This window comes from Stenotrophomonas sp. GL_101 (assembly GCF_057835675.1).
Window position 1 is genome coordinate 4,210,994 of sequence record NZ_CM174432.1, and the last position, 55,973, is coordinate 4,266,966.

A 55,973-nucleotide genomic window follows, 5' to 3' on the forward strand; every position below is an offset into this window, starting at 1 on the left:
GGCGGATGGTGCGCTGACCAGCGCCGGGATTTACAGAGGCATTTGCGTCAACGCTGGTGACGCAGATGCATCAAACCCAGCGCTCGCAAGGGCAGGCGGCGTGTTATCAGATCAGAACGAAACCGATAGGAAAACCGCACGTTGCGACGCAGCCCACTATTCCAGCTGCGACAACGGCAGCGCAATCCGCGCCTCCGGGGTTTTCGCACACGGCCGGAGGACGCAACGATCAGCGTGGATCTACACTTGCCCTTTCGGCTTGGCGTACCACGGCGCATTGATGATGATCCACCGCTCACCAAACCTGCCCATGTGGAAATAGTCCACGAACCACGGCGTCTCCAGGCGCACCGAAGCGGCGTTACCGGTGACATCGAGCACCTTGCAGCGGCGGCTCCGTCCGGCGCAGGCCCCATCGGCTCGTCGGGCGTGTCGCCCAGGATCGCGCGCTTGACCAGGTCTGGATGCAGCGAACGCGCCACGCGCGCTGCGTCGCCGTCGAGACCGACGCTGCCACCTTGCCCAGCCGGGCAGCGCCCGGCCCTACGAGGCGCCAGCGGCCTGCAACCACGCCAGCTTGCGCCCGCGCGGCTGGCGCTTGAGCTGCCACTCGGCCTTCGAGGCGGCCGCCCGGTCCGGGTAGGCGCGCATCGCCAGCACCTTCAGTGGCGGATTGGCACGGGTGTACCTGGCGCCCTTGCCGGCCAGATGCGCCTGGAACCGCGCCTCCACGTCATTGCTGATGCCGGCGTAATAGCTGCCGTTGCGGCATTCGAGCAGGTACAGGTACCAGAGGACAGGTTCAGCGGGCATACCGGGATTATCCACCGGACCGGGCCCGGCGGCTGCTAGAATCCGCCCCGGATGCAGGAGAGAGGCGCCGCGCTGGCGCCCGCCGAAGGCGCAGGCTCCCATAATCGCTCAGGCCGGTGGCTCGATACGCCATCAACCATGCATCCGACACGCCGATCTGGAGAGAGGTCTTCAATGACCCGCCGAAGGGGCACGTGGCCTGGCCACTGAACTCTCAGGCAAAAGGACAGCGGGAGCGGCAGCGGGAATCCCACCCTCACGACAGTGCACCGCGCTGGCGTGCGAGGCGCGTGTTTCCGTCCCCGCCTTGCCGTGTCCGGAGCCTCCCCATGCTGCTCTCCCTTATCTATCTCATCGCCATTTCCGCTGAAGCCATGACCGGTGCACTGTCCGCCGGGCGACGGCGCATGGACCTGTTCGGGGTGATCATCATCGCCTGCGTCACCGCGCTCGGGGGTGGCTCGCTGCGCGACATCGTGCTCGGGCATTACCCGCTGGGCTGGGTGAAGCACCCCGAGTACCTGGGCTTCACCATCTGCGCGGCGTTGATCGCCACCTGGGTGGCGCGCTGGATGCACCACTTCCGCCGCACCTTCCTGGTGCTGGATGGCCTGGGGTTGATCGCCTTCACCCTGATCGGCTGCGCGGTCGCGCGCGACGCCGGGCATACGGTGCCGATCGTGCTGATCTCGGGCATGTTGACCGGCGCCTTCGGCGGGGTGCTGCGCGATGTGCTGTGCAACGAGGTGCCGCTGATCTTCCAGAAGGAGTTGTATGCCGTGATCACCCTGCTGACCGGCGCGGCGTACCTGGGGCTGCTGGAACTGGGCGTGTCGCTCAATGCGGCCACGCTGTGGTGCCTGGGCGGTGGTTTCCTGCTGCGGTTGCTGGCCATCCATTTCAAATGGGAAATGCCGAAGTTCGTGTATCGCGACGAGGTGCATTGAAGGCGCAGCACCGTATCGACCAACGGTCGATACCTACCAGGGGGGAGGCCGCCCAATCACGGTAGGTGCCGACCGTTGGTCGGCACACACAGCCATGACCAAGGGCATGCGAGCGTCCGCATCCTCGCGGGGTACCATGGCGGCCCGTCCTCGCCGACGGCATCCAGCCACGCTGCGGCATTGAACCGCCGGCCCCGCCAGACAACCCCACTTCGCCTTGCCTGCCCCCACGGGCCGGTTACTCATGGACGCGCCGGCCGTTGGGCAGGTGCGCAGGATGCCCCATGTCTGCCCCGCTGCCCCCGCCGTCGCGTACCCGCCGTCTGTTCAAACCGTTGCTGATCGTGGCCGTGCTGGCCGCTGCCGTCACCGCCTGGCGGCTGTTGTCGCCGGCGCCGGCCGCCGAGCTGGCATCGGCCAGTACGGCCACGCCCGTGCGCGTGGCCGCGGTCGTGCGCGAAGACCTGGTGGTGAGGCTCAAGGCACTCGGCACGGTGACCCCGCTGCATACGGTAAGCCTGCGCAGCCGCGTGGACGGCGAACTGCTGCGGCTGGCATTCCGCGAGGGCGAACACGTCAGTGCCGGCGACCTGATCGCCGAGATCGATCCGCGCGCCTACCAGGTGCAGCTGGCACGCGCGCTGGGCACCCAGCAGCAGAACCTGGCCGAACTGGACAACGCGCGGACCCAGCTCAAGCGCTACAGCGAACTGCAGGCCAAGCACTTCGTGTCGGCGCAGGACCTCAGTGACCAGCAGAGCAAGGTGCGCCAGCTGCAGGGCCGTCGCCAGACCGACCAGGCCGCTGTCGACGAAGCACGCCTGCAGCTGCAGTACACCCGCATCACCGCACCGGTGGCCGGGCGCATGGGCCTGCGCAACGTGGACGTGGGCAACCTGGTGCGCAGCAGCGATACCGACCCGCTGGCCACCATCACCCAGACCACGCCGATCAGCGTGCTGTTCACCGTGCCCGAGCCGGACCTGCCCGCAGTGGTCGGCGCCGCACGCGTCAACCCGCAGCTGACCGTGGAAGCCTGGGACCGCGAAGAACGCCAGCCGCTGGGCACCGGCGCGCTGTCGAGCCTGGACAACCGCATCGATACCGCCACCGGCACGCTGAAGTTGCGCGCGCAGTTCGCCAATGCCGATGAAGCGCTGTTTCCCAACCAGTTCGTCAACATCCGCCTGCAGGTGGGCAGCAGCGATGCGCTGGTGATCCCCAATGCGGCGGTGCAGTTCGGCAGCAAGGGCACCTACGTGTACGTGATCGCCGCGGACAACACCTCGCACCTGCGCACGGTGGTGCTGGGCCCGGCCGATGGCGAGCGCATTTCGGTGCGCGACGGCCTCAAGGCCGGCGAGCGGGTGGTGGTGGAAGGCATCGACGGTCTGCGCGAAGGCGCCAAGGTGGAGGTGGTGACCCAGGCGCTGCCGCAGACCGGCGCATGAACCTCTCGCGCCCCTTCATCGAGCGCCCGGTCGCCACCACGCTGCTGATGGTGGCGTTGCTGCTGTCGGGGATCATGGCGTACCGGCTGCTGCCGGTGGCCGCGCTGCCGCAGGTGGATTACCCGATCATCCAGGTCACCACGCTGTATCCCGGGGCCAGCCCGGGGGTGACCACCAGTGCGCTGACCGCGCCGCTGGAGCGCCAGCTCGGGCAGATTCCCGGGCTCAAGCAGATGTCCTCGACCAGCTCGGGCGGGGCGTCGGTGATCACCCTGCAGTTCACCCTGGAGGTGGCGCTGGGCGTGGCCGAGCAGGAAGTGCAGGCGGCCATCAATGCCGCCGACAGCTTCCTGCCCGACGACCTGCCAGTGCCGCCGGTGTACCGCAAGGTCAATCCCGCCGATACCCCGATCCTGACCCTGGCGGTGACCTCGCAGGGGCTGTCGCTGCCGCAGGTGCACGATCTGGTGGATACGCGCATGGCGCAGCGCCTGTCGCAGTTGCCCGGGGTGGGCCTGGTCAGCCTGGCCGGCGGCCAGCGTCCGGCCGTGCGCATCCAGGTGAACCCGTCCGCGCTGGCCGCCAACGGGCTGAGCATGGCGCATATCCGCACCGCGATCGGCACGGCCAACGTCAACCTGCCCAAGGGCAGTTTCGATGGCCCGACCCGCGCGATCATGCTCGATGCCAACGACCAGATGCGCTCGGTGGCCGAGTACCGCGCGTTGATCCTGACCTGGAAGGACGGCGCGCCGCTGCGGCTGGGCGATGTGGCGACCATCGAGGACGGCGCCGAGAACCGCCAGCTGGCGGCATGGTCGGGCACCACCCCGGCGGTGCTGATCAACATCCAGCGCCAGCCCGGTGCCAACGTCATCGAGGTAGTGGACAAGGTGCGTGCGCTGCTGCCGCAGCTGCAGGCCTCGCTGCCCAAGGGCGTGGACGTGGCGGTGCTGAGCGACCGCACCGAATCGATCCGTGCCTCCATCCGCGGCGTGCAGCACGAGTTGCTGATCGCCATCGCGCTGGTGGTGATGGTCACCTTCGTGTTCCTGCGCAACCTCCCGGCCACGATCATTCCGTCCATCGCGGTGCCGCTGTCGCTGGTGGGTACGTTCGGGGTGATGCTGCTGGCCGGCTTCTCGCTCAACAACCTGACCCTGATGGCGCTGACCATTGCGACCGGCTTCGTGGTGGACGATGCGATCGTGATGCTGGAGAACATCGCCCGGCATATCGAACGCGGTGCCACGCCGATGCAGGCCGCGCTGAAGGGCGCGCGCCAGATCGGCTTCACCTTGATTTCGCTGACCCTGTCGTTGATCGCCGTACTGATCCCGCTGCTGTTCATGGCCGACGTGGTGGGCAAGCTGTTCCACGAGTTTGCGATCACCCTGGCGGTGGCGATCGGCCTGTCGCTGCTGGTCTCGCTCACCCTGACCCCGATGATGTGCGCACGCCTGCTCAAGGCCGGCCACGCCACCGGCCGCGATGCCGACGGCCGGGAATCGGCGCAGCAGGGCGACCGGTTCGACCGCGTGGTGGCGCTGTACGACCGCCAGCTGCGCTGGGTGCTGCAGCGCCAGCCGCTGATGCTGGCCGCCACCGTCGCCACCCTGGTGCTGACCGCCGCGCTGTATGTGTGGGTGCCCAAGGGCTTCTTCCCGGTGCAGGATGCCGGCTTGATCCAGGGCATCAGCGAAGCGCCGCAGGCGATCTCGTTCCAGGCCATGGCGCAGCGCCAGCAGACACTGGCTGCGGCGCTGCTGCAGGATGAGGACGTGGCGAGCCTGTCTTCGTTCATCGGCGTGGACGGCAACAACGCCACGCTCAACAGCGGGCGGTTGCTGATCGAACTGAAGCCGCATGCGCAGCGCAACGCCGATGCGCAGGCGATCATCGCGCGCCTGCAGCAACGCGTCGCGCATGTGCCGGGCATCACGCTGTACCTGCAACCGGTGCAGGAGTTGGGTATCGAAGACCGGATCAGCCGGACCCAGTATCAGTTCACCCTGACCAGCCCGGACAGCGACCAGCTCGCGCAGTGGACACCGACGCTGCTGGCCCATCTGCAACAGTCGCCGGCCCTGGCCGACGTGGCCAGCGACCTGCAGGACCAGGGCCTGCAGGCGCATGTGCTGATCGACCGGGTGGCGGCGGCGCGGCTGGGAATCAGCGTCGATGCGGTGGCCGATGCGCTCTACGATGCGTTCGGCCAGCGCCAGATTTCGACCATCTTCACCCAGGCCAACCAATACCGCGTGGTGCTGGAGGCGCGCCCGGATGCGGCCTTCGGGCCGGACGCAATCGCGCGCCTGCACGTGACCGGGCCGGACGGAAAGCAGGTGCCGCTGGGCGGCATCGCGCGCATCGAACAACGTCCGGCGCACCTGCTGATCAACCATGTGGGGCAGTTCCCGGCGGTGATGTTCTCGTTCAACCTGGCGCAGGGCGCGTCGTTGGGCGAGGCGGTGGCCAGCATCGAAGCAGCGCGCGCGGCGATCGGCCTGCCCGCCAGCGTGGAACTGCGCCTGCAGGGCGCGGCCGATGCGTTCCGTGCCTCGCTGTCGAGCACGTTGTGGCTGGTGCTGGCCGCTGTGGTGGTGATGTACCTGGTGCTGGGCGTGCTGTATGAGAGTTTCATCCACCCCATCACCATCCTCTCCACCCTGCCCTCGGCCACCGTCGGTGCGTTGCTCGCGTTGCTGCTGAGCGGGCGCAGCCTGGACCTGATCGCGGTGATCGGCATCGTGCTGCTGATCGGGCTGGTGAAGAAGAACGCGATCATGATGATCGACTTCGCGCTGGAGGCCGAGCGCGAAACCGGCATGACGCCACGCCAGGCGATCCACCAGGCCGCGCTGCTGCGCTTCCGGCCGATCCTGATGACCACCCTGGCCGCACTGTTCGGTGCGATCCCACTGATGTTCGCCAGCGGTTCCGGCGCGGAGCTGCGCCAGCCGCTGGGCGTGGTGATGGTGGGTGGGCTGATCGTCAGCCAGGTGCTGACCCTGTTCACCACGCCGGTGATCTACCTGTTCTTCGATCGCTTCCGCACGCGCCCGCAGCCGCGCGCCGACGCAGTGGCCGAGGCCCACGCATGAGTCCGTTGTCACGGGCGATCGGCTGGTTCGTGCAGCACCCGGTCGCCACGTTGCTGTTGTCGGTGGCGGTGGTGCTGGCCGGCCTGCTCGGGCTGCGGCTGCTGCCGGTCGCGCCACTGCCGCAGGTGGACTACCCGGCCATCAACGTCAGCGCCAGCCTGCCCGGCGCCAGCCCCGAATCGATGGCGGCCAACGTGGCCACGCCGCTGGAGCGTGCGCTGGGCACCATTCCCGGGTTGAGCCGAATCGATTCGGCCAGTACCCAGGGGTCGACCCAGGTCGAGCTGCAGTTCGAACTCGGCCGGGATGTGGACAGCGCCGCCCGCGACGTGCAGGCGGCGATCAACGCCGCACGCGCGCAGCTGCCCAGCGGCATGCCGGGCATGCCCCAGTACAACAAGGTCAACCCGTCGCAGGCGCCGATCCTGGCGCTGGCGCTGAGTTCGGACAGCCTCTCGCCGGGGCAGATCTTCGATGTGGCCTCCACCGTGATCGCGCAGAAGCTGGCGCAGATTCCCGGCGTTGGCGAAGTGCAGGCCGGTGGCAGTTCGCTGCCGGCGGTGCGCGTGTCGCTCGATCCCAATGCGCTGAACCAGTACCGCGTGGCCCTGGACGAGGTGGCCGCGGCGATCCGCAACGCCAACGCGCTCAAGCCGTTGGGCAACGTGTCCAGCCAGAGCCAGCAGTGGCAGCTGGAATCCAGCCTGCAGCTGCGCAGTGCCGCGGAGTACCGCGCGTTGATCATCGCCATGCGCGAGGGACGCCCGGTGCACCTGCAGGACGTGGCCCGGGTCAGCGAGGGCGTGGAGGATCGCTACGCCAGCGGCTTCCACAACGAGCGCCCGGCGGTGCTGCTGATCGTGAGCCGGCAGCCGGACGCCAACATCATCGAAACCGTCGATGCGATCCATGCGCAGATGGACACCTTGCAGGCGCTGCTGCCGGCCAGCATCGAAATGCAGGTGGTGATGGACCGCTCACCGGTGATCCGCGCCACGCTGCGCGAGGCCGAGCTGACCCTGTTGCTGGCGATCGCGCTGGTGGTGCTGGTGGTGCTGGCCTTCCTCGGCCACTGGCGCGCTGCACTGGTGCCGACGCTGGCCATTCCGGTTTCGCTGCTGGGTGCGTTGGCGATCATCGCGCTGCTCGGGTTCTCGCTCAACACGTTGTCGCTGATGGCGCTGATCGTGGCCGCGGTACTGGTCGTGGACGATGCCATCGTGGTGCTGGAGAACATCGCCCGCCATCGCGAAGAAGGCGCATCGCCGATGGACGCGGCCCTGCGCGGTGCCGGCGAAGTGGGGGCCACGCTGCTGTCGATGAACATCGCGCTGGCCGTGGTGTTCGTCTCGATCCTGTTCCTGGATGATTTCGTCGAACGCCTGTTCCGCGAGTTCTCGCTGACCCTGGTGGCGGCGATGGGCGTGTCGCTGCTGGTCTCGCTGAGCCTCACCCCGATGTTGTGCGCACGTCTGCTCGGGCGCGCGCGGCCGGGCCCGGGCAACGCGCTGCAGCGGGGCGGCAACGCCCTGTTCGAGCGCCTGCGCAGCGGCTACGTACACAGCCTGCAGAAAATGCTGCGCTGGCTGGCCGTGCCGTTGCTGCTGTTTGCCGGCGTGATCGGCCTGAACGTCTGGCTGTTCCAGCAGGTGCCCAAGGGCATCGTGCCCAAGCAGGACACCGCGCAGCTGCGCGGCTTCGCACGCGGCGACGACGGGCTGTCGTTCCAGGTGATGCAGCCCAAGATTGATGCCTACCGCAAACTGCTGCTGGCCGATCCGGCGATCAGCGACATCATCGGCTTCATCGGTGGCCGCAGCGGGGTCAACAACGCCTTCATCATGATCAAGATGAAGCCCCTGGCCGAGCGCAAGGTCTCCAGCCAGCAGGTGATCGACCGCCTGCGCAGCACCATGCCGAAGATTCCCGGCGGCGGGCTGTTCCTGTGGGTGGACCAGGACATCAAGCTGGAGGGCAGCGGCGACAGTGGCCAGTACGAATTCCAGCTGCTGTCCGGCGATCTGGAACCGCTGCGCGAATGGGCGCCCAGGGTCGGCGATGCGTTGCGCAAACTGCCCGAACTGGTGGATGTGGAATCCAAGGGCGACGAAGGCATGCGCCAGGTGGTGCTGCACATCGACCGCGATGCCGCGGCGCGGCTGGGCGTGGACATGCGCATGGTCGCCTCGGTGCTCAACAATGCCTTCAGCCAGCGCCAGGTGGCCACCCTGTACGACACGCTCAACCAGTACCGGGTGGTGATGGAACTGGACCCGCGTTACACGCAGGACCCCACCACGCTCGACCAGATCCATGTGATCGGCAAGGAGGGCCAGCGCCTGCCGCTGTCCTCGATTGCGAGCTGGAAATACGGCATGGCGCCGGACCGGATCTATCACAGCCAGCAGTTCGCCTCGGTCTGGATCGAGTTCGCGCTGGCCCCGGGCGTCACCCTGGACCAGGCGGTGAAAGCGGTGGACCGCGCGATGGCCGGCATCCTGCTGCCCACCCATGTGCAGGCAAAACTGAGCGGCGAGGCCGGCGGGTTCGAGAAACTGCGCGAACGCCAGCTGTGGCTGATCGTTGGCGCGATGCTGGCCGTGTACCTGGTCCTGGGCGTGCTGTATGAAAGCTTCGTGCAGCCGCTGGCGATCCTGTCCACCCTGCCCTCGGCCGGCGTCGGCGCGCTGCTGGCACTGATGACATTCGGCAACGAGTTGAACCTGATCTCGTTGCTGGGCCTGTTCCTGCTGGTGGGGGTGGTGATGAAGAACACCATCCTGATGATCGACTTCGCCTTGTCGGCCGAGCGCGAGCGCGGCTTGTCCCCGCATGACGCGATCTGCGAAGCGGCGCGGCTGCGCTTCCGCCCGATCCTGATGACCAGCGTGGCCGCGCTGCTGGGCACGTTGCCGCTGATGCTGGCCACCGGCGAAGGCTGGGAGATGCGCCAGCCGTTGGGCATTGCGATCGTCGGCGGGCTGCTGGTCAGCCAGTGGCTGACGCTGTACACCACGCCGGCGATCTATCTGGCGCTGGCGCGGTTGCGCAGGTAGCGCCGGGCTCTGTCCGGCGTTCATGATGAATCCATGCGTGAGGTAGAACGCCTTCGCGGTGTCATCGATGGCGTGGCACAACAGGGCGCGCGCGCCGATCTGCCCGCACACCTGCAGCGCGATGCTCCCGAGGCCTGGTTCTGATACGCCCGCTCCACCAGCCACCGGGTCAACGCCGGCGCGCTGCACCGAAAGTCATCCAACCGATGCCCGCTGGCGAGCGCGCACGGCGCCGCCGCTTGCACCCCTCAGTGCTCCCAGGGTGCCGGCGTGCGGCTCACGCCACTGATTGCGACGGCGCGGGTAGGCAGGCGTGCCCAACGCAAGGCAGGACACGCCAGACTTCACGCCGCTTTGCTGACCCGTGCGGCGCGCCGTGCGCGTACCGCTTCGGCCAGGCTTTCCAGCACGGCCACCGAGCTGTCCCAGCCGATGCAGCCATCGGTGATGCTCTGGCCGTAGACCAGTGGCTGGCCCTCGACCAGATCCTGGCGCCCGGCGACCAGGTGGCTTTCCACCATCACCCCGACAATGCGCTCTTCGCCATGCGCCAGCTGCGCGTTGATGTCGGCGATGACCTTGGGCTGGTTTTCCGGGTTCTTGCTGCTGTTGGCGTGGCTGGCATCGATCATGATGCGCGCGGCCAGGTGTGACTTGGCCAGGGTCTGGCTGGTCGCTTCCACGTGGCTGGCGTCGTAGTTGGGGGTCTTGCCGCCGCGCAGGATCACATGGCAATCCGGATTGCCGGCGGTAGCCACGATGGCGGTGCCGCCTTCCTTGGTGACCGAGAGGAAATGGTGCGGATTGGAGGCGGCCCCGATCGCATCGGCGGCGATCTTGATGTTGCCGTCGGTCCCGTTCTTGAAGCCGACCGGGCACGACAGGCCCGAGGCAAGCTCGCGATGTACCTGGCTTTCAGTGGTGCGCGCACCGATCGCGCCCCAGGCGACCAGGTCGGCGATGTACTGCGGCGAGATCACGTCCAGGAATTCCACCCCGGCCGGCAGGCCCAGCTTGTTGATGTCGCGCAGCAGGCCACGCGCCACGCGCAGGCCCTTGTTGATGTTGAAGCTGCCGTCCAGGTCCGGATCGTTGATCAGGCCCTTCCAGCCCACCGTGGTGCGCGGCTTTTCGAAGTACACCCGCATGACGATTTCCAGTTCGCCAGCAAAGGCGTCGCGCAGTGGCTTGAGGCGCTGGGCATAGGCGATGGCCGCCACCGGGTCGTGGATCGAGCACGGGCCGATCACTACCGCCAGGCGGTCATCGCGGCCGTGCAGGATCTCGTGCAGGGCCGCGCGCGAGGCACTGACCGTATCGGAGGCTTCGTCGTCGCAGGGCAGCATGGCCAGCAGCTGGGCCGGGGGGGTCAACGGTTCGATCTTGCGGATACGCAGGTCATCGGTGTGCGGGGGCATTGGGGGAATCTCCTTGGAAGTGGGGTCCCCAGCGCGGCGGCAACAAAAAAGCCGCCAGGTGCGCTGGCGGCTTTCGGGAATGCGTCTGAAGCTTTCTTCAGGGTGAACGCATGCCTTCCTCCGCCGGTGGCTTCGGAAAGTAATACCAAAAGTAGGAATTGGCGGGGCGTGCGTTCATTGGGGAGTATTGATAGCACAGCTTTTGTGCGGCGCAAAATGTTTCATTCGCAACTGGGCCGCAGTAGTCGGCCGCCGCCACCGCTCGCTTACCCCTTTGGCAGCGCGGCCAGTTCGGCCAGATGCTGCTGCAGCCCACCGGTCGCACCGGCGATGTGGGTGGTGGTGAAGTAGCGGTGCCAACCGGTGGCGTCGATCGCGGCCAGCAGCGCGTCGGCGTCGGTACGGTCGCTGCACTGCCACACCGCGTAGAACTGCTCGGCGCTGCTGCGCGGCACGTCCGCGTCGATCGGCCCCATCGCCAATGGCTTGATCCGGGCCGGATCGACGTGCTGCATGCCTGCACCGATGCGGGCGAACAAGGCCGCGCGCGACAGCGCGTCCAGTGCGGTCCACGCGGGGGTGGCGGTATACAGTTCGATCAACATGTACGACATGGTGTTTCCCGGGTCAGAGCGAGCGCAGGGCGCGCTTGCGGATGTAAGTGTTGGCGGGGTGATCGGCGTGCTGCAGCTGCCACGCTTCGCACAGCGCGCGCACCCACTCGGGCTGGCTCTTGCCGGCATCGTTCAACCAGTTGCCCACCGAGTCCTGCACGTAGCGCGACGCATCGCAGCACAGCGCGTCCAGCAACACCTGCGCGTGCTGCGGTTCCTGCTTGAACAAAATGATATGCGCGGCCCATACCCCGCGTGGGCGCAGTGCCTCGCAGGCGAAACGGCGTACGTTCGCCGATGGATCTGCGGTCCACGCCTGCAGGTGTGACAGCACCCGCAGCGGCTCGGCGGCGATATGCGGGCGCACGCCCAGCCAGGCCCATTCGCGCACGCCGAAGTGGGCGTCATCGGCCAGCACGCGCAGGGCATCGAGCTTGTGCTCCAGCGCCAGCGCGGGGTCGCTGCCGATCAGGTAGCAGGCCCAACCACGCACGGTGTCGCTGGCGTGCCGTGACCAATGGCCGTGATCACCGTGGCCGTGGGCGCGCAGCAGCGTTGCCGCGCCCTGCATGCGCAGGGTGATGCCGCGCTTGGCGGCGTTGCGCATCGGCGTGAGCGCCGAGGCCGGCAAGCCCGGGGCGACATGGGCCATCAGCCGGGCAAAATCGACCACCAGTACTTCGGCCAGATGGCTGGCTTCGGCCTCGCCCCGATCCAGCTGGCCGCGTCGTTCGCGGGTGATGGGCTGCTTCATGACACGCGCCCGGCATCGGTGCGCGACCATACACGCTGCAACAGCGTGCCGAGCATCCGCCGCTCGGTGGCGCTGATGTCGGCAAACAGGGTGGCGATCCACTGCGTCTGCTGATCGAACAGGCGCGCCGACAACGTCTGCCCCGCCCGGGTCAGCCGTACCTGGATGCGTCGTTTGTCATCGGGATCGCTGGTGCGGCTCACCAGGTGCTCGCGCTCCAGGCCGTCGAGCAGGCCGGTCACGGTGGCGCGGGTGACCCCGGCGCGCTCGGCCAACTGGTGCGGCGACAACGCGGTATCGGCACCACGCAACAGGAACAGCAGCACGAAACGCCCTTCGCTGAGACCCTGCGGCGCCAGCCGGCTGGCGCAGTCCTGGTCGATCGCACTGGCCAGCGACAGCAGCTGGAAACACAACGCCAACTCACCCGCGTCGGGTTGGCCACGACGCGCCAGCTCGGTCAGGAAGGCCTGGTGTTTGGTTTCCAGCATGCGCGGGGGTTCATGTAATACGGCGGCTAACTATATCCCCTTTCGCCGCACCAGAGAAATGCTTTCACCCGGTCCAGCGCATGCCGCTGACCGCCGCGCGACGCCTCGGATTACCAGCGCACGCTGGCCGGTGCTGGACCCTCATGCGAGGGGAACAATGGCAGCACGTACTCGGCCAGTTCCTGCAGCACCTCGGCAGCCGGCCGCTGTGAAAACTGGATGCCGAGCGCTGTGTACGTGCAGGCCGAGATTGCCAGTGGGCGCCTGGCCGTTGCGCTCGACCAGCCGTGGCCCACGCAGTTTGCGTATTACGCGGTGACCTTGCCGCAGACTGATGGCACACCCGCCATCCAGGCCTTCCTGCAGTGGTTGCAGGAGGAAGCGGATGCGCCGACGAGCACGCTCCGGGGCGCGCTGCCGGCGCCGCTCCTCCCGCAGGATCAGGCGGCTTCGAAGAACATCAGGTAGACCAGTCGCCCGTTCTCCATGCGGTCGCCGAATGCCGGCCCGGCGGTATGCCACAACCACGGCCGCAGCAGCACCAGGCGGTTGAAGCGCATCGGCACGCGCATGATCATTTCCCACTGCGCATCGTCGGCGCTGTCGCGTTCGATGATGTCGTGGTGCATGGCCGCGCGATCGGCATAGCCGTAACGGGCGAGCTCGGCATCATCCAGGGCCAGTCGCTCCGAACCGGTACGGCGATGACGGAAGAACTCGGTGCCGCCCTGGCAGTGCTCGGGCGCGCTGAGATAGAGAATGCCCGACCAGTGCGAGCGATCCACGTGCACCTTGGCGCGGGCGATATCGTTGGCCAGGGTGATGCGGAACTTGCCGTGCGACTGCAGCGGCGATACGGCGCGCAGCGGTTCGTTGACCAGGCGCGACGCCACCTGGGCCAGCCCGTCGATCTCCAGCCGTTCGACCGAATTGCGGCCGGGGAAAGCACCGTCCTGTTCGGGGTAGGTCAGCTGCAATGCCGCGTCGCGCAGGCCATGCGCATCGACGGGAGCGAGGAAGTCGTCGACGACGATCATGGAAGTAGGCATACCCGCGAGCCTAGCGGCGCATGCCGACGACGGCAAGCTGCGGGCGGCTGCGACGGCGGAACTGCACAAGGGCGCGCTGGGCCACGTGATTGTATTTTGCCAAGGGCCTGCGGGCCGCCAGGGAGGGGGGCAACAAAAAACCCCGCCTCTCGGCGGGGTTTTCTTCATACGTTGGCGAGCAGGTACCGACCCATGGTCGGTACCTGCCGTTCCAATGCGTGCCGGCCGGAGGCCGGCAGCGGCATCAGAAGTCCATGCCGCCCATGCCACCCATACCGCCCATGCCGCCGCCCGCTGCGCCAGCGCCGTCGTCCTTCTTCGGCGCGTCGGCCACCATGGCTTCGGTGGTGATCATCAGGCCGGCGATCGAGGCGGCATTCTGCAGCGCCGAACGGGTCACCTTGGTCGGGTCCAGGATGCCGAATTCCAGCATGTCGCCGAATTCGCCGTTGGCCGCGTTGTAGCCGAAGCTGCCGGTTCCTTCCTTGACGCGGTTGACGATGACCGACGGCTCTTCGCCGGCGTTGGCGACGATTTCGCGCAGCGGGGCTTCCATCGCGCGCAGGGCGATCTGGATGCCGTGGTTCTGGTCTTCGTTGGCGCCCTTCAGGCCGGCCAGCGCGGTGACCGCACGGACCAGTGCAACGCCGCCGCCCGGGACCACGCCTTCTTCAACGGCTGCACGGGTAGCGTGCAGGGCGTCGTCGACGCGATCCTTCTTTTCCTTCATTTCGATTTCGGTCGACGCGCCGACCTTGATCACGGCAACACCGCCGGCCAGCTTGGCCACGCGTTCCTGCAGCTTTTCACGGTCGTAATCGGACGAGGTGTCTTCGATCTGGGTCTTGATCTGGGTCACGCGCGATTCGATGTTGGCCTTCTCGCCAGCGCCATCGATGATCGTGGTGTTTTCCTTGGAGACCTGCACCTTCTTGGCGCGGCCCAGGTCCTTGATCGTGGCCTTTTCAAGCGACAGACCAATTTCCTCGGAGATCACGGTGCCGCCGGTCAGCACGGCCATGTCTTCCAGCATCGCCTTGCGACGGTCGCCGAAGCCCGGTGCCTTGACGGCCACGACCTTGACGATGCCACGGATGGTGTTGACCACCAGGGTAGCCAGCGCTTCGCCTTCGATATCTTCAGCGATGATCAGCAGCGGCTTGCCGGACTTGGCGACGCCTTCCAGCACGGGCAGCAGGTCGCGCACGTTGGAGATCTTCTTGTCGTGCAGCAGCACGTACGGATCGTCCAGGTCAGCGGTCTGCGACTGCTGGTTGTTGATGAAGTACGGGGACAGGTAGCCACGGTCGAACTGCATGCCTTCGACGACGTCCAGCTCGTTTTCCAGGCCGGAGCCTTCTTCAACGGTGATGACGCCTTCCTTGGTCACGCGGCGCATCGCTTCGGCGATGATGTTGCCGATCGATTCGTCGGAGTTGGCCGAGATCGTGCCGACCTGGGCAATCGCCTTGTCGTCGGTGGTCGGCTTGGAGATGTTCTTCAGCTCGGCGACGGCGGCCTTGACGGCCTGGTCGATACCGCGCTTGAGGTCCATCGGGTTCATGCCGGCAGCAACCGCCTTGGCGCCTTCGCGGATCAGGGCCTGGGCCAGCACGGTGGCGGTGGTGGTGCCGTCGCCTGCGTCATCATTGGTACGCGAGGCAACTTCCTTCACCATCTGCGCGCCCATGTTCTCGAACTTGTCAGCCAGTTCGATTTCCTTGGCAACGGACACGCCATCCTTGGTGATGGTCGGTGCGCCGAAGCTCTTTTCGAGCACGACGTTGCGGCCCTTCGGGCCCAGGGTTGCCTTGACGGCATTGGCGAGAATATTGACGCCGCGCACCATGCGCGAACGGGCGTCTTCACCGAAACGAATATCTTTGGCAGCCATTGCGATTACCTTTTTATGTAGCGCCGGGCCATGCCCGGCGGCTTGAATGTGGGAAGCAGAAGCACCGGGACGCGCCCGGCGGTATCACTCAGCCAACGATGGCGAGGACGTCGTCTTCGCGCAGGACCTTGTACTCGATGCCTTCAGCCTTGTAGCTGCTGCCGGCGTACTGGCCGTAGATGACCTTGTCACCGACCTTCAGCGACGGCGCGCGGACGCTGCCGTTGTCCAGGGGCTTGCCCGGGCCGACGGCGACGACTTCACCCTTGGTGGACTTTTCCTTGGCGGAATCCGGAATCACGATGCCACCGGACGAGATTTCGTCGGCTTCGATCGGCTTGACTACGACGCGGTCATGAAGCGGCTTGATGCTCATGTGAGACCCTTTTAAGTTATTGATTGGTCAGGAAAAGTCTGGCGATGTTAGCACTCGCACAAGGCGACTGCCAGCCACGCTCACGAAAAAACCCGGCAGTGCGGGTACAGAGCAGAGATGAGGCTGGGCAGGTCCCTTTCAAGGGGCGAGGGGAAATTTTTCTGGCCTGCGGCCTGCCGAAGGGCAAAGGCCAAAGCCAAAGCCGGAGCCAGGTCCAGGTGCAAGGCAACGGCTAGTACGCCGCGAGGGCTGGGTAAACCGGGCTGGGCTGGTGTGGGTAGGGTTACGGGACACGCTGCAAGTACGTCCTTGTAAGCTCCGTCGCCGCATCCATGCGGCTCAGGGTCCCGCAACCCTACCCACACCAGCCCCGACAGTTCCAAGGTCCTCATAGCAGAGCAAAGCGCGGCAAAGCCAAACCAAACCAAACCAAACCAAACCAAACCTACAGTCGCAGCTACTCATGGCCTGGCCGGTGACGTTGCATCTGCTCTTGCCAAGGCCACCAGCCAACTGTCTGGGGTGGGGGTGTGAGGGTTCACGGGACCCTCCACCGCATGGATGCGGTGGCGGGTCCCGTGAACCCTCACACCCCCGCCCAGCTTGGCGGAGCAGCCATGCAGGGCTGTGGACGTGGCTGTGGACGTGGACGTGGACGTGGCTCTTCAGCTTCTAAAAAAAAGACAACCCCCACCAATTCCTTGACGCACGTCCCATTGCGGAAGGCCAAATCCGACATATCGATAGATGTGTCATCTGGATTGATTAGATTCGGCCGGCAATACCCAATCACAAGGAGACGTAGATGAGGTTGCTCACACCGCTGTCCCTGGGGTGCCTGCTGGCATTGGCTGCCAGCCCTGCCCAGGCCGATGTATTCATCAATGAACTGCATTACGACGACAGCACGCCGGCCGGCGACGTCGGCGAAGCCATCGAAGTGGTGGCCACCGGTGGCGAGGACCTCAGCAGCTACCGGCTCTACCTTTACAACGGCAGCACCCCGTCGGCAGCCACCGTCTACGCCAACAACCCGGTCCCGGCCGGCGCGGCCGCCGGGTGCGGCAAAGCCACCCTCGCCACCGTCACCTACCCCACCAACGGCCTGCAGAACGGCTCCAACGACGGCATCGCCCTGGTCGACGCCAGCGGCAAGGTGGTCCAGTTCATCAGCTACGAAGGCACCATCACCGCCAGCGGCGGCCCCGCCGCCGGCCTGACCAGCCAGAACATCCCGGTCAGCGAGAGCAACAGCACCGCCCCGGGCACCTCCCTGCAGCTCACCGGCAGCGGCAGCCAGTACGCCCACTTCAGCTGGGCCGCCTCCGCCGCCCAGACCTTCGGCGCGTGCAACAACGGCCAGACCTTCAGCGGCGGTGGCGGCACCGGCCCCAACACCCCGCCGTCGGTCAGCGCCACCACCCCCGAGCAGGGCGCCAGCACGTTCCCGGCCGCCGCCGACCTGACCGTCAACTTCAGCGAAACGGTCACCCTGGCCAGCGGCGCGTTCGTGCTCAGCTGCGGCCAGTCCGGCAGCGTGCCGCTGACCCACGCCAGCAGCGGCAGCCGCTTCACCCTGGCCACCAACACCGCCCTGGTGGCCGGCGAGGCCTGCCGTTTCGACGTCCGTGCCACGCGCGTCAGCGATGCCCAGGGCGCCCACCCGGCGGCCGATACCCGCATCGCCTTCACCGTGGCCACCACCAGCAACCCGGACCCGGGCAATCCGGGCAACCCCGGCGAGTACTACTCGCGGGTCAATACCACCAACCCCAGCCAGCTGCGCTGCTCGCTGCATGAAACCATCAAGGGCCACACCGCCTACCCGTACAGCGGCTCGGGCACCAGCACCTGGACCATCCTGGAGATCGCCGACGAGGACCCCAACAACAGCGGCAAGATCCTCGATGCCTACCGCAACCGCAGCTACACCAAAGTCAGCAGTCGTGCGGGCACCGGCAGCGGCCTGACCTACAACCGCGAGCACACCTGGCCCAACTCGCTGGGCTTTGCCAGCACCACCGGCGACAAGGGCCTGCCGTATGCGCCGTACACCGATACGCACATGCTGTACCTGACCGACGCCCAGTGGAATGCCGACCGCGGCAACAAGCCATTTGCCAAATGCGACAGCAACTGCGGCGAGCGCGCCACCGAATCCAACAATGGCTTTGGCGGTGGCAGCGGGGCCTATCCGGGCAATTCCAACTGGGTGCGGACGCCGGACGGCAATGGCGGCACCTTCGAGGTCTGGGGCCACCGCAAGGGCGACATGGCGCGGGCCGTGATGTACATGGCGATCCGCTATGAAGGGGGCAAAGACGCCAAGACCGGCCAGTCCGAACCCGACCTGGAGCTGACCGATGACCGGGCCAAAATCGTCAAAACGTCCTCCTCGCCGGCCTACATGGGCCTGCTTTCGACGCTGATCGACTGGCACCTGTCCGACCCGCCGGACGCCGCCGAACGCGCCCGCAATGAAGTGATCTACAGCTTCCAGGGCAACCGCAACCCGTTCATCGACCACCCCGAATGGGCCACCCCCGGCCTGTTCACCTCGGCCAAGCCGAGCAGCTGCCAACTGGCCAACTGAGCCCCGCCGGCCGGCGCCCCTGTGGCGCCGGCCGGACCAATCCGGTTCCACGGTCCTATACTCGGCGGTCATGTCGACCGCCGATCCCGTCTTCATCCTGTTCACCACCTGCCCCGATGCGGCGATCGCCACGCGGCTGGCGCATGCGCTGGTGGACGAACGGCTGGCGGCCTGCGTGACCCGCCTGGACGGGGCGCATTCCATTTACCGCTGGCAGGGCGAGATCAACGAGGACCACGAGGTCCAGCTGCTGATCAAGACCACCGGCAGCCGCCTGGACGCGGCCATCGCGCGCGTGCACGCGCTGCATCCGTATGAACTCCCGGAGTGCATCGCGGTCGAAACCCGCGCCGGCCTGCCGGCGTACCTGGACTGGATTCGGGCACAGACCCGTGAGGAAAGTGATTGATGACGCTGTTTCGTCGTATTGCCGCGCTGTGCGCGTTGTTCGTGGTATCCCTGCCGGCGTTGGCCGTCAGCGAGAAAGACCTGCTGCCGGTGGACGAAGCGTTCGGCCTGAGCGCCCAGGCGCGTGACCGCGACCGCATCGAGATCCGCTGGAAGATCGCGCCGGGTTATTACCTGTATCGGCATCGCACCACGGTCAAGGCCGACGACGGTTTTGCCGCCGAAGCGCTGCAGATGCCGGCGGGCAAAAAACACCACGACGACTTCTTCGGCGAAGTAGAGACCTACCGCGAACGCCTGGCGGCCGTACTGCCGGGCAAGGCCGGTGCGGCGACCGATACGGTGACGCTGGAAGTGCGCTACCAGGGCTGTGCAGATGCAGGCGTGTGCTATCCACCACAGAAGCGCAGCATCACGGTCAAACTGCCGGCGGCGACCGCCACGGCCACACCCCCGTTGGCTGCGGCAGCGCCTGCTGCTGCCACCACCGCCTCACCCTTCAACAATCCGTTGGCCGGCAACACCGGCGGTGGCCTGCGCCTGCCGGGCAACGGCAACACCCAGGCGCTGCCGTTGCCTTCCGAGCGCGCGTTCGGCTTCGATGCGATCGTCGATGACGGCAACACCGTGCTGCTGCGTTTCAGCCCGGCACCGGGCTACTACCTGTATCGCGACCGCACCTCACTGAAGCTGGAAGGTGCCAGCGGCATCCACGCCGACAAGCTGCAGTGGCCGGCAGCCAAATCGCATCGCGACGAGCACTTCGGCGATGTGGCGGTGTACTTCGACCAGGTCGATGTGAAGCTGCCATTGCGTCGCAGCCGTGCCGAGGCCGACGATGCCACCCTGGTGATCACCTTCCAGGGCTGCCAGACCGACGGCATCTGCTACCCGCCGATGACCCGCCGGGTGACGCTGGCGTTGCCGGCCGGCAAGGTCAATGCCAGTGCCGATGAAGCCGTGGCCAAGAGCGAGGTGATCGCACCGCTGCCCAACCGCGACGAGCGCGCCCAGGTGCGTGAGCGCGACAACGCCGGCATCGCCGCCCAGCCGATGCTGATCCGCCCGAACGTGCCGGATGCCAACGCCACCGGCGGGGCCAGCAGCAGCCCGGATGCCAGCGCTGAAAACGCAAGGCGCACGCCGCCGCCCGCCGCGACCGCCCCGGCGGCGGGCAACCTGCTGATGCTGCTGCTGTTCGCAGTGGCCGGTGGCCTGATCCTCAACCTGATGCCGTGCGTGCTGCCGATCCTGTCGCTGAAGGTGCTGGGCGTTGCGCAGAGTGGTGAAAGCCGCCAGCGCGCGCGCAGCCATGCCCTCTGGTACACCGCCGGCGTGCTGGTGGCCTTCGCGGTGATCGGCGCGCTGGTGCTGGCGTTGCGTGCGGCCGGCCAGGCCGCGGGCTGGGGCTTCCAGCTGCAGCACCCGTGGTTCATCGCTGCGCTGGTGTACCTGATGTTCGCGGTGGGCCTGAGCCTGTCCGGCGTGTTCACGCTGGGCGGCAGCTTCGGTGGTGTGGGCCAGTCGCTGGCCGCCCGCAGTGGCCCGGTCGGCGATTTCTTCACTGGCGTGCTGGCCTGCGTGGTCGCCAGCCCGTGCGTGGCACCGTTCATGGGCCCGGCCTTGGCGTACGCCTTCGCCGCCCCGGGGCCGCTGGCGATGCTGGTATTCCTGGCACTGGGCCTGGGCCTGGCGCTGCCGTTCCTGTTGATCGGCTTCATCCCGTCGCTGGCCAGGCGCCTGCCGCGCCCCGGGGCCTGGATGGAAACGCTCAAGCACGTGCTGGCGTTCCCGATGTATGCCACCGCCATCTGGCTGCTGTGGGTGCTGGGCAAGCAGCGCGGCGTGGATGCGATGACCCTGGTGCTGGGCGGGCTGGTGCTGCTGGCCCTGGCGCTGTGGTGGTTCGAGCGCAGCCGCTGGCGCAGCCAGCGCGTGGGCGAGCTGCTGGCCGTCGTGCTGCTGCTGGCCGCGCTGGTGCCGGTGTGGGGCGTCACCCGGATGGTGCCGCCGGCCAAGGCCGCGGCCGCCGCGGCGGACAACGTGGTGGTGTATTCGCCGCAGATGCTCGACCGGCTGCGCCAGGACAACCGCGTGGTGTTCGTCAACATGACCGCCGACTGGTGTGTCACCTGCAAGGCCAATGAGCGCACGGTGCTCAGTTCCACTGCCTTCCAGAACACCCTGCGGCGGACCAACGCGGTGTACATGCGCGGCGATTACACCAATGTGGACCCGGAAATCACCGCCTTCCTCGATGAGCACAAGGCCGTGGGCGTGCCGCTGTACGTGGTGTATGGCCCCGGCGCGCCGCCGACCGTGCTGCCGACCGTGCTGACCCAGGCGATCGCCGAAGAAGCGCTGCTGCGCACCGCGCGATGATGCCGTGGCCACCCCGCCAGACGGTGGTGGTGGCCGTGATCGCGGCGGTGCTGGGCATCGCCGCCGGCGCGTGGTTCTTCAACCGTTCCCTACCCGGCGGCACCGCCGTGCCACCGCTGCGGGTGGCGGTGGCCGGCGCGGGCATCGGCGATGCGATGCCGGCGATCACCCTGCCCGACCCTGACGGCCGCGCGGTGGATCTCTCCCGCTTCCGTGGCCGCCCGCTGCTGATCAACGTATGGGCCAGCTGGTGCGCACCCTGCGTGGAGGAAATGCCGGCACTGGCCGCCTTCGCCGCCGCGCAGCCCGCCGATGGCGTGCAGGTTGTTGGACTGGCGCTGGACACGCCCGACGGCGTGCGCGATTTCCTGGCGAAGGTACCGGTGGATTACCCGATCGTGCTGGACACGCCCGGCCCGGCCGATGCCAGCGTGCGGCTGGGCAACGCCCAGGGCCTGCTGCCCTACACGGTGCTGGTGGATGCACGGGGCCGCATCGTGAAACAGAAACTGGGGCCATTCCAACCGGACGACATTCCCGCCTGGGTGGCGCACTGACCCCAGCGACGGCGCGGTGCTTGACCGCCGGGATGGCGCACCCAACAATAACGAGATCAATTCTCATTGGCTTGGACAGCGTGCTGGTCGGGCCGGACCGCCGGAACCGCGCATGCTCAAGTCCCTCCTGTTCCAGCTGCATTGGCTGCTGGGCATCACCGCCGGCACCGTGTTGGCGGTGATGGGCCTGACCGGTGCCACGCTCGCCTTCGAAGACGAGATCATGCGCGCAGCCAACCCGGCGTTCGCGCAGGTAGCGCAGCAGCACCAGGCCGGTGCGCAGCCATTGGCACTGACCGTGCTGGTCCCGATGCTGCAGCACGGCCAGCCACGGCCGCTGCAACGGCTGCGCGTGGATGCCACCGGGCAACGCCTGTCCGAGGCGCGCTTCGAGGGCGGGCAGCAGTACTGGCGTTACTTCGACCCCTACACCGGCAAGCCCTTCGACACCCTGCGCGGGCTGGACTTCTTCGTGTTCGTGCAGGACCTGCACCGGCACCTGGCCAGCGGCGAACGTGGCAGCGTGGTGACGGGCAGCTGCGCGATGGTGCTGGTGTTCTTCTGCCTGTCCGGGCTGTACCTGCGCTGGCCGCGGCGCTGGTGGCACTGGCGGACCTGGCTGGCGGTGGAGTGGTCGCGCAGCGGGCGCAGCTTCCTGTGGAGCCTGCATTCGGTGGTGGGCACCTGGGTGTTGCTGGTGTACCTGCTGGTCGCGCTCACCGGGCTGTGGTGGTCCTTCGACTGGTACCGCAATGGCATGACCAGCCTGCTCGGTGGCACGCCCAGTGCACAGAACACCGCCAAGGCCGGGCCGGGCGCACTTGACCTGGCCCGGGTGCAGGCCACGCTGTACGCGCTGGACGGCGTGCGCCAGGGCTACATGGACCTGCGCTTGCCGGCCGCACCCGGCAAGCCGTTGACCGGCCGCGTGCAGGGCGGGCAGGCCGCGCACGACCGCGCCCAGGACATTCTGCAGATCGATCCAGCCAGCGGTGCACTGCTCAAGTACGAGCCGTATGCCGCCAAGGGGGCCCCGGGCAAAGTGCTGGTCAGCGTGTTCGCGCTGCATTCGGGCAGCTTCTTCGGCCTGCCCGGACGCATCGTGGTGATGCTGTCCAGCCTGGCAATGCTGCTGTTTTTCATCACCGGCTGGATGTTGTACCTGGACCGCCGCAGGAAGCAGCGCGAGGTGCGCGCCTCGCGCCTGCCGATGCTCGGCGCCGGCGCCGACGCGCCGACACCGTGGCTGGTTGCCTTCGCCAGCCAGAGCGGCATTGCCGAGCAGCTGGCCTGGCGGGCCGCCGCGCAGCTGCAGGCGGCAGGCATGGCCGTGCAGGTACGCCCGCTCGGGCAGGTGGACGCGGCCTGCCTGCAACGGACCGGCAAGGCATTGTTCGTGATCAGCACCTTCGGCGACGGTGAAGCACCCGATGCCGCGCGCGTGTTCGAGCGACGGCAGTTGGCGCAGCCACTGCCGCTGGCAACCCTGGACTACGCGATGCTCGGCCTCGGCGATGCCCACTACGCACGCTTCTGCGGCTTCTCGCGCGCCGTCGATGCGTGGCTGGCCGCGCAGGGTGCCCGCCGTCTGTTCGATACGGTGGAGGTGGACCGCGACGACACCGCTGCGCGGGCGCGCTGGCAGCAGCACGTGGCCGCGATCAGCGGCATCGAGGACCCTGTGCCCTTGCCGGTGCAGGCCGCGCTGCAGTCGTGGCACCTGCTGGACCGCACGCCGCTCAATCCGGGCAGTGCGGCCGGTGCGATCTGGCAGGTGGACCTGCTGCCACCGGCGCACGCCACCTGGCAGGCCGGCGACATCCTGGAGGTGGCGCCACGCCATGCCTCTGCCTGGGTGCAAGTGGTGCTGGCCCGACACGGGCTGGACCCGGCCATGCCGGTCCGCATCGACGGGCATGCCGACACGCTGGGGCACGCCGCTGCGGGCCGTGTGTTACCCGAGGATGCGGCGCCGCCAGCGGTGGCCGACGCAGTGCAGTGGCTGGCCCGACTGCCCGCGCTGCCGCATCGCGAGTATTCCATCGCCTCGGTGACCCACGATGATCGCCTGCAGCTGGTGATCCGCCTGACCGCCCAGACCGATGGCCGCCACGGCCTCGGCTCGGGCTGGCTGTGCGTGCATGCCGCGCCGGGCGCGCCGATCCAGGCACGGGTGCGCCGCAATGCCGGCTTCCACCGTTTTCCGGAACATGCGCCGATGTTGCTGATCGGCAACGGCACCGGCATCGCCGGGCTGCGCAGCCTGCTGCGTGAGGCCGCGCTGCAGGGCGACCGTGGCCACTGGCTGGTGTTCGGTGAACGTACCCGGGCCGCCGATCACCTGTATCGCGAGGAGATCCAGGCGTGGCAGCAGGACGCCCACCTGGCACGCGTCGACCTGGCGTTCTCGCGCGATGTCGACGGCGGCGGCTACGTGCAGCATCGGCTGCTAGCAGCCCCCCAGGCGCTGCAGGCCTGGGTCGCGATGGGCGGCAGCATTTACGTGTGCGGTTCGCTGCACGGCATGGCCGACGGCGTGGATGCGGCGCTGCGCGAGGTGTTGGGCGAGGAACAGGTCGACGCCCTGCTGGCTGACGGCCGCTACCGCCGCGACGTGTACTGAGCGGCGTGGTTCACGGTGGACTGAGCAGCTCCATTGCGCCGTGGGCAGGCCTGGCTATCGGACCGGTTGCATCTGCGCTTCGATCCACGGGCCCAGCCGACCGCGACCATCCATGGCCTGCTCGCGCATCGCGCCCCCTGCCTCCACGAAGTGGAAGAACAGCTGGCACCAGATGCCGGTGGGCAGGGGTTCGCGCCAATGCGGCACCTGCATCCCCCGATAGACCAAGGCATCGCCCACGTCCAGCGGGACCGGCACGTCAACACCGTCGGACTCGACAAAGATCGGCCACACGCCCTCGACATTGCGGAAGCCCACCGTCATCGTCGCACTGACCTCACAGGCACCCCGGTCGACATGTTTGCGTAACCTCGATGCCGTGGTGTAGATCCGGGCGAACGAGTAGGTGGCCAGCAGCTTCACTCCCGTCAACTGCTCCAACCGTGCCTGGACCGTGGGCAGCATCGCCTCGCCAAGCGCATCGGCATAGCGATCGAGCGCCTGCGTCTCCGGCTTGACCGTGTAATAGCCGGGGCAACCGATGAATGAAAGGTAGTAGCGGAAGGCGAGGTCCAGCACCTCCCGTGGCATCAGCGCGGGAAGTACCTCGTACCCCCGTTGCGCGAACGCGGTTTCAGCGGTGTGTATGTCGGTAGCCACTGCAGGTTCCATCATTGCATCCTCTCCTTGATGAACGTAACGATTCCCTCATGCACATCGGCATCGATCAATGCCTCTCGTTGTGGCGTCGGCAATCGCAACAATGCTGCGACGAACCCCTCCACTGCCCCCTGCTCGACCAGGTTGGCGCATTCGATGGCGATCAGTTCGCGTAGCTCGCTGTGGGTCACCGGGTGCGGGCAACCGTCCAGACGGCTGGCCACCCGTCCGGTCTCAAATGCCTTCAGCCACGCAGCAGGTCTATCGCCCACCGCAAACAGATAGACCAATCGTTCGGCCCGCGCCCCGATCGTAGCGACAATGCCCTCGCGTGCCTGCGGCTGCTGGCAGGAGATGGCGAATGCGTTGGTCCCATAGACGCTGTGATACATCCCCGCGGCGACGACATGCTCAGGACACCCCCAGCGCGCAAGCAACGCTGCCGTTCCCGCCAGATGATCGCGCAGACTCCTGCCGCTATGGGCGATATCACCCGCCCCCAGCCGATCCAGCGCACCCAGCAGCACCTCCAGGTCCATCCGCGCTGACGCATTGGCATCCATGTCAACGCTCATCGGCGCGCGCCAGCCGTGTTTTCAGCACCACCGACACCCTCAACTCGGGGCACTCGCGGCTGGCCGAACGCGCTACATGCGGTGTGGCACCGCGAAACACGATGACTCTACCCGGCTCGGGAAGCACGGCCTGGCCGGGGCCACCGCCAGGCGGGAAGAACACGGTTTCACCCGCCCAGTTCGCATCCCACGCGCCATGCGCGTAGTAGATCGTGGTGAACGCATCTTCGTCTTCGCTGTCGGTATGGATGTACCCCTCTACCCCATAGGTGTGTCCATTGGCATAGACGCGCAACGGGACGTGGCCGGCCAGCACCGTCGTGGCCAACAGGCACCACAGGCGATGGATGGGCTGCGCCTGTGCATTGGCGGCCAGGGCCTGTTCGCAGCTGGTCTGCTCGTCTTCCCCACCGCCGGCGAAATGCGCGTGCCAGAACCCATAGCGATCATGGTCCTTGACCGACTTCCATCCGTACGCCCAGATCGGACGGCGGACCAGACGGAGAATATCCCGTCGCAGATCCAGCGGCACCGCCTCTTCGACCACCCTCACCTCGCCGTAAGCGGGCATCGCCTGCAACGCATCGGCGCGATCGAGCTGAACTGTCGACATTGCTACCACTCCTCTTCGTTATGGTCCTGTCCCGGTTGGCCTGGCCGCCCTCCTGGCGGACCCTGCGCTCAAGCTGGTACCGCATCGTGATCTGCCGACCGGGAGGCGTGCAGGCATCCCTGGCGCATCTCCAACACACGATCGGCGATGGCGATGGTCTGCGGCCGGTGCGCAATGATGATCCGGGTGATGCTCAGGGCCTGGATCGCCTCGTTGATCAGCCGTTCGTTCTCCAGGTCCAGGTGGCTGCTGGCTTCATCCAGAATCAGGATGGCCGGCTCGCGATACAGCGCACGCGCAAGGATCAAGCGCTGGCGCTGCCCGCCGGACAATGAAGCGCCGAGGTCGATCACGCGCGTGTCATAGCGCAGCGGCATGGCCATGACCTCTGCATGTATCTGCGCAAGCATCGCGGCCCTGCTCACGCGCTCGCGCGAGAAGCCCGGTTCAAAGAACGAGATGTTCTCGGCGATGGTGCCATTGAACAGCTGGTCATCCTGCAGGACGCAGGCAATCTGGTCGCGCAGCTGCTCGCGGCGTAGCCGCTGCAACGGAATTCCGCCCAGCTGGATGCATCCCTGGTCCGGTTCCAGCAGCCCGACCAGCACTTTGGCCAGGGTCGACTTGCCACTGCCCGATGCGCCGGTGATGGCGATGCATTCGCCGCTGCCCACCGCAAAGCTCACATCCACAAGTACGCCCGGTCCGTCGGCGTTGTAGCGGAACTGCAATCCCTGTACGGAAAAATCGCTGCGGTCCGGGGCCAGCACTTCGTCTCCGCCTGCCGGTTGTGACGGGCCGGACACGATGTCGGACAAGCGCACGCTGTGCAGCCGCAAGGTACGCCATTGAGCCACCAGGTCCAGCATGCGGACCGACCTGAGCGAGAACTGGCCCGCATAGGTTATGTAGGCCACCAGCATGCCCGGGGTGATGCTGCCATGGACGGCCAGCCACGCGCCCAGGCCTACCGCGGCGATCCAGTGAAGTCGAAGGATTGACTGCCCCATCTCATCCACCAACCCACCCCAGCGCTGCATGGAAGCGGTTGCCTGGGCAGCATCGCGGGTCTTGCGGTTGTACCTGGCAAGCTGCTGATCCTCATGGCCATTGGCTTTGATCGAATGGACACCGTGCAGAATCTCCAGCAACTGGCCCTGCTGGGAAGCGCGCGCACGGATGGCCCGCTCGGTATCCTGCAGCAGGCGCGATAGCGTCGCGCTGCGCAGCACGCCATAGGCCAGGCAGAAGCAGAAGGTCAGCAATGCCAGCGTAGGCGAATAGGTGATGATGATGACAAGGCTCAACAGCGCGGTGACGCCGTCAAGCACGCCCTCGACGAACTTGTTGGTCACCACCCGTTGGATCTCGTCGATCGATGCGAAGCGCGCGTGTACGTCGCTGATCGATCGCCGCATGAAGAATATATAGGGCAAGCGCAGCAGCCGGCTGCAGACGGCTGAGTTCCACGCCACCGTCAGTTCTTGGCCCAGTCGCAGCAGCGTCCAGGAGCGCGCGAGTGCCACGGCGGTCTGCAACACGGCCGCCAGCATGAATGCTGCTCCGAGCATCCATAGCAGCCTGCCATCGGCGGCGGGGATGATCGAGTCGGTCGCCACCTGGATGAACAGCGGCGACACCAGCGCCAACAGCTCCAACACGACGGCCATGCCGACCACCGCCGCGATCGCACCGCGACGCTGCTCCAGCCCTTCGCGCAACAGGACCAGCGCACTGCGCTCGGTGCCAGGGACTGCTCGACCGAAATCCAGGCCCGTCGTGGCCTCCACGACAATACCGGTGAAGCGCCGATCGAACTCGCGTACGCCCACCACCATGCGTCCCACGGCAGGATCCACGAGATGAAAACCATCCTTGTCGACCGCTTCGAGTACTACGAAATGCACCACGTCCCAATGCAGGATGCAGGGCATCTTCAGTTGGCCAAGGTGGTCCGGCTCAGCGCGGAAGATCCGCGCGTCCAGACCAAGCGACTGCGCCATGCGCACGATCTGGCTGACGCTTGTACCCCGGGACGATGGCACGAAACGCGAACGCATCCGCTCCAACGACCAGGGCTGCCGGTGGTGCTGCATGAGCATCGCCAGGCACGCATGCGCGCACTCGAGCATTTCCGCCTGCAGCACCACCGGCACCCGGCGGCGGCCGTATCGCCAAGAACGCACCGACCAGGCCCGGCTCATGCTCCGCCGCCTTCGATGCGGCGCCATGCCGGCAGCATCCAGCCAAGCAGCGAGTGCTGTTGGGGAATGGCAATCCGCACCGTCCGCGAAGGAAGGGGTACGTCGGCCGGCCACGCCACGCGTACCCGGGCCGGCCGTGCATCTATCGGCGCGGACCGCTGCATGACCTGCAGCCGGTACTGACGCATGCTGCCACCGGCAGCAGGAACCTCCAGCATTACCCATGCCGGCGTCGCGGCGGGCCCGATGTCGATCCAAACGTCCGGTATGCGGCGCATCGCGCTTGCGGTGACCGTCGCATCGGCAGGAACCGCAGCGGTAGACCAGCGCAACTGCACGTGTTGGATACGTGCCAATAGCAGCATCAGCGTAACCATGGCAAGCGCGCTGGGCACCAGCAGCCACGCACCGGAGGGTAGGCCAGCAGAGGCGACCCGCAGCCAATCGGCCGCTCCGGGGCTGCCAAACACCTGGGGACGCAGCAAGGGCGAAGGCGGTGAATCTGCTGGACTGAGCTGATTGCTCACGCGGCGCCTGCCACCCGCGCCGGGTACGCAGCGTGGGGCAGCGCCTGCGTCCCGGCCGCGAGGCGGGCCTGGACGTGCGTATGGAACCGCATCAGCGCGTCGCAATAGACCGAGCGGTTGTCGAACCCCCGCGTGCGGCTGTAGCGGTGCGCGGGCTCACCGCCGGCACAGGTATCGGAGAAGGTGCAGTCCTGGCAAGCCCTGGGTATGTTGATCAATTCATGAACCAGCTGCTGCAGGTGCGGCTGTCGGACATACGCGCTGAAGTCTGAACTGGTCACATTGAGATCCTGCTGGCTCCAGAACCAATCCGACGCAATCATGAAGTCATCCTGGATCCGGACCCGACCATCGCTGAGCAGGGCAAACCCCATGGTGATGCGATCACGCGATCCACGCAGACCATGCTGCGATGCCAGCAGACCGCGCACGGTACTGGTGAACAACGAAACATCGACGCGCTCGCGGTCGTTGAGCAACCAGTGGTCGAACATGTCACATAGATCCGTGGCCAGTTTGTCCAGCACTGCCGGGTCGACCGGTGTGTCCGCCGTACGATCCACGAACAGCAGCTTGATGTTCCTCAGCCCAAGCACGTCGACCATGTGCCGGTACTGCAGTACACCGTCGAACGCTTCCCCCATCACGGTCAGTGCCGTCAAGCGGACATGACCGGCTTCCTCGAGCGGCAGCAAGGTACCCAGCGTGCGCAGGACCCGGTCATAGGATCCTTTCCCAGAATGATCGATCCGGTACCGATCGTGCAGTTGGCGGTCGCCATCGATGCTGATACCGATGCCCATGCGTTGCTCCACCACCAGCGCCAGCCAGTCCTTGGACAGATGGACGCCATTGGTCTGCAGTGCAAAGCCCACCTCGACCTGGCTTTCAAGCTCACGCCGGGCCAGCGTACAGAACGCCCTGACGCGTGCGGCCTTGGCCAAGGTCGGTTCGCCGCCGTGGAGGCCGAATACCACCCGTTGTACCGGCGCATCCACCAGCGCGGCCTGGATGTATCCCACCAGGTCTTCCAGCAGGCCATCGGACATCAAAGTTGCCCGCTCGAATACCTCCGCATTCTCGTCGGTGTAGTAGTAGCAGTACGAGCAGTTCAGGTTGCAGCGCTCGACCAGTTTGATGATGACGTACAGAGCATTGATGCGCATGATCGGACTCCAGCAACGGATCGTGCGGAACGTGGCGATGACGGCCCAGGGGCCGCCACCGCCGCAGGGTTCGTGCCAGTGGAATCAGCTCACCTGATTCACAGCCGGCTCAACCGGCCCGACCTTTACCCAGCCACCATCACCGCCAAAAATGTCACGAGCTTCCATCTCGTCAAGCTCGCGCAGCACCAGCTCAGAGGCGGCCTTGGCCAGATCGTTCGCATTGGTTTGATTGCTCATCTGCATTCTCCATGTGATGTTGCCAAAACCGGCAACGGGCATCTGCGCTTACGCAGATTTCTGCCGGGCGCGCAGTGCGCCGCCGCGGCGTATCTTCAACAGCGAGGTGCTTCGTGCTGTCCTCGCAGCACCTCCCAGACCCGGGATCCTGCGGCACTGAGTGCGTAACCGTGCTGCAGGACGTGCTCCCCATCCAGGGACAGCATCAATTGGCGTCGGGCAATCCGTGAGCGCAGGTTGGCATCGTCCCCCAGGTGCGCGGCGATAGCCGAGAGCACGCCGATCACATTGTGATGTTCGTGCGCCGACGCCAGTGCCCGGCGGGGAGTGGTGTACCAGCGACGGTGCGGCATGTAGTGAAGTTGCTCGCTGCCCGGTTCACTCAACGCGGCAACCATCGCCAGCTGGAACAGCTTCTGCTGGCAAGCCCCGGCCACGATCAACTCAACGTAATCCAGTGGAGCGCGTCCATCGCGGACAGCCAGCAGGCCTGGGTAATCGCCGCTGCTCAAGCCGCAATCCAGTTCGTCGCGGGTAACCACCACGCCGTCCACGACTGCGTTGATCCAGGCGGCGTAGACCGGCGACGCCGCCGCGATCATCTTGATCGCCTCGACTACGTCGCCGGTACCGGCAAGGAACTCCTGGGCGGTGGTACCGGGCGCATCGAATGGCATCGGCACGGGGGCGGGGAACACACCGGGCGGGGTGCCCACACCGCCATCAACGAGGTAGCGAGGGCCCGTGCCGTTGCCGCTGCGAACCGCGTACGGTGCCCCGCCGGTGGGGAATGACCGCACCGAGTGCAGCACGCCATCGGGTTCCAGCCGCCAGCGGCCCAATGCGGATGCCAGCATCATCTCCGATGCCTCGATATGGACCTCTACCCGCCCTGCAACCGCCATGCATTGGCCATCCAGATAGACATGGCCGGGGGGACCGACGTCCACCGCCATCCGCCCGGGCTCGCCATGGCCCAGCAACCGCAGCTGCAGCGCAGCCAGCCGAGGATGCGCGCGGCTGTTGCGTGCGACCACCCCCAGTTCCGGGCGCCATTGAGGCGCTACGGGTATATCCAGCGCCACGGCGTTGCCAGCAGAAAGCGCGCCATCGTCGTCGACAAGCGCCGCCTGCAGCTGCCGCTTCAACTGCTGCACATAGCCCGCTGCGATCCTGGCAGACGCATCCCCAGCAGGGCCGTCCAAGCATGGTGCGGTGAGCTGGTTGACCAGATCCATCGTCGTCACCTGCTCATCCCTGCGCGGCCGCGCCATCGCGCAGGAAGAAGGTGGCAATCCATTTCTCACCTGCCGCCAGTGGCACACCCGCGTGTAGCGTCAGGCTTTCCGCCGATGCACAGGGATAGGCAAAGTAGAGCGCGTTGCCCTGTTGTGGGCAGATCTCCATCTCGACATCGGGAAAGCTGGTCGCGCCGCCCTGCGACGGCGTGTTGAGGTACATGATGACCGTGGCAACACGCTGTCCCTGCCGACAGGCCACACGTGCCTGTGGGAAGAAATCGTGGTGCGGTGAAAAGTCCGCGCCAACGCCGTATCGAACGACCTGCAGGTCCTCCATCCAGTCGTGCGGCCACTGGGTCAGCTCGGCGACGCGCCGCCGGATGCCGTCAACCACGCTCGAGCACCCAGGCCTGATCCAGGCTTGTTCACTGGTTCGCGCGTAGGCAGTCACGTGGCTGGCCGCGACGCGCCCGTCGCCGATGCTTACCTGGGATCGCTGCAGCAGCGGCGTAGCCAGCGCGATGATGTGGGCGCATTCCTCCGTATCAAGCACATTGGACATCAGGCAGGCTTCGGGTCGATGCCACCGGGCCTGGACCCGGATGGTGCGAGCATCCACCTGCAGGTTCGCGGAATGTCCCTCCCCGCGCAGGCACGGGCGCCGCACCACCGCTGCGGTATGTGGACGTCCATCGCGATGACCCTGCAGGGCGCGATCAATGCTGCCCGGATGCCAGCCCATGCCGACCAGCTCGGCAACGAGCGCCGACGTCGTCATGCCGGCATCGAGCCGCGACTGGATGTATGAACGAACCGGATCAACAACGTCCATTCCTTCCTCCTTGAAGAAGCGACCGACCATCTACTCCGTGCGAAGCGCAAGCATGGGATTGACCTGCGCGGCTCGATACGCCGGGAGTGCATTGGCCATCAACGAAATCAGTGACAGAATCAAACTCACCACCAGAAGCGATACCGGGTCGAATGCCGAGATGCCATGCAACCGGGGCTTCAACAGTGCGCCCAGCAGCAAGGCCACCGGCACCGCGGCGAGCACCGCATATCCCACCATGGATGCGCCCTGCCGCAGCACGCTGCGCAGGATGTCGTTTCGATTGGCACCCAAAGCCTGGCGTACGCCGAACTCGCGCTGACGCATGGCAACCGATTGTGCCAGCTGCGCGTACAGCCCTACCGAGGCCACCAGCAGAGTGACGCCGCTGAGAATTCTGAGCAACGCGTTGAGTCGAAGCTGGTCAATGATCGTCTCTTCAACCCGTTGTTCCATGCTCATCACCTGGGTCAGCACCAGCCCACCCTGCCGCGCCTGCTGTTCGATGGCCTTCTGGATTCTTGCCGGATGGGCGGCACGGACCACGAACTCGGCTGATGAGAGCGGCGTCTCCGGTCGCAGCAATGGGGTTGCATCGGGAAGATAGACGGTGGGGTACTCATCCTGCTGATCAAGGCTGCGCTGGCGTGCCCGCTCAACGACGCCCACCACCACCCTATCCTGCAGATGCCCGCCATCACCGCCGGCAACGCGCAGACTGCGCCCCTGCGGATCCTGCCCCGGGAAATGGCGCTCGGCCAGCGCACTGTCGATCAATGCAACCGCCGCGCCGTCCTGCGCCTCGACAGCGCTGAATGTTCGTCCGCGCAGTACCCGCAGCCCCAGCGCCAGCGGATACTGCGCGTTGGTATGGGCGATATAGGCCTTGGGGAGCGTGGCCTGCGCACTCCCGGCCGATACCGGTCCCGAGAAGGCCTCCAGGGTCACGTTGCGACTCAAGGGTGCCGATGACGTCAGGCCTACCGCGCGGACGCCGGGCATTGCCTCCACCCGTTCGGCCCAGTCGCGCACGCGGGTACGCACGGCATCGGGATCCACGCCTTCGGTCGTGCCGGCCAACTGCAGCGTGCCCACCAACTGCCCGGCGCGATTGAAGCCGATATCCTGGGAGAGCAGTGCATTGGAGCTTCGCAGCAGCAGCGCCGTACAGAACAGCAGTACGAAGGTTGCCGCGATCTGCAGCATCACCAGCATCCGACGCAGGCGATGGACCGACGCACTGGCGGTCTGGCCATTGCCGGTCTGGCGCAGCACCTCGAACACGCTTTGGCCCTTGAATGCCAGGCCCGCTGAAAGGAGGATCAGCAGCACGGCCACCCACATCACCAGGATCGCCAGCAGGGTGGCCAGGTCGGGACCGATCACCTGCGGTGCATCCCTGGGAAGAACGTCGAAGTGCCGCAGCAGGGAGATCCCCGCGGGCATCAACACCACCGCCAGCAGCGTTGCCGCGGTGGCCAACAGGGTCGATTCAATCAGGATCTGCCGGAACCGCCGCTGCCTGGTGGCACCCACCGCTTCAAGCAGCGCCATTTCCTGCCGCCGGCGCATCAGCCGCAGCACGAACAGGTTGTAAACGTTGGCAGCGGTGACGGCGAACACCAGCAATGCCGCCACCAGCATCGAAATGAGCGAGCCGTGGCGGCCATCCAACCACAGGTTGCGCAGCGGCTCGGCGGCTACCTTCAGCCCGATCTGGTCGCCGATGCCGGCCAGGCCGGGGACCCCATACACGAGCCCCATCATCTCCGACGCCGCGGCTTTTTCGCCGTCCTCGCGCGCCAGCCGGGCGACTGCCCTGAGATTGCCGAACGATCCGGCATTGCCAAGCGCGGTTTCTTCTTCACTGAAGGCAAGGGGCAACCACACCCGGTTGCTGCGGCTCGGGAACGCAAAGGCGTCGGGCAGGACGCCGACGACACGGTAGGCCATGCCATCCAGATGCAACTTGTGCGCACTGGTGTTCAAGTTGCCATCGAAGTGCGCATGCCAGAACGCCGAGGACACCAGGGCGACGGGCTCGGCACCGGGCAATGCGTCCTCAGCGGTAAACAATCTTCCTGCAGCCGGGTGGGCACCGAGCAGGCCAAACAACGCAGGCTCAGCCATCGTCGCGTCCAACGTGCCCGTGATGGCACCGGCGCTGTCGGCGATGCTCACTTCCTTGTTCTGATAACCGGCAACCGTGGAGAGCTGGCGGCTCCGGCTGGCGATGGTATCCAGGAAGGGGATGGACCAGCCGAGGTCCATGCCCATCCTGCTGGAGTAGGACGTCAGCTGCACAAGGCTGGACTGCGCGGGGAACGGCAACGGCTTCCACAGCATGCCGTAGGCCACGGTGAACATGCACGCGGTGATGAAGATCACCATGGCCAACAGACTGGCGATCAGCGCGCTGGAGCCCGGACTGCGGACGATCCTGCGCAGCGCGACCGAGAGATCGTCATGCATCTGGAGGTTGTCCGGCGACGGTCGAGGTGAACCGTTGCACCCGCTGGGCAATGACGCGGCGCGCCATCGGGTTCATGTGGATTCCATTCACAACGCATTCCATCCCTGGTTCATGTGAGCGCGATTGCCTGGCGTGCCAGAACGTTCGCTGCGTCACAACTCATGTCGGTAAGAACTGCATGCACCTGCGACCATCCGGTTGCAGGTGCCTTTTCATACTTGACATGCGTTCTTCCAACTGTCAAGACTAAATGCATGTTCACTTGGCTGGTGTAGTCGCGCAGATGGATATTGCACGTCCCGAACTGAAGCAGCGGAAGCGTCAACGCAAGCGAATCGTGGTGATTGGATGTGCCCTCTCGGCGGTTGTCGTCGTAGGCGCGGTCATCGCGCTCAACGCGGCAAGTCCATCGGTGCGTCGTTCCGACGTGGCATTGGATACCGTCCGTCAGGGTGAATTTGTGCGCTCGGTGCGCGGCCCGGGGAAACTGGTCTCCAGCCAGATGCGGTGGGTGGTTGCCAAGACCGATGCCAGCATCGAGCGGCTTCTGGTACGCCCGGGCGCCGAGGTAAGTGCTGATACCGACATCATCGAGATGGCCAATCCCGAGGTCCTGGACAGGCTGCTGGCAGCCAGCGCCGAGCACGCCGCCACCCAGGGTGACCATGCGGCCCTCCAGGCACGGTTGCAGGGCGACCTGCTGCAGTTGAAGTCCGACCTGTCGCGTACCGAGGGCGAACGCGACTCACTGCAGGTCGAGGAAGAGGCCGCACGACGCGCCTTGGACAAGGGTGTGTTGGCCGAGGTGGAGTACAAGAAGATTGCAATCAAGCTGCGCCAGTATGAGCAGGCAGTTGGGATCGCCCGGCAACGGGTGGCACAATCGGCATCCAGCATTCAGTCCCAGCTCGATGCCAGCAAGGCCCGGCTGGATCAGCTTGCAAGCACATTGCAGCTACGCCAGGCCGACGCCGACGGATTACGGGTGAAGGCCGGCATGGCAGGGGTGGTGCAGCAGATCAGCGTCGAGGAAGGTCAGCGCGTCGCTGCTGGCGTGAGCATTGCGCGCATCGCGCGCCCGGGCGAACTGATTGCCGAGCTGCGCATTCCCGAATCCCAGGCGGCCGACCTCTCCGCCGGGCAGCCCGCCGTGCTGGAGGTTGGCCGCATGAAAGTTCCTGGCAAAGTCCGCCGGGTGAATCCCTCGGTGGAAAAGGGCGCGATCCTGGTGGAAGTCGATCTGTCTTCGGCATTGCCCCCCGGTACCCGTGCAGAGCAATCGGTGGACGGCGTGATCACTACCGACCGCATCGCAGATACGCTGTTCGTCACTCGGCCGGTCAACGTTCACCCCGCAAGCACCAGTCCGATTTACCGCCTGAGCGGAGACAGTACAGCGACGCGGGTCGAGGTACGCTTCGGCAAGGACTCGGTCAATGAGGTGCAGATCCTTGACGGGCTCAAGCAAGGGGATCGCATCGTCCTCTCGGACATGAGCGAATTCTCGGAATCCAATGAGGTCTCGATCAATTGAACGCAACGCCCGATCCTGCTGCCGTACTGGATAACCCTCCACTCCTGCAGCTGCACGGGATCTGCCGGGTATTTTTGACCGATGAGGTTCAGACCAACGCACTGTCCAATATCGATTTCCATGTGGACCGCGGTGAATTCGTCAGCATCACCGGGCCGTCCGGGTGTGGAAAATCCACGTTGATGTCCATCCTGGGCACGCTGGATACCCCCACATCGGGACGGTATCTGCTGAACGGCATGGAAGTGGATTCCCTGGATGAGATCGAGCGCGCGCGCGTTCGCAGTCTCCAGATCGGGTTCATCTTCCAGGCCTTCAATCTGATCGGCGACCTGAGCATCGTCGAGAACGTCGAAGTACCGCTCACCTACCGCGAGGACATCCCCAAGGCACAACGGCGCAGCATGGCGATAGCCGCGCTTGAGCGCGTGGGAATGGACCATCGCAGCGCGCATTTCCCGGCACAGCTGTCCGGCGGCCAGCAGCAGCGGGTGGCGGTAGCGCGTGCGTTGGTGGGACGGCCCTCGATCCTGCTGGCCGACGAGCCTACCGGAAACCTCGATTCGCACAATGGAGAGGCGGTCATGCAACTGTTGGAGGAACTGCATGCGGGCGGAGCCACCATCTGCATGGTGACCCATGACCCTCGCTATTCGGCCCGCGCGCAGCGCGAGGTTTACATGCTCGACGGCCAGATAAGCGAGCGTCCGCCGGTGGCGGTGGCCGGGTAGGCGCCGGATGCCGCTCCGGCCTCAGCCCAACCAACGCCGCAGATAGCCCGCAGTAGCGCCGCCAGTGGTGGCGCTGACCTGCACCGGCGTCCCGGCCGCGACAATCTTTCCGCCCTCCTCGCCCGCGCCCGGGCCGACATCGATCACCCAGTCGGCGTCGGCGACCACGCGCAGGTCGTGTTCGACCACCACCACGGTATTGCCGGCATCCACCAACCCGTGCAGCTGCGCCATCAGCTTGTCCACGTCGGCCGGGTGCAGGCCGGTGGTCGGTTCGTCCAGCACATACAGCGATTTACCGTGCTGGCTGCGCTGCAGTTCGGTGGCCAGTTTGATCCGCTGGGCTTCGCCACCGGACAGCTCCGTGGCCGGCTGGCCCAAGCGCAGGTAACCCAGGCCGATCTCGCGCAGCAGGTGCAGCGGGCGCTGCACCGGTAGTTCATCGGCAAAGAACCGCAAGGCTTCTTCAACGGTCATCGCCAGCACCTGGGCGATGGTGCGCCCGTTCCATTCCACCTCCAGGGTCTTGGCGTTGTAGCGCTGGCCATGGCAGGTCGGGCACGGGGCATACACGCTGGGCATGAACAACAGTTCCACGTGCACGAAGCCCTCGCCTTCGCAGGTATCGCAGCGCCCCTGCGCGACGTTGAACGAGAACCGGCCCGCGCCGTAGCGGCGTGACCTGGCCATGGGCGTGGCGGCAAACAGTTTGCGCACGTGGTCGAACAGGCCGGTGTAGGTGGCCAGGTTGGAGCGCGGCGTGCGCCCGATCGGCTTCTGGTCCACATTGACCAGGCGCTTGATCGCACCGGCCCCGGCGTGCAGGCGGCCACGGGTAGGTTCGACGCCGCTCGGGACCGGCAGTTCGTTGTCGGATTCTTCCACGGCCGGTTCGTGGCCGAGATGCGCACCGACCAGTTCCACCAGCGCCTGGCTGACCAGGCTGGACTTGCCCGAGCCGGACACGCCGGTGACGGCCGTGAACGCGCCCAGCGGGAAACGCGCGTCCAGCCCATGCAGGTTGTTGCGGTGGATGCCACGCACGTCCAGCCATGCCGAGGTCGCGCGCGGGGTACGGCGCGCGCCCTTGCCGGTGTCGAACAGGTACGCCGCGGTAGCCGATGCCTTGACCTTGCGCAGCCCCTCCGGCGGCCCGCTGTACAGCACCTGGCCGCCGTGCTGGCCGGCGCCGGGGCCAACATCCACCAGCCAATCGGCACGGCGCAGCATCTCCAGATTGTGTTCCACCACGAACAAGGTGTTGCCGCCCGCCTTGAGCTGGTCCAGCGCGCGGTGCAGCGCCTCGCCATCGGCAGGATGCAGGCCGGCGGTGGGCTCGTCCAGCACATACACCACGCCGAACAGGCTGGAGCGGATCTGCGTGGCCAGGCGCAGCCGCTGCAGCTCCCCCGGCGACAGCGTCGGGGTGGTGCGATCCATCGACAGGTAGCCCAGGCCGAGGTCCTGCAGGGTAGCGATGCGTTCGACCAGGTCGTGCGCGATGCGCTGGGCGGCGATGCGTTTCTCCTCGGACAGGTCCGGGGTACGGCGCACATCGCTACTGCCGACATGCGACGGTCCGCCGCCGGCGGCACGTGCCTGCTGCGCCTTGCGTCCTGCCGCACGGCTGCGCGTGGTCCCGCTGGCCGGTGTGTCGAAGCGCCCCTCGGCAGCCGGCCGCAGCACCTCGGCCATGGCACTGAGCGAGTGCTGCGACAGCGCACCGATGTCCAGCCCGGCGAAGGTCACCGACAGCGCTTCCCGCTTGAGCCGCTTGCCATCGCAGACCGGGCACGCGGTACCGACCATGTAGCGCGCGACGCGTTTCTTCATCATCGCGCTCTGCGTGCTGGCGAAGGTATGCAGCACGTAGCGGCGCGCCCCGCTGAAGGTGCCCATGTAGCTGGGCTCGGTCTTGCGGCGTACTGCAGCGCGGGTTTCGGCCGGGGTGAAGCCGGCATACACCGGCGCCACCGGTTGTTCTTCGGTGAACAGGATCCAGTCGCGCTGCTTTTTGGGCAGGTCGCGCCACGGGATATCCACGTCGTAGCCAAGGGTGACCAGGATGTCGCGCTGGTTCTGCCCGTGCCAGGCCGGCGGCCACGCGGCGATGGCGCGCTCGCGGATGCTCAGCGACGGGTCCGGCACCATCGATTGTTCGGTCACTTCGTAGACATGCCCGAGCCCATGGCAGTTCGGGCAGGCGCCTTGCGGGGTGTTCGGCGAGAAGTCCTCGGCGTACAGCATCGGTTGCCTGGCCGGGTAGGTCCCCGCCCGCGAATACAGCATGCGCAACAGGCTGGACAGCGTGGTCACGCTGCCCACGCTGGAGCGCACGCTGGCGGTGCCGCGCTGCTGCTGCAACGCCACCGCTGGCGGCAGGCCCTCGATGGCATCCACATCGGGCACGCCAACCTGGTCGATCAGGCGCCGCGCATAGGGCGACAGCGACTCCAGGTAGCGCCGCTGCGCTTCGGCATACAGCGTGCCGAACGCCAACGACGACTTGCCGGAGCCGGAGATCCCCGAGAACACCACCAGCGCATCGCGCGGGATGTCCACGTCGACATCCTTGAGGTTGTGTTCGCGGGCGCCACGGACGCGTACGAAGGCATCGGTGGCGGGGGCGGTGCGGGGCTTGCGTGGGCTGCTCATGCACGCAGGATAGTGAGCGCGTGCGCAAGCGGCCAGTGAAGACAAGTGAGCGTGATGGGGTGTCCGGCGCTACACCGCCGCCAACCGCGCGGCACGGCGGGCCGCCGGACGTTCCACCACGAACGCGGCCACCGCATCGGACAACAGCCCCGCCTGGCGTTCCATCGCCTGCGCCGACGCCGATGCCTCCTCCACCAGCGCGGCATTCTGCTGGGTACTGCCGTCCATCTGCAGCAGCGTCTGCCCGACCTGCTCGATGCCCAGGCTCTGCTGCTGCGAGGCCGTCGAAATGCCGGCCATGATCGCGGTGACCTGCTGCACGCTGCCGACGATGCGGGTGATGGTCGCGCCGGCCTGGTCGACCTGGCGGGTGCCCGCCTCGACGGTCCCCACCGAGGCCTCGATCAGCGCCTTGATCTGTCGTGCCGCGTCCGCGCTGCGCTGGGCCAGCAGCCGCACTTCACTGGCCACCACCGCGAAGCTGCGGCCCTGCTCGCCGGCGCGCGCCGCTTCGACCGCCGCGTTCAGGGCCAGGATGTTGGTCTGGAAGGCAATGCCGTCGATGACTGCGGTGATGTCACCGATGCGACGCGAGGACAGCGCGATGTCGCGCATGCTGGCCACCACCTGCGCCACCGATGTCCCGCCCTGCTGGGCGATGCCGGCCGCGTCGATCGCCAACCGGTTGGCCTGCTGCGCCGCATCGGCGTTCTGCCGCACGGTGGCGGTCAGCGCTTCCATCGACGAGGCGGTTTCCTCCAGGTGCGCGGCCTGGCGCTCGGTGCGCCCGGCCAGCTCCAGGTTGCCGGCGACGATCTCGCCGGCCGCGCCGTTGATCGCCAGCGACGCCTGCTGGATGCGCGCGACGATGTCGGTGAGCTGCTGCACGGTGGCATTGGCATCATCACGCATGTGCGCGAAGACGCCCTGGAAATCCCCCTGCATGCGTACGCGCAGGTCGCCTTGCGCCAGCGCCGACAGCAGCGCCTGCAGGGCGGACAGATTGCCCTGGAAAGTGTCCAGCAGGCCGTTGATGCTGACCGCCAGGGTCCGCACGAAGCCCTGCTTGTTCGCCGTCTCGATGCGCCCGTGCAGCTGGCCGTGCGCAGCGGCATCGACCAGCGCGGCCACTTCGGTTTCCACGGTGGTTTCCAGCGCGCGGCTGCGCCATTCCACCGCCGCGCCCAGCAACTGGCCGTCGTCGAGGATCGGGTTGACCACCAGGTGGTAGCGGGTGCCGGCGTGTTCGATTTCCTGCTGCGTGGCCCCTGCCGTCGCCAGCGTCGCGGCGAGCCCGGCAAACGCCGGATGCAGGGCCTGTGCGGGCTGGCCACGCCAGCTGGCCTCGTCGAGCGACAGCTCGGCCAACAGCGCGCGGTTGAGAAAACCGATGCGGCCGTCCGGCTCCAGCACCATCAACCCGGTCTGCGCGCTGTCCAGCGCCTGGCGGGCGCGGGCGTTGTCGCGGGCGGCTGCGCGCTCGGCATCGATACGGTCGCGCAGGCGCTGCTGCATGTGCACCAGGCGCTGCGCCAGCTGGCCGATTTCATCATGCGGATTGTGCACGGCCAGCACCGTGTGCAGCCGATCCTCGGCGATATCCTCGGCAAAGCGCAGGGTATCGGCGATCGGCCGGCGTACCGCGCGCAGCACCAGCACCAGGCTGGCGATCAGCACCAGCGCCACTGCACCCAGGGTCAACCCGAACAGCAGCGTCATCGCCCGGGCCTGGGCCTGCTGGCGGCTACGGGCACGGTCCAGCGCGGTGGCCTGTGCGTGCTGCAACTGCTGCAGGGCCGGGGTGATCTGCGCGGCGGTATCGGCCAGCGATGCCGCCTCCACATCGAGTCCTATCCGCGCGGCGGTATAGGCCAGCAACCCGGCCTGGTAAGTATCCATGGCGGTACGCAGCGCTTGCTGCGCGGCGGCGGGCAGGGGCAGCGCCGACAGCGCCAGGTCGAACGGAAGCTTGGCATCGCTGGCGCGATCGGTATGCACCGAATCGCCGGTGAGCAGCAACAACGCTTCTTCACGGCGCATGGCCTGCCATTGCCCGGCCAGCGGCGCCAGCGCGTCGCCGTCGAGCAGGCCGGCCAAGGCCTCGGCACTGCCCTCCAGCTGGGCGCGCAGGCCGGCATCGCCCCGCCCCATCTCGTCCGCGCGCGCGTTCAGGGTGTCGATACCCTCGGCGAATTCCCGCACGCGCGTGGCCAGCGTATGCAGTGCGGCGGTGGTACCGGCATCGCGCCGGTGGTGCTGCAGCTGCGCCAGCGATTGCTGCAGCTGGTGTTGGGCCTGCCGCAGCGCGTCGCGATCGGCGGCGTCGAAGCCGATGGCATAGCGGGTCTGCAGCAGGCGCGCTTCAGCCACCTGGGTCGCCAGCGCACCGGCAAGGGCGGCATCGTGCTGGTGGATGGCGAACGTATCGGCGGCCCGCTCGCTGTTGTAACGGGTCCACGCATAGACCAGGGCCACCACCAGCAGGCCGCAGCCGCAGACCAGCAGCGCGGCCTTCAACTTGCGTGCGACACTGAGCCGGCGCAGGGCGTGCAGCGGCAGGGTGAACAGATGCAACGGAAACAGGCGGCGGGGGAGGGCCGACATCACGTACTCCAGGCGTAAGGACGCCTCTATATCGGCCGCACCCACCATGACTTTAGGCCACGCCCGCATCCACCCTGCAGCACTGCTGGCCTGTGCCCGTTGTAGCCGCTGCAGGCGACGGCAAGATGACCAATCGCGCGCCGTGCCGGACCGCGACACAGCGTTCCACCACGCCTGCCCTCCCCCGCCTTGACCTCAACCGTGGTTGAGGCGGCACCGTGGCCTCCTCCTTTCGATACCCTCCCTGCCATGGATACCCAGCACCTCACCGACTACCTGCAGCGCCTGGGCTGGGACACACCGCCAGCCCCTACGCTGGCCACCCTGGCGCGGCTGCAGGAGCAGCACAACGCCACGTTCCCGTTTGAAACGCTCACCACGCTGCTGCGCGATGCCGTCGCCATCGACCTGCCCAGCGTGCAGCACAAGCTGCTGCATGAAGGTCGCGGCGGTTACTGCTTCGAGCTCAACGGGATGTTCCTGGCCCTGCTGCAGCAGCTGGGGTTCGATGCGCGCGCGATCGCCGCGCGGGTGGTCATGGACGCTCCCGATGGCCCGCTGGCCGCACGCACGCACATGCTGGTGCTGGTGCACCTGGAGGCAGTGGACTACATCGTGGACGTCGGCTTTGGCGGCAACACGCCCACCGGCCCGCTGCGGCTGGACCATCGCTTCGCCCAGCCAACCCCGCACCAGCACTACCGGCTGGACCTGCAGCACGACCAGTACCTGCTACAGGCCGAGGTTGCCGGTGAGTGGCGGCCGCTGTATCGCTTCGACCTGCAGCCACAGGCACCGATCGACCATGTGGTGGGCAACTGGTATGTGTGCACGCACCCCGATTCCTCCTTCCCCGGCCAGCTGCGGGTGGCCCTGGCCGGCCCCGGCTGGCGGCGCACGATCGGTGCCGGGGCCTACACCATTCACCGTACCGGGCAGCCCAGCGAGCGTCGCGCACTGGTCGATGCAGCCGATGTGCTGCGCGTGTTGCGGGATGACTTCGGCATCACCGTACCGGTGCACCCGCGCCTGCACGATGCGATCGCGGCATGGCTGCGTGGCGCGGCATGAGCGGCCGCGCCACGCATGAGGTCAGCGCGTGACCGGCAACGCCAGCACCGCGGCGGTGGGCATGACCGCACCGAAGGCATCGGAGATTCCGGTCAGCGCGGCCCGGTGCAGTTCCGCGGCCGAGACCACACCGTTGCCGTCATGGGCGGCAATGCTGCGCGTGGCCACCGCATCGGATGGCACGATCACCTCATAGCCCAGCGGAGCGGCATCGCGCGCGGCGGCGGCGACGCAGGCATGGGTCATCAGCCCGCTGACGATCACCGTCTTGATGCCTTTGGCCTTCAACTGCGCATCCAGGTCGGTGCTGGCGAACACGCTGACCGTGTTCTTCTTCAACAGCGCGTGATGGGGCGCCGGCTGCATGCCCGCCACCAGGGCCACCCCATCGCTGCCGTCGGCGAACACCGGCGCGCCGGCCGGATTGACATGCTGCACATGGAACACCGCGATGCCGTTGGCGTCGGCCATGCGTACCAGTTGCTGGCTGTTGGCCAGGGCGGTGGCGCCGTCGGGAATGTGCAGCTTGCCGGTGTAGTACTCGTTCTGGAAATCGATCACCAGCAGCGCGGTGCTGGCGGCCTCCAGCTGCTGCGGCGCGCTGGCACCCCCGAGGGTGCGCAGGGTCGGTGCGTCGACGGGGGTGGCGGCCGTGGCCGTGGCGACGGCCAGGCTCATGCCGGCGACAAGGGGAAGAATGAGGCCTTTCATGGGGACAACTCCTGCAGGGGCAATGGGGTGGGCGCGGCGGCGGCAGGGCGCTGCCACCGGCTGCAGGCAGTGTTGGGCAATCGCAACGCCGGCAATAGTGGCCCGGATGCCATTTGTTGCTAGGATCGGGCCATGCCGACCCCACCTCCCCTGCACCGCGTTGCCGTGGTTGCCTACCAGCACATCAGCCCCTTCCACCTGGCCGTGCCGTGCATGGTGTTCGGCGAGGACCTGGCCCGGCTGGGCGCGCCGCGCTACGCGCTGACCGTCTGCACCGCCGAGCCGGGACCGCTGCAGACCCCGGCCGGTTTCAGCATCGGCGTGGAACACGGGCTGGACGTACTGGCCGCCGCCGACACCATCGTGGTGCCGGCCTGGCGCGATCCGGCCGAACCGGCACCGCCGGCGCTGCTGGCCGCCTTGCGCGCCGCGCACGCGCGTGGCGCGCGGCTGGTGGGGCTGTGCCTGGGCGCGGTGGTGCTGGCGCAGGCGGGCCTGCTCGATGGGCGTCGTGCGTCCACCCACTGGGTGTTCATGGATGACGTGGCCGCCCTGCATCCCCGCGTGCAGCTGCAGCGCGACGTGCTGTACGTGCAGGACGACACCCTGCTGACCTCCGCCGGCACCGCCGCGGCAATCGACTGCTGCCTGCACATGGTCCGCCAGGACCACGGGGCCGAAGTGGCCAGCCGGGTCGCACGGCGCATGGTGGTTGCCCCACACCGCCAGGGCGGGCAGGCGCAGTACATCGAGCAGCCCCTGCCGACCCGGTTTGGCGATGACCGCCTGGCCTCGGTACTGGAGTGGGCGCTGTTCCACCTGCACGAGCCGATCGGCATCGACAGCCTGGCCGAACGCGCGCGTATGAGCCGACGCACCTTCACCCGGCATTTCCGCGCGACGACCGGCACCACCTTCAACCAGTGGCTGCTGGACCAGCGCCTGGCCCGCGCGCAGCGCCTGCTGGAGACCAGCGATACGGCGATGGACAGGGTTGCCGAACAGGCCGGGTTCGGTTCGACGGTGTCGCTGCGCAGCCATTTCAGCAGTGCCTACGGCGTATCGCCGGGGGCCTACCGGCGCACCTTCCAGGGCAGCGGACCGGCACTCGGTGGCGTGGCCGCCGACGCCGGCCGGTAAGCACGCAGCAGCGGCAACGGGTCATACGCCCCGTCGCGCCCGTAGATGCCCCAGTGCAGGTGGGGCGGCGTGCCCTTGGCATTGCCACTGTCGCCGACGTATCCCAGCACGGTGCCCGCGCTGACCACCTCACCGCGCGCCAAGCCCTCGCGCCACCGGTCCAGGTGGGCGTAGTAGTAGCGTTCGCGTGCCGGCCCCAGCACCCATACCTGGCGACCACCGAGCCCGCCCTCGCGCACGTCCACCACGATGCCGTCGCTGGCACTGCGGACGGCAGTGCCGCGTTTGGCGAAGATGTCGATCCCCGCATGGGTACGGTCACGCCCGCGCGGCGCGCCGAAGGTAGCGGCGATGCGCCGGGCCGCCACCCCTTCCACCGGTACCGGTAGCGCGCTGGGCGGCGGCATCCTCACCAACGTCCACAGCGCACGCGGTGCCTGCGCCCAGGGGCTGTTCCACAGGCTGGCCAGGGCCAGCGCGCTGGCGGCGAGCACCAACAGGCGTACCCATCCGCGGCGCAGGCGCCGCGCACGGGACGGGGCTGGGTCGGGCCGTTGCGGGTGCAGCGGCCGGTTGGGCGGTACGGCGGCGGTCATGCGGGATCCAGGTGGACGGGCATCCCCAAGGGTAGGCAGCGTCTGTGCGCTGGGCATGAAGTGGCGTCCACACCACAGTGACCGCAAAGATGGACGGTGGCTTCACGGCGAATCTGCTGAACTGCCGCTGTCGCCGGGGAAATGTCGTTCACCCTTCCCTCCGCTGCATCGTCAGCAGGCTGCTATCGAAGGCCCCACCATGACTATCGCATTGAAGATCTTTCTGCTGCTCGGCGCCGTGTTGTACGGGGTGCCCGCGCTGGTGTGGTGGATCAATCATCGCCGCGCCATCCGCGCCCGCCAGGACCTGGCCGCCATCAGTGCCCAGGGTGCGCCGCGATGACCCTCACCGTGCAGGCCCATTGAGCTGACCGCCTGATCGCCGGGGAAACCGGACTGTCCTTCGGCAGGGGGCGGCAACGACTGCAGCTGCGCATCGCAGTCCGTGAGCTTGCAGCGGGCGCCCCGGTCCAGCGGGTATCCGAACGCCTGGGGTACCAGTCGGCCACTGCCTTCATCACGATGTTCAAGAAGGCATTGGGGCTATCGCCAACCCGCTACTTCGCGGCGCGCTCGCGCAGCCAGGCAGTTGGCACCCAAGCGCTGGAATAGCCGTTTCGGGCAGTGTCGGTGCGGTTACTGCTGGCCCTGAAGCCGCGCCTCCAGGTAGCGCTCAGCATCGGCGCGTGTAGCAACAAGGACCGGGCCCTGTTCGTCGCGCCAGAACGGCAACCGCCATTGTGGGTCGCGACATTTGCTGAGCACGCAGACGGACAGGTTCCCATCCGGGCGCTGGACAACGAGGCTGACCCGATCCGAATCCGGCAAGTAATGCTCGACAAGGACGCTCTCGCCCTGGCCCAGCGGGACGCCCCAGAGGGCGCCGTATCGCTCTTCCCACCTCATCGGGGTTTCAAGGAGCGCATCATCCACGCTTGGCACCGCGACCGCGCGAGGCAGGCCGCGGGGGAAGTCCACTCCCATACTGCTGCCACCATGCCGCCAGTGCTTCCATCATCGGCCCAAGACCCAACGCCTTGGCGGTGATCTCATATTCAACCCTCGGCGGCACCTCCGCGAAAACGGTTCTTGAGACCAGTCCGTCCTCTTCCAGCTCTCGGAGCTGAGCGGTCAACATGTGTTGGGTGATCCCCGGAATTGCCTTGCGCAACTCCCCGAACCTGTAGATGCGTTGATTCAGCAGCCACATGATTTCCAGCTTCCACTTTCCCGAGAGCAGGGCGAACGCGCGACGCATTTCCTCATGCATGTTCAGTTCGCTGCCCTCATTAGTATTCTTTTCCATACTAAGCCCTGTTATTTCATCCTACTTGCGGCGTTTCATCTTAGTCGACATTCTCCCGGCACGTCGAAAACGCCGACAAGCACGGGATAACCTCATGGCCGCCAGCTACATCTACTGGATCAGCACAGCACTGCTGTCGCTGCTCTATGTTTCTTCAGCACTGCTTTATGCAATCAAAGGCGCCTACGTGCGCAGCGCGCAGGCCGAGCTTGGTTTCTCTGCCAGCTACCTGGTGCCCTTCATGGTGGTGATAAAGCTGCTGGCGCCGCTGGTGATCCTGTCACGCATCAACGTCGGGCTCAGCGACCTTGCCTACGCGGGAATTCTCTACCACCTGCTGCTGTCGGGGCTGGCGCACCTGGGGGTTGGCAAGCCCAAGGACGCATTCCCCGCTGCCTTGGGCCTGGTACTTCTGGTCGCTTCGTTCGCAACGCAGAACCTCGCGCGTGACACGCCCTCCCCCTATGCGCCGGCCACGGCCACCGTCGCTGGCGCGCTGCCGGCCAGCGGTTACTACGCAGCGTTCGTGCTCGATCCGGACGGCCACAACATCGAGGCGGTTTTCCATGATGCCTCCCGGCGCTGAGCCGCCCTTGCAGGACGTTGGCGACCTCGCAGCAGACCGTTGTGAACTTCATATTGAGGGCGAGCGCGTTGCGTTGCGTACAAGCATCGCGGTGTCCGAGGCGGAGCTGGTGCTCCGCCTGGCCAACGTGCTTGCCGACGATACAGAGGCACCGTCACGGCTGCTGGCGTTCGTCCAAGCCCAGGTGGATGGACAGGGCAGTGCTACGTCCCGCGTTGCCATGACAGGGGATGACTACGCCGAAGAGGTTGCTCGCAAGATCGCGATCTTCGCGTTGGGCCTGGTTTTCACCCATCAGGAGGCTAGGCGCACGGTGGCCGATACAGTTGCGCGAGGCGGTTCAAGGGTATCGATCCGCCTGTGCGGTGGCGCGGTCATGGTCTGCCTGGAAGATCAGGCTGCGCCATCCAGGACCTGGCACTTCACCGCCCTTGATACAAAGGGCCCTGCGCCTCTGCACTGACGTCCACGACAGGTTCGCCGGGCGGCGGTGCGGCACAGATCCTTCCCCTGCCCCATCCTGTGCAACACCGCGTGTGCGCTCTACCATGGGCGATGCTGGGACTCAGCCCACACCGGGAGTTGGATCATGGAAGGCTTGAGCCTGGTCACCGCCGAGGTGGCCGACACCGAGGTATTGTTCCGGCTGATGCAGCTGTATTACTTCGAGGCATCCTCGTGGAGCGGCGAGGAAATCCGTCCCGACGGCCTGTACGACTGCGCACGCGCCGATGTTGAGGCGACGCTTCGGGAGCAGCCGCACTGGGCGCGGCTGCTGTGGTTCAACGGCGTCCTGTGCGGATTCGTGCTGGTGGACGACATCGATTTCCAAGGCCGCCGCCTCCCCGAACTGGCAGACCTGTTCGTGCTGCCTACCCATCGTGGCAAAGGCATCGCCGCTGCCGTTGTCGCAGCCCTGGTCACGCCGGGCAGCGGCCAGTGGCTGTTGGCCACCTATCGCAACGACCACGGTGCGTACGCGTTCTGGCAACGAAACCTGCCGAAGATGGGGATGGCGGTCGAGGTTTGCGTCGCGTCCGAGGCGTCCGATTTCCGCTCGTTCCTGATAGGCGCGCGGCCGAGCTGAATCCCGGGGCTTCGCCACGCTTGTCTCCACATCGATTGGCACCGATGCCCTTGCGCTGGTAGGTCACCACCGTGGGTGGTGACGCTGTTCGCCGCAGGTCGGCGCCGGAGGCGTCACACGCAAGGGCATCGGTGTCCGGCGCTCGCCCCCCCCCTGCCGCCTGAACTCACCCACCCTTGCAACGCGCGTGGTGCTTTCCCACAGAGGGGAAAAGAACCTTTTTTACGCCGGCAGCAGCCGGCTATTGCGTGCTGCGGTCCACATACGGCCGCGACTGCAGGATCAGTACCTCATCGCCGACCACGGCCCATTCAATGTCCTGGTCCACGCCGCCCAGCGCCTGCCGGGTAGTGCCCGCTATCGTTGCCAGGCGCACGATGAGTGCATCGGTCAGCACCTGGCGTGTGCCGGTGATGGGTACTTCGCGGACGCCGCCCCCTGCCTTGGCCACCAGCTGTGTCTCTTCAGCGGACCGGCTCAACACCTGCACCGCCTTGGACCAGGTCGAGTACATCACTTGTTCGGCCTGGCGCTTGCCCTCCACCACCCGAATACCCAGCCCACGCTTGGCCGAGATATAGGTGATGTGGCGGCGGGCGGCATCGAATGGATCCCGGGTAATCATCACTCCCGAACTGTCCGAGGGCGCGGCACGCTGCACCAGCACGGCCATCGCCACCGCATCCTGCCCCAGTCCGGCCGCCGTGCGCGCCTCGTAGGCCTCGAAGTTGTAGACCGACGCCCACACCGTCTGCACTGCGTTGGCCACCGCATCGCTGCGGGTCACATTGGGAACCGTGGTGTACAGACCGGCACCACTGAAGCCGGGCAGGTCTTCGGAATTGGACGAGCTGCGTACGAACACGCCGGCGCCCTGCAGTTGACCCTGCCATTGCGCGTCCAGCGCGCGAATGAAGGCCGCGTCGGGTGCGGCGCGGGTGATCTCCGCCCGCAGCGCTGCCAGTGCCTCACGACGCACGTTGGGGTCGGTACTGAAGCCCGGGCGACGTTGCAGTTCGGCCAGGCGCGCCGGAATCTGCAGGCGCTGCATCATCGCCTGATGGTGCGAGAACGGGATGCAGAAACCATCCGGTACGCGCGCGGCAGGGGGCAGCGCCGCTTTCAGCGTGCCGAGGTTGGCGGCCTTGACGCCACAGTGGCTGCTGTCGCGCGCACGCAGGACCGCCAAGGGCTTGAGCGCGGTCACCGTCAGGTCCGGACGCGGCAGGTTGCGTGCCCCCGGGCTGGCCGCGGTGGCCGACGGGGTCCGTGCCGGACGCGTCAGTGGCGTCACCTTGTAGTCGTTGTGGGTGACCTCCAGCTGCACCCAGCGCCCGTCGTACTGGCGCAGGGCATTGCGTGCATCGCGCAGATACACGTTGGGAATGCCCCACCCCTTGGCCAGCAGGTTGACGTGCGACAGCAGGGTGGACGGGCGCTGCGTCACCAGACCGGCGACCGGCGCCAGCGCAATGGGCACCTCATCCAGCACCGGGATGTCGCGCGGCGACAGCGCGCGCAACTGCGCCTCGGTCCGTACGATCCGCAGCCGTCCCTCGGCACGGCCGGTGTTCAGTGGCAGGAAACGCTGCTCGCGCAGCAGCGCTTCCTGGGTGACGAAGGCCAGGCCCATTTCGCTGGCCAGCTGCTCCTGGCGGGTGGAGTTGCTCTTGAAACGGATGGCCTCGCCGAATGAAGCGCGGACCACCTGGTCGGTCTGGCGCAGCAGGGGTGCGGTGAGCTGGTCGCCTTCCCAGAACTCGTAGGTGTAACCCGGCAGATCGCGTTGCCAACTCGCGGTGCCAAACAGGAACCGGCGCTGTGGGTCGCGGTACTGCGCATTGAGTGTGGCCTTGTCCAAGCCGGGCAGCAGCCGCTGGCGGCGCACGAACTGCTCGTGCAGTGGATGCCGGGGCGTGTTGATGTAATAGATGCGCCCCGCATTCTTGCGGTCGATTACGAAGATCAGGTGCGGCATCTCCAGCGCGGTGCCGGCGTTGTAGACGCGGGCCAGCTGCATGAACTGCGCGCGGCTGTCGATGCGCGACAGATAGTCCGGCCCCGCCACCTGTGCGGGGGCGTCATCGGTGCCTGGGCGGTACTCGTAGGGCGAGGGCTTGCGAGCAGTCTGTGCCGTCGCGGTGGCGGTGCACCACAGCAACATGACGATGGTGGCCAGCGCCAGCAGATGCAGCCGCCCTGCGCGATACGTACGGGCTCGTTCCATGATGCCGGTGCGGGAGTGGGGAGCGAGGATGATAAGCCAGTACAGGGGGCACAACGTGCCAACATCACGCTGGCACAGCGCCCTTCGTCAAAATTAAAACACCTGCTTGAAACACCCCTAACTTCGCCGAACTGGACACCATCCACCGCTTCCGCCAGACTTCGCCCTTTCCCGCTTCGTGGCACCCATGGCGAAACTGCTGGTCCTGCATGGCCCCAACCTCAACCTGCTCGGCACCCGCGAGCCGGGCGTGTATGGGCACACCACGCTGGCGCAGATCGACCAGGCCCTTGCCGCCCAGGCGCAGGCCGCCGGGCACGCGCTGGAGCACCTGCAGTCCAACGCCGAGCACAGCCTGGTGGACCGGGTGCAGGCCGCGCGTGAAGACGGCACCGCCTTCATCCTGATCAACCCGGCCGCGTTCACCCATACCTCGGTGGCCCTGCGCGATGCGCTGGCCGCGGTGGACGTGCCGTTCATCGAAATCCACCTGTCCAACCCGCATGCACGCGAGCCGTTCCGCCAGCACAGCTATTTCAGCGACAAGGCGGTGGGGGTGATCTGTGGCTTCGGTGCGGACAGCTATCGCTATGCGATGGATGCGGCACTGACCCGCCTGCAGGCTACTGGCGCCTGATGAACCTGCTGCGCGCCCTTGCCTGCGTGATGCTGTCGGCTGGCCTGTGTGCCGGTGCCGTGGCGTCCGACCGCGAGGACGAGGGTATCGACTGCGCGCATCCGACCACCACGATGGAGAGCGACCTGTGCGCCTCGGACGTGGCGGCCGCCGCCGACGTCGAACTCAATACCGTCTATGCGCAGGCGCGCAGGCAACTGCGCACACCGGCCAACGGCGGCAGCTGCAGTTACTGCGGCAACGCCGAACAGCAGCTGGTGCAGGCCCAGCGCGCCTGGATGCAGCTGCGCGACCACGACTGCGACGCGGTATACGCACTCAACTCAGATGGCACCGCGCGCAATGGCGCGCAGATGCGCTGCCTGATCACCCATGCGCGCGACCGCATGCGCCAACTGCGCGACTTCTACGAATTGCTTTGACCCGAGCGCACCGCGCTTTCCACCCCAATCACCACACCACATCACAAGCCAAGAGGCCACCATGGATCTCCGCAAAATCAAGAAGCTGATCGACCTGCTGGAAGAGTCGAACCTCGCCGAAATCGAAATCAAGGAAGGCGAAGAATCCGTGCGCCTGTCGCGCGCCCCGGTCGGCACCTTCGCGCAGATGGCTGCCCAGCCCGCGCCGGTGTATGCCGCGCCGGCCGCTGCTGCCCCGGCCATGCCGATGCAGTCGCCCACCGAAGCGTCCACCGGCGGCACCGCCAAGCCGGGCAATGCCCTGCCCGACGGCCACGTGCTGCGCTCGCCGATGGTCGGCACGTTCTATTCGTCGTCTTCGCCGGAAAAGCCGGCCTTCGTCAGCATTGGCCAGCAGGTCAAGGAAGGCGAGACCCTGGCCATCATCGAGGCGATGAAGATGTTCAACCCGATCGAAGCCGATGCGTCGGGCACCATCGTGGCCATCCTGGGTGAGAACGGCCAGCCGGTGGAATTCGACCAGCCGCTGTTCGTGATCGGCTGAGGGGCAGACCATGCTCGACAAAATCGTCATTGCCAACCGGGGTGAGATCGCGCTGCGCATCCTGCGCGCGTGCCACACCCTGGGCATCCGCACGGTGGCCGTGCATTCCACGGTCGACCGCAACCTCAAGCACGTGGCCATGGCCGATGAATCGGTCTGCATCGGTCCGGCGGCCTCGGCCGACAGCTACCTCAACATCCCGGCATTGATCGCCGCGGCCGAAGTAACTGACGCGCAGGCGATCCACCCCGGCTATGGCTTCCTGTCGGAGAACGCCAACTTCGCCGAGCGCGTGGAAGAGTCCGGTTTCATCTTCATCGGCCCCAAGGCCGACACCATCCGCCTGATGGGCGACAAGGTGGAAGCGATCCGCGCGATGAAGGCCGCCGGCGTGCCGTGCGTGCCCGGCTCGGGCGGCCCGCTGGGCGAGGACATCGTGGCCAACACCAAGATCGCCCGTGAGATCGGTTACCCGGTCATCATCAAGGCCTCTGGCGGCGGTGGCGGTCGTGGCATGCGCGTGGTGCATGCCGAAGCGTCGTTGAAGACCTCCATCGAGACCACCAAGAGCGAGGCCAAGGCCGCGTTCGGCAATGGTGAGGTGTACATGGAGAAGTTCCTGGAAAATCCGCGCCACGTGGAGATCCAGGTACTCGCCGACGGCCAGGGCAACGCAATCCACCTGGGTGAGCGCGACTGCTCGATGCAGCGCCGCCACCAGAAGGTGGTGGAAGAAGCACCGGCACCGGGCATCAGCGCCGAAGACCGCGAGCAGATCGGCAAGGTCTGCGTGGAAGCCTGCATCCGCATCGGCTATCGCGGCGCGGGCACCTTCGAGTTCCTGTACGAAGACGGCCGCTTCTACTTCATCGAAATGAACACCCGTATCCAGGTGGAGCATCCGGTGACCGAAATGGTGACCGGCATCGATCTGGTGGTGGAGCAGCTGAAGATCGCCGCCGGCCAGAAGTTGTCGCTCAAGCAGAGCGACATCGTGCTGACCGGCCACGCGATCGAATGCCGCATCAACGCCGAAGATGCCGAAACCTTCGTGCCGAGCCCGGGCCAGATCACCGCGTTCCACCCGCCCGGCGGCCCTGGCGTGCGCGTGGATACCCACATCTACGCCGGCTACCGCGTACCGCCGAACTACGACTCGATGATCGGCAAGCTGATCGTGCACGGCCCGGATCGCGAAACCGCGATCGCGCGCATGCGCGTGGCACTGAGCGAGATGGTGGTGGACGGGATCAAGACCAACGTCGCGCTGCAGCAGCGGATCATGCGCGACAAGGGCTTCCAGGCCGGTGGGCAGAACATCCACTACCTGGAAAAGCGCCTGGCCGAACGCAAGACCAAGTCGATCGCGTTGACCTGATCGACGGCACCATGCGTTACAGCAGAAAGGCGGGGATTACCCCGCCTTTTTGTTTGCTTCCGATCGGGTGGATCGTACCGACCAACGGTCGGTACCTACCGTGCGCGGCATGAGTGCCGGCATCGGCAGCGCACGTACCGGCGCCGGGTACAGCAACGACTGCAGGCCGTGCAGCGCATACCAGACCCGGCAACAGCACCCACCGCAACGGGCGCGCAACGTCGGCGCCCGCCGCCCTGTCCGGGCTCAACGCGAGGCGTCGGCCGACGTCACCTGGGTGTTGCGGACCGGCGCCACGCCCTGCGACGAGGTCGGGTCGACAATCACCATGGTCTCGGTGGAGCCATCGGGCCAGACCACCTGGAAGGTGCTGCCGGCCGGCAACGAGGCGAACGGCATGCCGCTCTGCGCGCGATACACCGCAGCCACCTGGCTGGCACCGGCGCGGCGCACGTCTTCATTGGCCTTGACCGAGGTCAGCTTGACCTTGGACAGGCTGCGATAACGATCCTCGTAGGTATCGATCATCACCAGGCCCACCGCACCGGCCGAGTACGCCACGAACAGTACTACCCAGAACCAGAACTTGGCACCGTGCAGGATTCGACGGTAATTCATCGCCCTTTCCTCTGCTTGACCAGCAATTCAACCAACGTTTTCATTTTCCCCGCACCTTGCCGCGAAACCGCGGCGTCATATACGAAGGCGCCAAAATCCTGGCCGCCGTCCTGCGAACAGATCCCTCCGTTCGCGCAGAAATTGTTCATCAGCACGCTGTCCGGCCCGCAGGCCATGCCCAGCTCACACGCCGCCAACCGCCAGGCCAGTTCGCTGAACTGATCGCCGGCCACCATTCCCTCCATCGCGCGGTCGCCGCTGGCACGCACGCCCATGCCGGTGGACAGCGCCATGTAGGCTTCCGGGTCGCGCGAATCCATCACCCGCTCCACCAACCCGCGGCGATACTCCGGGCTGTTCTGCAGCGGCTCACCCTCGGCGAACAGCGAGGCTTCGGCGGCCAGATTGCCGGCCTTGGCCGCCTGCACGCGCTGGGCCAGGATCAGCTGGCGGCCGAGATGGTCGCTGGCCACGAACCCGGCGCAGCGCCGCGCCACCCGCTCGCGCGCCTGCACCATCGCCGGCGAGGCGGTCATGCCCATGCCCGACAGCAAGGCGTTGTCCAGCTGGTAGCCGCCCGGGTCCATCGCGTAGATCGCGCAATAGTCATACACCCGGCTGACCATCCAGCCGGCTTCGGCATTGCCGTTGCTGGCCTGCAGCTGCAGGCGCTGGGCATAGGCATACAGATCGGTGTCGCCTTCGATATCGGCGCGGATGTCCAGCGGCAGGCCCGAGGGGATCGCGTTGCCCCGCTCCACCGACAGCAACTGGCGCGCCAGTTGCTGCGCCTGCACCGGCATTGCCGCATCCATCGTCCCCGGTGCCTCGTTGATCGCCGAGGGCGCCGCATCGTCGTGGCGCACGTGACCACCGGCGCGGTAGCCCACCACCCCCAGCAACGCCAGGGCCGGTACGACCAGCAACCAGGTTTTGAGGGTGGGCACGATCGCCATGCGCGGGAGCGGGGATACCGATAGGCAGAAGAACGCCAAGTTTAGCAAGCCTCCGTGGAGCTGTCTGAACCGCCTATCGGTCGCATTCTCGCCGCCGTGCGAGACACAA

General features: G+C 66.7%; 49 protein-coding genes, 1 pseudogene and 2 riboswitches. Of the genes and pseudogenes, 23 read left to right on the forward strand and 27 right to left on the reverse strand.

Translation table 11 applies throughout. The annotated features are described in order from the left end of the window. Positions 1-240: 240 nt before the first annotated feature. Positions 241-503: pseudogene (locus AC3IR9_RS18525) on the reverse strand (nuclear transport factor 2 family protein); the annotation flags it as partial. 40 nt (positions 504-543) lie between these two features. Further along, a complete protein-coding gene (locus AC3IR9_RS18530; RefSeq protein WP_489292579.1) occupies positions 544-813 on the reverse strand; it encodes a GIY-YIG nuclease family protein in 270 nt (89 codons plus the stop codon). A 44-nt stretch (positions 814-857) separates the two neighbouring features. Next, positions 858-940: riboswitch (glycine riboswitch) on the forward strand. Positions 941-960: 20 nt separating this feature from the next. Further along, positions 961-1,051: riboswitch (glycine riboswitch) on the forward strand. A gap of 91 nt (positions 1,052-1,142) precedes the next feature. On the opposite strand from AC3IR9_RS18530, the gene AC3IR9_RS18535 reads away from it, so the two are divergent. The 4 genes from AC3IR9_RS18535 to AC3IR9_RS18550 all read left to right on the forward strand — a co-directional run bounded on the left by AC3IR9_RS18535 (position 1,143) and on the right by AC3IR9_RS18550 (position 9,371). After that, positions 1,143-1,760, forward strand: coding sequence for a trimeric intracellular cation channel family protein (locus tag AC3IR9_RS18535; RefSeq protein WP_489292580.1), 618 nt, complete (start codon positions 1,143-1,145; stop codon positions 1,758-1,760). A 284-nt stretch (positions 1,761-2,044) separates the two neighbouring features. Then, complete coding sequence (locus AC3IR9_RS18540; RefSeq protein ID WP_489292581.1) at positions 2,045-3,211, forward strand: MdtA/MuxA family multidrug efflux RND transporter periplasmic adaptor subunit; 1,167 nt, start codon at positions 2,045-2,047, stop codon at positions 3,209-3,211. After that, positions 3,208-6,315, forward strand: coding sequence for an MdtB/MuxB family multidrug efflux RND transporter permease subunit (locus AC3IR9_RS18545; protein WP_489292582.1), 3,108 nt, complete (start codon positions 3,208-3,210; stop codon positions 6,313-6,315). Before AC3IR9_RS18540 ends, AC3IR9_RS18545 begins: the two co-directional genes overlap by 4 nt. Next, positions 6,312-9,371, forward strand: coding sequence for an efflux RND transporter permease subunit (locus AC3IR9_RS18550; protein ID WP_489292583.1), 3,060 nt, complete (start codon positions 6,312-6,314; stop codon positions 9,369-9,371). The genes AC3IR9_RS18545 and AC3IR9_RS18550 overlap by 4 nt, the downstream gene beginning before the upstream one ends. Before the next feature lie 344 nt (positions 9,372-9,715). Here the strand turns inward: AC3IR9_RS18550 and AC3IR9_RS18555 are convergent, their stop codons facing one another. The 4 genes from AC3IR9_RS18555 to AC3IR9_RS18570 all read right to left on the reverse strand — a co-directional run bounded on the left by AC3IR9_RS18555 (position 9,716) and on the right by AC3IR9_RS18570 (position 12,648). Beyond that, positions 9,716-10,789 (reverse strand): 3-deoxy-7-phosphoheptulonate synthase, encoded by a 1,074-nt coding sequence (locus AC3IR9_RS18555; RefSeq protein ID WP_489292585.1) that lies wholly within the window; start codon positions 10,787-10,789, stop codon positions 9,716-9,718. A 266-nt stretch (positions 10,790-11,055) separates the two neighbouring features. Beyond that, a complete protein-coding gene (locus AC3IR9_RS18560; protein WP_489292587.1) occupies positions 11,056-11,403 on the reverse strand; it encodes a DUF6616 family protein in 348 nt (115 codons plus the stop codon). Positions 11,404-11,416: 13 nt separating this feature from the next. Beyond that, a complete protein-coding gene (locus AC3IR9_RS18565) occupies positions 11,417-12,157 on the reverse strand; it encodes a DNA alkylation repair protein (RefSeq protein WP_489292589.1) in 741 nt (246 codons plus the stop codon). Next, the gene (locus tag AC3IR9_RS18570; protein WP_489292590.1) at positions 12,154-12,648 is read right to left on the reverse strand and encodes a MarR family winged helix-turn-helix transcriptional regulator; all 495 of its coding nucleotides are present in this window, start codon (positions 12,646-12,648) and stop codon (positions 12,154-12,156) included. Before AC3IR9_RS18570 ends, AC3IR9_RS18565 begins: the two co-directional genes overlap by 4 nt. A gap of 231 nt (positions 12,649-12,879) precedes the next feature. Between AC3IR9_RS18570 and AC3IR9_RS18575 the strand changes: the two genes are divergently transcribed. After that, entirely contained in the window at positions 12,880-13,116 is a 237-nt protein-coding gene (locus tag AC3IR9_RS18575) for a LysR substrate-binding domain-containing protein (RefSeq protein ID WP_489292591.1), read from the forward strand. Here AC3IR9_RS18575 and AC3IR9_RS18580 read toward each other — a convergent pair. From AC3IR9_RS18580 to AC3IR9_RS18590, 3 genes are all read right to left on the reverse strand, one after another. After that, positions 13,089-13,697 (reverse strand): DUF6445 family protein, encoded by a 609-nt coding sequence (locus AC3IR9_RS18580; RefSeq protein WP_489292592.1) that lies wholly within the window; start codon positions 13,695-13,697, stop codon positions 13,089-13,091. The genes AC3IR9_RS18575 and AC3IR9_RS18580 overlap by 28 nt on opposite strands. Positions 13,698-13,941: 244 nt before the next feature. Further along, a complete protein-coding gene (gene groL / locus AC3IR9_RS18585; RefSeq protein WP_489292594.1) occupies positions 13,942-15,591 on the reverse strand; it encodes a chaperonin GroEL in 1,650 nt (549 codons plus the stop codon). Positions 15,592-15,679: 88 nt separating this feature from the next. Continuing rightward, positions 15,680-15,967, reverse strand: a complete 288-nt coding sequence (locus AC3IR9_RS18590) for a co-chaperone GroES (protein WP_489292595.1) — start codon at positions 15,965-15,967, stop codon at positions 15,680-15,682. An 805-nt stretch (positions 15,968-16,772) separates the two neighbouring features. On the opposite strand from AC3IR9_RS18590, the gene AC3IR9_RS18595 reads away from it, so the two are divergent. The 5 genes from AC3IR9_RS18595 (at position 16,773) to AC3IR9_RS18615 (ending at position 24,530) form a co-directional block, all read left to right on the forward strand. Next, positions 16,773-18,560 (forward strand): endonuclease, encoded by a 1,788-nt coding sequence (locus AC3IR9_RS18595; protein ID WP_489292597.1) that lies wholly within the window; start codon positions 16,773-16,775, stop codon positions 18,558-18,560. 70 nt (positions 18,561-18,630) lie between these two features. After that, positions 18,631-18,969, forward strand: a complete 339-nt coding sequence (cutA, locus tag AC3IR9_RS18600; RefSeq protein WP_489292598.1) for a divalent-cation tolerance protein CutA — start codon at positions 18,631-18,633, stop codon at positions 18,967-18,969. Further along, on the forward strand, positions 18,969-21,350 hold the full coding sequence (locus AC3IR9_RS18605) for a protein-disulfide reductase DsbD family protein (RefSeq protein WP_489292600.1): 2,382 nt from the start codon (positions 18,969-18,971) through the stop codon (positions 21,348-21,350). The genes cutA and AC3IR9_RS18605 overlap by 1 nt, the downstream gene beginning before the upstream one ends. Further along, positions 21,350-21,907 carry a TlpA family protein disulfide reductase gene (locus AC3IR9_RS18610; RefSeq protein ID WP_489292602.1) on the forward strand — a complete coding sequence of 186 codons (558 nt, stop codon included), beginning with the start codon at positions 21,350-21,352 and terminating at the stop codon, positions 21,905-21,907. The genes AC3IR9_RS18605 and AC3IR9_RS18610 overlap by 1 nt, the downstream gene beginning before the upstream one ends. Positions 21,908-22,019: 112 nt before the next feature. Continuing rightward, positions 22,020-24,530: a PepSY domain-containing protein gene (locus AC3IR9_RS18615; RefSeq protein ID WP_489292603.1), complete on the forward strand. Its 2,511-nt coding sequence runs from the start codon at positions 22,020-22,022 to the stop codon at positions 24,528-24,530. 54 nt (positions 24,531-24,584) lie between these two features. On the opposite strand, the gene AC3IR9_RS18620 is transcribed toward AC3IR9_RS18615, so the two are convergent. The 9 genes from AC3IR9_RS18620 to AC3IR9_RS18660 form a co-directional block, all read right to left on the reverse strand. After that, a complete protein-coding gene (locus tag AC3IR9_RS18620; protein ID WP_489292605.1) occupies positions 24,585-25,205 on the reverse strand; it encodes a hypothetical protein in 621 nt (206 codons plus the stop codon). Continuing rightward, positions 25,202-25,765, reverse strand: a complete 564-nt coding sequence (locus AC3IR9_RS18625) for a DUF6817 domain-containing protein (protein ID WP_489292607.1) — start codon at positions 25,763-25,765, stop codon at positions 25,202-25,204. The genes AC3IR9_RS18620 and AC3IR9_RS18625 overlap by 4 nt, the downstream gene beginning before the upstream one ends. Next, positions 25,755-26,378 carry a hypothetical protein gene (locus AC3IR9_RS18630; RefSeq protein ID WP_489292608.1) on the reverse strand — a complete coding sequence of 208 codons (624 nt, stop codon included), beginning with the start codon at positions 26,376-26,378 and terminating at the stop codon, positions 25,755-25,757. Before AC3IR9_RS18630 ends, AC3IR9_RS18625 begins: the two co-directional genes overlap by 11 nt. A 68-nt stretch (positions 26,379-26,446) precedes the next feature. Beyond that, positions 26,447-28,807 carry a peptidase domain-containing ABC transporter gene (locus AC3IR9_RS18635; RefSeq protein ID WP_489292610.1) on the reverse strand — a complete coding sequence of 787 codons (2,361 nt, stop codon included), beginning with the start codon at positions 28,805-28,807 and terminating at the stop codon, positions 26,447-26,449. Between the two features lie 298 nt (positions 28,808-29,105). Beyond that, positions 29,106-30,275: a radical SAM protein gene (locus tag AC3IR9_RS18640; protein WP_489292611.1), complete on the reverse strand. Its 1,170-nt coding sequence runs from the start codon at positions 30,273-30,275 to the stop codon at positions 29,106-29,108. A gap of 84 nt (positions 30,276-30,359) precedes the next feature. Next, positions 30,360-30,515, reverse strand: coding sequence for a hypothetical protein (locus AC3IR9_RS18645; RefSeq protein ID WP_489292613.1), 156 nt, complete (start codon positions 30,513-30,515; stop codon positions 30,360-30,362). Between the two features lie 95 nt (positions 30,516-30,610). Next, positions 30,611-31,753 carry a hypothetical protein gene (locus AC3IR9_RS18650; protein WP_489292614.1) on the reverse strand — a complete coding sequence of 381 codons (1,143 nt, stop codon included), beginning with the start codon at positions 31,751-31,753 and terminating at the stop codon, positions 30,611-30,613. Between the two features lie 13 nt (positions 31,754-31,766). After that, positions 31,767-32,588 (reverse strand): prolyl hydroxylase family protein, encoded by an 822-nt coding sequence (locus AC3IR9_RS18655; protein WP_489292615.1) that lies wholly within the window; start codon positions 32,586-32,588, stop codon positions 31,767-31,769. Between the two features lie 30 nt (positions 32,589-32,618). Next, on the reverse strand, positions 32,619-35,060 hold the full coding sequence (locus AC3IR9_RS18660) for an ABC transporter permease (RefSeq protein ID WP_489292616.1): 2,442 nt from the start codon (positions 35,058-35,060) through the stop codon (positions 32,619-32,621). Between the two features lie 284 nt (positions 35,061-35,344). On the opposite strand from AC3IR9_RS18660, the gene AC3IR9_RS18665 reads away from it, so the two are divergent. Further along, a complete protein-coding gene (locus AC3IR9_RS18665) occupies positions 35,345-36,595 on the forward strand; it encodes an efflux RND transporter periplasmic adaptor subunit (RefSeq protein ID WP_489292618.1) in 1,251 nt (416 codons plus the stop codon). Continuing rightward, positions 36,592-37,326: an ABC transporter ATP-binding protein gene (locus tag AC3IR9_RS18670; RefSeq protein ID WP_489292619.1), complete on the forward strand. Its 735-nt coding sequence runs from the start codon at positions 36,592-36,594 to the stop codon at positions 37,324-37,326. The genes AC3IR9_RS18665 and AC3IR9_RS18670 overlap by 4 nt, the downstream gene beginning before the upstream one ends. A gap of 21 nt (positions 37,327-37,347) precedes the next feature. Here the strand turns inward: AC3IR9_RS18670 and AC3IR9_RS18675 are convergent, their stop codons facing one another. Together AC3IR9_RS18675 and AC3IR9_RS18680 are read right to left on the reverse strand one after the other, a co-directional pair. Then, complete coding sequence (locus AC3IR9_RS18675) at positions 37,348-39,981, reverse strand: excinuclease ABC subunit UvrA (RefSeq protein ID WP_489292620.1); 2,634 nt, start codon at positions 39,979-39,981, stop codon at positions 37,348-37,350. Between the two features lie 69 nt (positions 39,982-40,050). Beyond that, a complete protein-coding gene (locus AC3IR9_RS18680) occupies positions 40,051-42,585 on the reverse strand; it encodes a methyl-accepting chemotaxis protein (protein WP_489292622.1) in 2,535 nt (844 codons plus the stop codon). Positions 42,586-42,834: 249 nt separating this feature from the next. Between AC3IR9_RS18680 and AC3IR9_RS18685 the strand changes: the two genes are divergently transcribed. Next, positions 42,835-43,656 carry an arylamine N-acetyltransferase family protein gene (locus AC3IR9_RS18685; protein WP_489292623.1) on the forward strand — a complete coding sequence of 274 codons (822 nt, stop codon included), beginning with the start codon at positions 42,835-42,837 and terminating at the stop codon, positions 43,654-43,656. A 21-nt stretch (positions 43,657-43,677) separates the two neighbouring features. Here the strand turns inward: AC3IR9_RS18685 and AC3IR9_RS18690 are convergent, their stop codons facing one another. Beyond that, the gene (locus AC3IR9_RS18690) at positions 43,678-44,367 is read right to left on the reverse strand and encodes an isochorismatase family protein (RefSeq protein ID WP_489292624.1); all 690 of its coding nucleotides are present in this window, start codon (positions 44,365-44,367) and stop codon (positions 43,678-43,680) included. A gap of 132 nt (positions 44,368-44,499) precedes the next feature. Between AC3IR9_RS18690 and AC3IR9_RS18695 the strand changes: the two genes are divergently transcribed. Further along, a complete protein-coding gene (locus tag AC3IR9_RS18695; RefSeq protein ID WP_489292625.1) occupies positions 44,500-45,507 on the forward strand; it encodes a GlxA family transcriptional regulator in 1,008 nt (335 codons plus the stop codon). Here the strand turns inward: AC3IR9_RS18695 and AC3IR9_RS18700 are convergent. Further along, a complete protein-coding gene (locus AC3IR9_RS18700; protein WP_489292626.1) occupies positions 45,441-46,103 on the reverse strand; it encodes a M23 family metallopeptidase in 663 nt (220 codons plus the stop codon). The genes AC3IR9_RS18695 and AC3IR9_RS18700 overlap by 67 nt on opposite strands. 199 nt (positions 46,104-46,302) lie before the next feature. Between AC3IR9_RS18700 and AC3IR9_RS18705 the strand changes: the two genes are divergently transcribed. Next, positions 46,303-46,446, forward strand: coding sequence for a hypothetical protein (locus AC3IR9_RS18705; RefSeq protein ID WP_489292628.1), 144 nt, complete (start codon positions 46,303-46,305; stop codon positions 46,444-46,446). Between the two features lie 35 nt (positions 46,447-46,481). Beyond that, positions 46,482-46,715, forward strand: a complete 234-nt coding sequence (locus AC3IR9_RS18710) for a helix-turn-helix domain-containing protein (RefSeq protein WP_489295901.1) — start codon at positions 46,482-46,484, stop codon at positions 46,713-46,715. A 24-nt stretch (positions 46,716-46,739) separates the two neighbouring features. On the opposite strand, the gene AC3IR9_RS18715 is transcribed toward AC3IR9_RS18710, so the two are convergent. Together AC3IR9_RS18715 and AC3IR9_RS18720 are read right to left on the reverse strand one after the other, a co-directional pair. Further along, positions 46,740-47,036, reverse strand: a complete 297-nt coding sequence (locus AC3IR9_RS18715; protein ID WP_489292629.1) for a hypothetical protein — start codon at positions 47,034-47,036, stop codon at positions 46,740-46,742. Beyond that, entirely contained in the window at positions 47,029-47,409 is a 381-nt protein-coding gene (locus AC3IR9_RS18720; RefSeq protein WP_489292630.1) for a winged helix-turn-helix transcriptional regulator, read from the reverse strand. The genes AC3IR9_RS18715 and AC3IR9_RS18720 overlap by 8 nt, the downstream gene beginning before the upstream one ends. A gap of 94 nt (positions 47,410-47,503) precedes the next feature. Between AC3IR9_RS18720 and AC3IR9_RS18725 the strand changes: the two genes are divergently transcribed. The 3 genes from AC3IR9_RS18725 (at position 47,504) to AC3IR9_RS18735 (ending at position 49,082) form a co-directional block, all read left to right on the forward strand. Beyond that, a complete protein-coding gene (locus tag AC3IR9_RS18725; protein WP_489292631.1) occupies positions 47,504-47,995 on the forward strand; it encodes a hypothetical protein in 492 nt (163 codons plus the stop codon). Then, a complete protein-coding gene (locus tag AC3IR9_RS18730; RefSeq protein WP_489292633.1) occupies positions 47,976-48,458 on the forward strand; it encodes a hypothetical protein in 483 nt (160 codons plus the stop codon). Before AC3IR9_RS18725 ends, AC3IR9_RS18730 begins: the two co-directional genes overlap by 20 nt. Before the next feature lie 135 nt (positions 48,459-48,593). Further along, positions 48,594-49,082 (forward strand): GNAT family N-acetyltransferase, encoded by a 489-nt coding sequence (locus tag AC3IR9_RS18735; RefSeq protein WP_489292635.1) that lies wholly within the window; start codon positions 48,594-48,596, stop codon positions 49,080-49,082. Positions 49,083-49,323: 241 nt separating this feature from the next. Here the strand turns inward: AC3IR9_RS18735 and AC3IR9_RS18740 are convergent, their stop codons facing one another. After that, on the reverse strand, positions 49,324-51,309 hold the full coding sequence (locus AC3IR9_RS18740; RefSeq protein ID WP_489292637.1) for a PEP/pyruvate-binding domain-containing protein: 1,986 nt from the start codon (positions 51,307-51,309) through the stop codon (positions 49,324-49,326). A gap of 187 nt (positions 51,310-51,496) precedes the next feature. Here AC3IR9_RS18740 and aroQ point away from each other — a divergent pair, with 187 nt between their 5' ends. From aroQ to accC, 4 genes are all read left to right on the forward strand, one after another. Beyond that, a complete protein-coding gene (gene aroQ / locus AC3IR9_RS18745) occupies positions 51,497-51,946 on the forward strand; it encodes a type II 3-dehydroquinate dehydratase (RefSeq protein WP_489292639.1) in 450 nt (149 codons plus the stop codon). Beyond that, positions 51,946-52,368 carry a lysozyme inhibitor LprI family protein gene (locus tag AC3IR9_RS18750; RefSeq protein ID WP_489292640.1) on the forward strand — a complete coding sequence of 141 codons (423 nt, stop codon included), beginning with the start codon at positions 51,946-51,948 and terminating at the stop codon, positions 52,366-52,368. The genes aroQ and AC3IR9_RS18750 overlap by 1 nt, the downstream gene beginning before the upstream one ends. Before the next feature lie 61 nt (positions 52,369-52,429). Then, a complete protein-coding gene (gene accB / locus AC3IR9_RS18755; RefSeq protein WP_489292642.1) occupies positions 52,430-52,912 on the forward strand; it encodes an acetyl-CoA carboxylase biotin carboxyl carrier protein in 483 nt (160 codons plus the stop codon). 10 nt (positions 52,913-52,922) lie between these two features. Continuing rightward, complete coding sequence (gene accC, locus AC3IR9_RS18760) at positions 52,923-54,290, forward strand: acetyl-CoA carboxylase biotin carboxylase subunit (RefSeq protein ID WP_489292643.1); 1,368 nt, start codon at positions 52,923-52,925, stop codon at positions 54,288-54,290. A gap of 246 nt (positions 54,291-54,536) precedes the next feature. Here accC and AC3IR9_RS18765 read toward each other — a convergent pair whose 3' ends face one another. Together AC3IR9_RS18765 and AC3IR9_RS18770 are read right to left on the reverse strand one after the other, a co-directional pair. After that, entirely contained in the window at positions 54,537-54,908 is a 372-nt protein-coding gene (locus AC3IR9_RS18765) for a hypothetical protein (protein ID WP_489292644.1), read from the reverse strand. Beyond that, positions 54,905-55,864 carry a hypothetical protein gene (locus AC3IR9_RS18770; RefSeq protein WP_489292645.1) on the reverse strand — a complete coding sequence of 320 codons (960 nt, stop codon included), beginning with the start codon at positions 55,862-55,864 and terminating at the stop codon, positions 54,905-54,907. The genes AC3IR9_RS18765 and AC3IR9_RS18770 overlap by 4 nt, the downstream gene beginning before the upstream one ends. Positions 55,865-55,973: the final 109 nt, after the last annotated feature.

Excerpts from the sequence above, each read along its gene's own strand:
- AC3IR9_RS18530 (WP_489292579.1), bottom strand. The coding sequence starts at position 813 with ATGCCCGCTGAACCTGTCCTCTGGTACCTGTACCTGCTCGAATGCCGC.
- AC3IR9_RS18535 (WP_489292580.1), top strand. The coding sequence starts at position 1,143 with ATGCTGCTCTCCCTTATCTATCTCATCGCCATTTCCGCTGAAGCCATG.
- AC3IR9_RS18540 (WP_489292581.1), top strand. The coding sequence starts at position 2,045 with ATGTCTGCCCCGCTGCCCCCGCCGTCGCGTACCCGCCGTCTGTTCAAA.
- AC3IR9_RS18545 (WP_489292582.1), top strand. The coding sequence starts at position 3,208 with ATGAACCTCTCGCGCCCCTTCATCGAGCGCCCGGTCGCCACCACGCTG.
- AC3IR9_RS18550 (WP_489292583.1), top strand. The coding sequence starts at position 6,312 with ATGAGTCCGTTGTCACGGGCGATCGGCTGGTTCGTGCAGCACCCGGTC.
- AC3IR9_RS18555 (WP_489292585.1), bottom strand. The coding sequence starts at position 10,789 with ATGCCCCCGCACACCGATGACCTGCGTATCCGCAAGATCGAACCGTTG.
- AC3IR9_RS18560 (WP_489292587.1), bottom strand. The coding sequence starts at position 11,403 with ATGTCGTACATGTTGATCGAACTGTATACCGCCACCCCCGCGTGGACC.
- AC3IR9_RS18565 (WP_489292589.1), bottom strand. The coding sequence starts at position 12,157 with ATGAAGCAGCCCATCACCCGCGAACGACGCGGCCAGCTGGATCGGGGC.
- AC3IR9_RS18570 (WP_489292590.1), bottom strand. The coding sequence starts at position 12,648 with ATGCTGGAAACCAAACACCAGGCCTTCCTGACCGAGCTGGCGCGTCGT.
- AC3IR9_RS18580 (WP_489292592.1), bottom strand. The coding sequence starts at position 13,697 with ATGCCTACTTCCATGATCGTCGTCGACGACTTCCTCGCTCCCGTCGAT.
- groL (WP_489292594.1), bottom strand. The coding sequence starts at position 15,591 with ATGGCTGCCAAAGATATTCGTTTCGGTGAAGACGCCCGTTCGCGCATG.
- AC3IR9_RS18590 (WP_489292595.1), bottom strand. The coding sequence starts at position 15,967 with ATGAGCATCAAGCCGCTTCATGACCGCGTCGTAGTCAAGCCGATCGAA.
- AC3IR9_RS18595 (WP_489292597.1), top strand. The coding sequence starts at position 16,773 with ATGAGGTTGCTCACACCGCTGTCCCTGGGGTGCCTGCTGGCATTGGCT.
- cutA (WP_489292598.1), top strand. The coding sequence starts at position 18,631 with ATGTCGACCGCCGATCCCGTCTTCATCCTGTTCACCACCTGCCCCGAT.
- AC3IR9_RS18605 (WP_489292600.1), top strand. The coding sequence starts at position 18,969 with ATGACGCTGTTTCGTCGTATTGCCGCGCTGTGCGCGTTGTTCGTGGTA.
- AC3IR9_RS18610 (WP_489292602.1), top strand. The coding sequence starts at position 21,350 with ATGCCGTGGCCACCCCGCCAGACGGTGGTGGTGGCCGTGATCGCGGCG.
- AC3IR9_RS18615 (WP_489292603.1), top strand. The coding sequence starts at position 22,020 with ATGCTCAAGTCCCTCCTGTTCCAGCTGCATTGGCTGCTGGGCATCACC.
- AC3IR9_RS18620 (WP_489292605.1), bottom strand. The coding sequence starts at position 25,205 with ATGATGGAACCTGCAGTGGCTACCGACATACACACCGCTGAAACCGCG.
- AC3IR9_RS18625 (WP_489292607.1), bottom strand. The coding sequence starts at position 25,765 with ATGAGCGTTGACATGGATGCCAATGCGTCAGCGCGGATGGACCTGGAG.
- AC3IR9_RS18630 (WP_489292608.1), bottom strand. The coding sequence starts at position 26,378 with ATGTCGACAGTTCAGCTCGATCGCGCCGATGCGTTGCAGGCGATGCCC.
- AC3IR9_RS18635 (WP_489292610.1), bottom strand. The coding sequence starts at position 28,807 with ATGGGTAATGCTGGAGGTTCCTGCTGCCGGTGGCAGCATGCGTCAGTA.
- AC3IR9_RS18640 (WP_489292611.1), bottom strand. The coding sequence starts at position 30,275 with ATGCGCATCAATGCTCTGTACGTCATCATCAAACTGGTCGAGCGCTGC.
- AC3IR9_RS18645 (WP_489292613.1), bottom strand. The coding sequence starts at position 30,515 with ATGAGCAATCAAACCAATGCGAACGATCTGGCCAAGGCCGCCTCTGAG.
- AC3IR9_RS18650 (WP_489292614.1), bottom strand. The coding sequence starts at position 31,753 with ATGGATCTGGTCAACCAGCTCACCGCACCATGCTTGGACGGCCCTGCT.
- AC3IR9_RS18655 (WP_489292615.1), bottom strand. The coding sequence starts at position 32,588 with ATGGACGTTGTTGATCCGGTTCGTTCATACATCCAGTCGCGGCTCGAT.
- AC3IR9_RS18660 (WP_489292616.1), bottom strand. The coding sequence starts at position 35,060 with ATGCATGACGATCTCTCGGTCGCGCTGCGCAGGATCGTCCGCAGTCCG.
- AC3IR9_RS18665 (WP_489292618.1), top strand. The coding sequence starts at position 35,345 with ATGGATATTGCACGTCCCGAACTGAAGCAGCGGAAGCGTCAACGCAAG.
- AC3IR9_RS18675 (WP_489292620.1), bottom strand. The coding sequence starts at position 39,981 with ATGAGCAGCCCACGCAAGCCCCGCACCGCCCCCGCCACCGATGCCTTC.
- AC3IR9_RS18680 (WP_489292622.1), bottom strand. The coding sequence starts at position 42,585 with ATGTCGGCCCTCCCCCGCCGCCTGTTTCCGTTGCATCTGTTCACCCTG.
- AC3IR9_RS18685 (WP_489292623.1), top strand. The coding sequence starts at position 42,835 with ATGGATACCCAGCACCTCACCGACTACCTGCAGCGCCTGGGCTGGGAC.
- AC3IR9_RS18690 (WP_489292624.1), bottom strand. The coding sequence starts at position 44,367 with ATGAAAGGCCTCATTCTTCCCCTTGTCGCCGGCATGAGCCTGGCCGTC.
- AC3IR9_RS18695 (WP_489292625.1), top strand. The coding sequence starts at position 44,500 with ATGCCGACCCCACCTCCCCTGCACCGCGTTGCCGTGGTTGCCTACCAG.
- AC3IR9_RS18700 (WP_489292626.1), bottom strand. The coding sequence starts at position 46,103 with ATGACCGCCGCCGTACCGCCCAACCGGCCGCTGCACCCGCAACGGCCC.
- AC3IR9_RS18705 (WP_489292628.1), top strand. The coding sequence starts at position 46,303 with ATGACTATCGCATTGAAGATCTTTCTGCTGCTCGGCGCCGTGTTGTAC.
- AC3IR9_RS18720 (WP_489292630.1), bottom strand. The coding sequence starts at position 47,409 with ATGGAAAAGAATACTAATGAGGGCAGCGAACTGAACATGCATGAGGAA.
- AC3IR9_RS18725 (WP_489292631.1), top strand. The coding sequence starts at position 47,504 with ATGGCCGCCAGCTACATCTACTGGATCAGCACAGCACTGCTGTCGCTG.
- AC3IR9_RS18730 (WP_489292633.1), top strand. The coding sequence starts at position 47,976 with ATGATGCCTCCCGGCGCTGAGCCGCCCTTGCAGGACGTTGGCGACCTC.
- AC3IR9_RS18740 (WP_489292637.1), bottom strand. The coding sequence starts at position 51,309 with ATGGAACGAGCCCGTACGTATCGCGCAGGGCGGCTGCATCTGCTGGCG.
- aroQ (WP_489292639.1), top strand. The coding sequence starts at position 51,497 with ATGGCGAAACTGCTGGTCCTGCATGGCCCCAACCTCAACCTGCTCGGC.
- AC3IR9_RS18750 (WP_489292640.1), top strand. The coding sequence starts at position 51,946 with ATGAACCTGCTGCGCGCCCTTGCCTGCGTGATGCTGTCGGCTGGCCTG.
- accB (WP_489292642.1), top strand. The coding sequence starts at position 52,430 with ATGGATCTCCGCAAAATCAAGAAGCTGATCGACCTGCTGGAAGAGTCG.
- accC (WP_489292643.1), top strand. The coding sequence starts at position 52,923 with ATGCTCGACAAAATCGTCATTGCCAACCGGGGTGAGATCGCGCTGCGC.
- AC3IR9_RS18765 (WP_489292644.1), bottom strand. The coding sequence starts at position 54,908 with ATGAATTACCGTCGAATCCTGCACGGTGCCAAGTTCTGGTTCTGGGTA.
- AC3IR9_RS18770 (WP_489292645.1), bottom strand. The coding sequence starts at position 55,864 with ATGGCGATCGTGCCCACCCTCAAAACCTGGTTGCTGGTCGTACCGGCC.